32 protein-coding genes and 1 pseudogene are annotated in these 47,809 nt (G+C 30.4%); 14 read left to right on the top strand and 19 right to left on the bottom strand.

Annotated elements, in window-relative coordinates:
- The 3 genes and pseudogenes from GQ540_RS06470 to GQ540_RS06460 form a co-directional block, all read right to left on the bottom strand.
- Window positions 1-881 (bottom strand): annotated as a pseudogene (locus GQ540_RS06470) (hypothetical protein); the annotation flags it as partial.
- Window positions 882-899: 18 nt separating this feature from the next.
- The gene (locus GQ540_RS06465) at window positions 900-1,829 is read right to left on the bottom strand and encodes a type IX secretion system membrane protein PorP/SprF (RefSeq protein WP_291799098.1); all 930 of its coding nucleotides are present in this window, start codon (window positions 1,827-1,829) and stop codon (window positions 900-902) included.
- A 28-nt stretch (window positions 1,830-1,857) separates the two neighbouring features.
- Window positions 1,858-7,530, bottom strand: a complete 5,673-nt coding sequence (locus GQ540_RS06460; protein ID WP_291799096.1) for a gliding motility-associated C-terminal domain-containing protein — start codon at window positions 7,528-7,530, stop codon at window positions 1,858-1,860.
- A 207-nt stretch (window positions 7,531-7,737) separates the two neighbouring features.
- On the opposite strand from GQ540_RS06460, the gene murC reads away from it, so the two are divergent.
- On the top strand, window positions 7,738-9,090 hold the full coding sequence (gene murC, locus GQ540_RS06455; RefSeq protein WP_291799093.1) for a Mur ligase family protein: 1,353 nt from the start codon (window positions 7,738-7,740) through the stop codon (window positions 9,088-9,090).
- Here murC and GQ540_RS06450 read toward each other — a convergent pair.
- Window positions 9,087-10,586 carry a TrkH family potassium uptake protein gene (locus GQ540_RS06450; protein ID WP_291799091.1) on the bottom strand — a complete coding sequence of 500 codons (1,500 nt, stop codon included), beginning with the start codon at window positions 10,584-10,586 and terminating at the stop codon, window positions 9,087-9,089. The two genes, murC and GQ540_RS06450, sit on opposite strands and share 4 nt — an antisense overlap.
- A gap of 3 nt (window positions 10,587-10,589) precedes the next feature.
- Window positions 10,590-11,936, bottom strand: a complete 1,347-nt coding sequence (gene trkA / locus GQ540_RS06445) for a Trk system potassium transporter TrkA (protein ID WP_291799088.1) — start codon at window positions 11,934-11,936, stop codon at window positions 10,590-10,592.
- Between the two features lie 56 nt (window positions 11,937-11,992).
- Between trkA and radC the strand changes: the two genes are divergently transcribed.
- Genes radC through GQ540_RS06430 form a run of 3 tightly spaced genes read left to right on the top strand, consistent with a single transcriptional unit; the run spans window position 11,993 to window position 14,919 of the window.
- Window positions 11,993-12,691, top strand: coding sequence for a DNA repair protein RadC (radC, locus tag GQ540_RS06440; RefSeq protein WP_291799085.1), 699 nt, complete (start codon window positions 11,993-11,995; stop codon window positions 12,689-12,691).
- A gap of 50 nt (window positions 12,692-12,741) precedes the next feature.
- The gene (locus GQ540_RS06435) at window positions 12,742-14,037 is read left to right on the top strand and encodes a polysaccharide deacetylase family protein (RefSeq protein WP_291799082.1); all 1,296 of its coding nucleotides are present in this window, start codon (window positions 12,742-12,744) and stop codon (window positions 14,035-14,037) included.
- A 6-nt stretch (window positions 14,038-14,043) separates the two neighbouring features.
- Window positions 14,044-14,919, top strand: a complete 876-nt coding sequence (locus tag GQ540_RS06430) for a hypothetical protein (RefSeq protein WP_291799079.1) — start codon at window positions 14,044-14,046, stop codon at window positions 14,917-14,919.
- On the opposite strand, the gene GQ540_RS06425 is transcribed toward GQ540_RS06430, so the two are convergent.
- The 3 genes from GQ540_RS06425 to GQ540_RS06415 all read right to left on the bottom strand — a co-directional run bounded on the left by GQ540_RS06425 (window position 14,911) and on the right by GQ540_RS06415 (window position 18,111).
- The gene (locus GQ540_RS06425) at window positions 14,911-15,567 is read right to left on the bottom strand and encodes a class I SAM-dependent methyltransferase (protein ID WP_291799074.1); all 657 of its coding nucleotides are present in this window, start codon (window positions 15,565-15,567) and stop codon (window positions 14,911-14,913) included. The two genes, GQ540_RS06430 and GQ540_RS06425, sit on opposite strands and share 9 nt — an antisense overlap.
- A gap of 157 nt (window positions 15,568-15,724) precedes the next feature.
- A complete protein-coding gene (locus GQ540_RS06420; RefSeq protein WP_291799071.1) occupies window positions 15,725-16,987 on the bottom strand; it encodes a polysaccharide biosynthesis C-terminal domain-containing protein in 1,263 nt (420 codons plus the stop codon).
- Window positions 16,984-18,111: a glycosyltransferase gene (locus GQ540_RS06415; RefSeq protein ID WP_291799069.1), complete on the bottom strand. Its 1,128-nt coding sequence runs from the start codon at window positions 18,109-18,111 to the stop codon at window positions 16,984-16,986. The genes GQ540_RS06420 and GQ540_RS06415 overlap by 4 nt, the downstream gene beginning before the upstream one ends.
- A 75-nt stretch (window positions 18,112-18,186) precedes the next feature.
- Here GQ540_RS06415 and GQ540_RS06410 point away from each other — a divergent pair, with 75 nt between their 5' ends.
- The 4 genes from GQ540_RS06410 to GQ540_RS06395 are packed head-to-tail and all read left to right on the top strand — an operon-like array spanning window position 18,187 to window position 21,757.
- A complete protein-coding gene (locus GQ540_RS06410; protein ID WP_291799066.1) occupies window positions 18,187-18,867 on the top strand; it encodes a YjjG family noncanonical pyrimidine nucleotidase in 681 nt (226 codons plus the stop codon).
- Window positions 18,868-18,900: 33 nt separating this feature from the next.
- On the top strand, window positions 18,901-19,455 hold the full coding sequence (locus GQ540_RS06405) for a hypothetical protein (protein WP_291799063.1): 555 nt from the start codon (window positions 18,901-18,903) through the stop codon (window positions 19,453-19,455).
- Complete coding sequence (locus tag GQ540_RS06400) at window positions 19,452-20,822, top strand: DUF5723 family protein (RefSeq protein WP_291799060.1); 1,371 nt, start codon at window positions 19,452-19,454, stop codon at window positions 20,820-20,822. The genes GQ540_RS06405 and GQ540_RS06400 overlap by 4 nt, the downstream gene beginning before the upstream one ends.
- A 47-nt stretch (window positions 20,823-20,869) precedes the next feature.
- The gene (locus GQ540_RS06395) at window positions 20,870-21,757 is read left to right on the top strand and encodes a hypothetical protein (RefSeq protein WP_291799057.1); all 888 of its coding nucleotides are present in this window, start codon (window positions 20,870-20,872) and stop codon (window positions 21,755-21,757) included.
- Window positions 21,758-21,791: 34 nt separating this feature from the next.
- On the opposite strand, the gene GQ540_RS06390 is transcribed toward GQ540_RS06395, so the two are convergent.
- A complete protein-coding gene (locus GQ540_RS06390; protein WP_291799054.1) occupies window positions 21,792-23,066 on the bottom strand; it encodes a replication-associated recombination protein A in 1,275 nt (424 codons plus the stop codon).
- 121 nt (window positions 23,067-23,187) lie between these two features.
- Here GQ540_RS06390 and GQ540_RS06385 point away from each other — a divergent pair, with 121 nt between their 5' ends.
- Complete coding sequence (locus GQ540_RS06385; RefSeq protein ID WP_291799050.1) at window positions 23,188-23,856, top strand: rhomboid family intramembrane serine protease; 669 nt, start codon at window positions 23,188-23,190, stop codon at window positions 23,854-23,856.
- Between the two features lie 417 nt (window positions 23,857-24,273).
- Here GQ540_RS06385 and rlmB read toward each other — a convergent pair whose 3' ends face one another.
- Window positions 24,274-25,020 carry a 23S rRNA (guanosine(2251)-2'-O)-methyltransferase RlmB gene (gene rlmB / locus GQ540_RS06380; RefSeq protein ID WP_291799046.1) on the bottom strand — a complete coding sequence of 249 codons (747 nt, stop codon included), beginning with the start codon at window positions 25,018-25,020 and terminating at the stop codon, window positions 24,274-24,276.
- Between the two features lie 254 nt (window positions 25,021-25,274).
- Here rlmB and GQ540_RS06375 point away from each other — a divergent pair, with 254 nt between their 5' ends.
- From GQ540_RS06375 to GQ540_RS06365, 3 genes are all read left to right on the top strand, one after another.
- A complete protein-coding gene (locus GQ540_RS06375; RefSeq protein WP_291799045.1) occupies window positions 25,275-29,519 on the top strand; it encodes a M4 family metallopeptidase in 4,245 nt (1,414 codons plus the stop codon).
- A gap of 79 nt (window positions 29,520-29,598) precedes the next feature.
- Window positions 29,599-29,769, top strand: coding sequence for a hypothetical protein (locus GQ540_RS06370; protein WP_291799012.1), 171 nt, complete (start codon window positions 29,599-29,601; stop codon window positions 29,767-29,769).
- Window positions 29,770-30,000: 231 nt separating this feature from the next.
- Complete coding sequence (locus GQ540_RS06365; RefSeq protein WP_291799009.1) at window positions 30,001-30,393, top strand: HU family DNA-binding protein; 393 nt, start codon at window positions 30,001-30,003, stop codon at window positions 30,391-30,393.
- 706 nt (window positions 30,394-31,099) lie between these two features.
- Here GQ540_RS06365 and GQ540_RS06360 read toward each other — a convergent pair.
- The 4 genes from GQ540_RS06360 to GQ540_RS06345 are packed head-to-tail and all read right to left on the bottom strand — an operon-like array spanning window position 31,100 to window position 37,285.
- Window positions 31,100-31,912 (bottom strand): hypothetical protein, encoded by an 813-nt coding sequence (locus tag GQ540_RS06360; protein ID WP_291799006.1) that lies wholly within the window; start codon window positions 31,910-31,912, stop codon window positions 31,100-31,102.
- Between the two features lie 19 nt (window positions 31,913-31,931).
- Window positions 31,932-32,804: a Calx-beta domain-containing protein gene (locus GQ540_RS06355; protein WP_291799003.1), complete on the bottom strand. Its 873-nt coding sequence runs from the start codon at window positions 32,802-32,804 to the stop codon at window positions 31,932-31,934.
- A gap of 29 nt (window positions 32,805-32,833) precedes the next feature.
- Complete coding sequence (locus GQ540_RS06350; RefSeq protein ID WP_291799000.1) at window positions 32,834-34,240, bottom strand: RagB/SusD family nutrient uptake outer membrane protein; 1,407 nt, start codon at window positions 34,238-34,240, stop codon at window positions 32,834-32,836.
- Window positions 34,241-34,252: 12 nt separating this feature from the next.
- Window positions 34,253-37,285: a SusC/RagA family TonB-linked outer membrane protein gene (locus GQ540_RS06345; RefSeq protein ID WP_291798996.1), complete on the bottom strand. Its 3,033-nt coding sequence runs from the start codon at window positions 37,283-37,285 to the stop codon at window positions 34,253-34,255.
- A 204-nt stretch (window positions 37,286-37,489) separates the two neighbouring features.
- Here GQ540_RS06345 and GQ540_RS06340 point away from each other — a divergent pair, with 204 nt between their 5' ends.
- Window positions 37,490-38,176, top strand: coding sequence for a hypothetical protein (locus GQ540_RS06340; protein WP_291798993.1), 687 nt, complete (start codon window positions 37,490-37,492; stop codon window positions 38,174-38,176).
- A gap of 288 nt (window positions 38,177-38,464) precedes the next feature.
- Here GQ540_RS06340 and GQ540_RS06335 read toward each other — a convergent pair whose 3' ends face one another.
- The 5 genes from GQ540_RS06335 to GQ540_RS06315 all read right to left on the bottom strand — a co-directional run bounded on the left by GQ540_RS06335 (window position 38,465) and on the right by GQ540_RS06315 (window position 47,170).
- Window positions 38,465-39,751 (bottom strand): hypothetical protein, encoded by a 1,287-nt coding sequence (locus GQ540_RS06335; protein ID WP_291798990.1) that lies wholly within the window; start codon window positions 39,749-39,751, stop codon window positions 38,465-38,467.
- A 19-nt stretch (window positions 39,752-39,770) separates the two neighbouring features.
- Window positions 39,771-40,673, bottom strand: coding sequence for a hypothetical protein (locus tag GQ540_RS06330; RefSeq protein ID WP_291798987.1), 903 nt, complete (start codon window positions 40,671-40,673; stop codon window positions 39,771-39,773).
- Window positions 40,674-40,693: 20 nt separating this feature from the next.
- Window positions 40,694-42,127 carry a SusD/RagB family nutrient-binding outer membrane lipoprotein gene (locus GQ540_RS06325; RefSeq protein WP_291798983.1) on the bottom strand — a complete coding sequence of 478 codons (1,434 nt, stop codon included), beginning with the start codon at window positions 42,125-42,127 and terminating at the stop codon, window positions 40,694-40,696.
- A 24-nt stretch (window positions 42,128-42,151) separates the two neighbouring features.
- Window positions 42,152-45,283 (bottom strand): SusC/RagA family TonB-linked outer membrane protein, encoded by a 3,132-nt coding sequence (locus GQ540_RS06320; RefSeq protein WP_291798980.1) that lies wholly within the window; start codon window positions 45,281-45,283, stop codon window positions 42,152-42,154.
- Window positions 45,284-45,538: 255 nt separating this feature from the next.
- The gene (locus GQ540_RS06315) at window positions 45,539-47,170 is read right to left on the bottom strand and encodes a hypothetical protein (protein ID WP_291798978.1); all 1,632 of its coding nucleotides are present in this window, start codon (window positions 47,168-47,170) and stop codon (window positions 45,539-45,541) included.
- Window positions 47,171-47,390: 220 nt separating this feature from the next.
- On the opposite strand from GQ540_RS06315, the gene rpsL reads away from it, so the two are divergent.
- On the top strand, window positions 47,391-47,765 hold the full coding sequence (gene rpsL / locus GQ540_RS06310) for a 30S ribosomal protein S12 (protein WP_068206887.1): 375 nt from the start codon (window positions 47,391-47,393) through the stop codon (window positions 47,763-47,765).
- The last annotated feature ends 44 nt before the right edge of the window (window positions 47,766-47,809 follow it).

Genomic DNA, 47,809 nt, shown 5'->3' with positions numbered 1-47,809 from the left:
GGCATATCTGAAGAAAAATACAATTGCTTTTCATTAGGACTTAGAGCTGGATGTTCTACGGAATAATTATCACTGTTAAAAGGAAGTTCAGTAATTGAAGTCCATTGATTATTAATTAATTTTGCACGATATATTTTTAGGTGAGAAACATTGTTTTTATCTTTCCTTTTTTTTCCTGAAATATAATTGTTACGTGTAAAATACATTGTTTTTCCATCTTTAGTGAAAATGGCATTAGATTCATGTATTTCTGTATTTATTTTACTTGAAAAAGGTTGAACATTACTTAAGTTTCCTTTCTCATCTTTTGTTGCTTCATATAAATCTAAATATGGTTGTTTGTTCCAATCATATAATTTTTTTTCATTATGTTTTGCCGATGCGAAAATTATTTTGTTTCCATAAAAGCTTGTTCCAAAGTCTGAATTTTCGGTATTAATTGTGACTTTATAAACGTTGTAAGGGTATTTAATTCCTTTATTTAAAGATTCAAAAAAAGTTAATGTTTCTGGTTGGTAATCAGTATTTTGAAGTTTTTTTTGATTGTATTTCTGAAGCCATTTATCTGATTCTTTAAATTTCTCAATACCTTTTAACGCTTGTGAATATCTATAAATATATGCGGCGTTAGTTGTGTTTTCATAATTATCTAAAACAATGCTGTACCATTTTACAGCTTGTTCCATTTCAGTATTGAAGTAATAGCAATCTCCTAATTTTTCAAAAATTTCTTGAGTTTTATTATCTTCTTTTATAAATAATTCCGCAGCATCTAAATAGGCTCTTTTTTCAAATAATAAATTAGCTTTTTTTAAATTTTGAGCAATAATTGAGAGTGAGAAAAAGATTGATAGAATAAAAAAGAGTACTGTTTTTTTCATTTTTGGTTAAATAATTTATTAAAAAAATCTAGGTGATTTATCAAAACCATTATAATTGTTGAATAGTTTTATAGTGTACAATATAAGTAATTCATGTGAGCCAGAACTAAAAGGGCCAATATTTGAAACCGTATAATCATAAGCATACCCAACACGTAATGTGTCGTTTAAATTGAAGTTTACCATAGCTCCAACAGAATCGCTTAAACGGTAACTTAGACCAAATTCTACAATATTTTTATAGATAACATTACTTGTTAAATCTAATGTAATATTAGAGGTGTTAACTCCTTTAGCCATAAATGCAGGTTTAAATTTAAACTGCTCATTAATAATAAAAACATAACCACCAGTTAAAAACATATGTATGTCTTTAATACTTTGGTATTTACCATTTTCTTTGTTTAAATGGTTAGAAGTTAAAATATTAGGGATTGAAAATCCTACATAATATTGATCGGTATTGTAATATACTCCAGCTCCAAAATTAAAAAAGGATTGATGTATATTATCTGTAAATTCAGTATCAGTAAAAGCACTGCCAGATTCTAAATTAAAATCATTAAAGTTAACGTCAAATACTGTTAAACCTGCTTTTAAACCAAACGATATATGACCGTAATACCCTAAATTTAATTTGTAGGAAAAATCTGCATAAAAATTATTTTCTTTAATAATATCACCAATATTATCGTTTACCATTGAAAAACCAGCCTCAACATTTTCGCTAAGTGGTGTATGTGCAAATATATTTGATGATTTTGGAGCTCCTTCAACACCAACCCATTGTGTTCTATGTAATGCACCTATATTAATAATTCCTAAATCACCAGTTGTATAGGCAGGATTTATAACACTCATATTATACATATATTGTGTATACTGTGCGTCTTGTTGAGACCACATTAATGTTGTAAAAAGTATACATATGACTATTATTTTTTTCATTTTATTTTTTAATATCTTATTATAAAATTTACTTACTTAAGTATAGTCTTTGTTGAGTTGGTTTTTTGGATTCGTTGTTAAAATAGATTATGAAATAATAGACTCCTGATGGAACAAGTTCACCTGAGCCTTGAAAACGACCATTCCAATCTGGTCTTGAAGAATTAGCTGTATAAACTAAATTCCCCCATCTATTATAAAATTCTACTTTAAAGTTTGGGTATAGTTCTCTTAAATTTTCTATTTTAAAAGTATCGTTTACACCATCTTCATTTGGAGAAAATCCATCATAAATTTCAACATCATAAGCTTCACAAGAATCTAAAGTAATAGTTACTTCAAGAGGTATTATACTAACACAACCATTGCTGTTTTTTTCTACTGCTGTATAAGTTTCACCATCAATTAGTAGTTCAGTTGAGTTTAATTCAAAACCATCTGGAAATGAATCAAACCAAATAATAGTATGGTTTAAATTAGTAAGAGTAATATTAGAGTTTAAATCAGAAATTGTTGGTTTATCAATAACACAAAATTCGTTTCCAAATTCATTTATTTCAGGTGTACCTGCATCAGTTAAAGTTACTGAAACAGAAATTCTTGTTGAATTACAAGATTTTGAAAGGTTTGATTGTGATGCCCAATATTTTTTTCCATCTTCTAATAAATTAGAATTATCTAAAGGTATTAAATCGGTTTCTGAAGCATACCAAACAATATTATTTCCTGTAACTTCTAAATTTGTTATTGTAGGCGAGTTTGAAGAGCAAAATGTTTGCTGGTCTTCATCTATAGATGGTGGTGAAATAGTGTTAACTTTTACAATTACTAAAAGTCTAGATGCACTTTCACAACCAATAGTTTCATCTACAGATGCTGCCCAATAAGCACCACCATTAATTAATGGGGTATTTGTAGGTATTGAAGTTGTAGATGTTGCGGTATAAAACCATAAAATATGTTCACCATTTGCTTCTAAATTGGCAACTATAGGGTTATTTTGAATACAAAACTCTTGAACCGTTTGATTTGCTGTTGGTGTAGCAAGATTAATTATAGTAGCCTTAATTAATAATCTAGTAGCGCTTTCACAACCAGTAACAGTATTAGTTTGTGTAGCCCAATAATCTTCACCATTAATTAATATATCTGAATTATTTAATGGTGTTGTTGAAGATTCTGAATCATACCAAATAAGATTTGTTCCATTAATATCTAAATCTTTAATAGTTGCATTTGTATTTATACAAAATTCTTGGTTATCAGAAATGGTTGTTGGTGGAGCAGTTAAATTAATTGAAACAGTAACTTTTATTCTATTCGCACTCTCACAATTTGAATTCGGGTCAATTTGTGCAGCCCAATAATCTTCACCATCAATTAGAATATCAGTTGCATTATAGTCTTCAACTGAATTTTCAGTATCATGCCAATGTATATTACTTCCTTGTGCACTTAAATTTGCAATGGTTGGGTTGTCTATTTCACAGAAAATCTGAATAGGTTCTGTTATAGTAGGTGCTTCAGGAGGTGAAATAATAGTAACACTTATAGCTAATCTATCAATACTTTCACAACCTGTAATTGCATCAGTTTGCGAAGCCCAATAATCTTCACCATCAATTAATACATCAGCATTATTTAAAGGAGTTGAAGAAATTGCTGTATCATACCATAAAATAGCATTTCCTGTAACGGTTAAATTTGCAATGGTTACAAGTTGGTTGTCACAAAATACTTGATTAGCTTCTAATGTTGTAGGTGCTTCAGTAGTATTTATTAAAGCAGTAACAACAACTCTACTTTCACTTTCACAACTAAGTGCTAAATTTGTTTGCGATGCCCAATAATCTTCACCATTAATTAATTGAACAGAAGAACCTAAAGGAATTGTAGCATTTTCTGTATCATACCAAAGAATATTAGTTCCGCTTGCGTTTAAGTTTGCAATAGTTGGATTATTAATTTCACAAAAAGTTTGTGTTTCTTCTGAAATAGTAGGGGGTTGTTCGTTATTAATTTTTACGGTAACCATTAATCTAGTAACACTTTCACATCCAAAAATTTCTTCGGTTTGCGAAGCCCAATAATCTTCATTATTAATTAGCAATATTGAAGTGTCTAAAGGTGTTGTAGCATTTTCTGATTCATACCATAATATTTGAGTTCCCGAAATATTTAAATTTGTAATTGTAGGATTATCTACTTCACAAAAAGTTTGTGTTGTTTCTAAAGTAATTGGTGCTTCTGTTGCAATTATAGTAACTGTAATTTTTAATCTGTCAACACTTTCACAACCAGAATCTAGGTCTAGTTGAGTTGCCCAATAATCTTCACCGTCAATTAGAGGTTCGCTTAAATCTAAATCTATTAAAGATGTTTCTGTATCATGCCAATCTAAATGATTTCCGGTTGCAACTAAATCTGCTATTGTAGAATTATTAATTTCGCAAAATATTTGAAGAGGCTCATCAGTAGTAGGAGCATCTTGAGTAGGTATTATTGTTACAGTTACCATTAATCTATCAACACTTTCACAACCAGAATCTAGGTCTAGTTGAGTTGCCCAATAGTCTTCACCATCAATTAAAATATCAGCATTGTTAATTGGTGTTAAAGATGTTTGAGTAGTATACCAAATTAAGTTAGTTCCAGTAGCATTTATAAATGCTGTTGTTGCGTTTTCGTATTCACAAAAAGTTTGATTAATTTCAGTTGTTGTTGGTGCAGTGGTTGTATTAATTATCACAGTAACCATAATTCTATTTTCACTTTCGCAACCAGTAACAGTATTAGTTTGCGAAGCCCAATAATCTTCACCATTAATTAAAAGTTCTGAATTGTTTAAAGGAATTGTTTCAGTACTATTTGCATACCAAAGTATTCCATTTCCTGACGCGTTTAAATTGGCTACTGTGGCAGCATCTATTTCACAAAACGTTTGGTTTTCTGTAGTTACTGTTGGTGCTTGTTCATCAGTAATTATAACCGTTATTTGTAACCTTAGAGTACTTTCACAACCTGTAATAGCATCACTTTGTGTTGCCCAATAATCTTCACCATTTATTAATAAATTAGAAGTGTTTAGAGGTGTTATAGAATTTTCTGTATCGTACCAAATTAAGTTATTTCCTTGAACGTTTAAATTTAAAATTGTAGCATTTTCTATGATACAAAATGTTTGTATTATTTCAGTAGTTGTTGGTAGCGGTGTGTTATTTACTGTTACCGTTATTTTTAACCTAGAGTTGCTTTCACAACCTGAAATTGGGTCAATTTGAGAAACCCAATAATCTTCACCGTCAATTAGTACTTCTAAATTATTTAATTGTACGGTAGAAACTTCAGTATTGTACCAATGTAAATTTGTTCCAGTTGCATTTAAATTTGAAATAGTAGGAATATCAATATTACAAAATGTTTGATGAGTTTCACTTGTAGTAGGAGCAGGGAGAGGTTCGTATATTGTTACTGTAATTTTTAGTCTTATTTCACTTTCGCAGCCTGTTAAAGTATCGGTTTGTGTTACCCAATAATCTTCACTATCAATTAATAAATCTGAATTGTTTAATAAAATGGTTGAGGTTTCAGTTGCATACCAGCGCATATTAGTACCTGTAACAGTTAAATTTGCTATTGTTGGGTTTGTATTTTGGCAAAATGTTTGATTTTCTTCTGAAGTGATTGGAGGTTGTGTGGTATTAATTGTTACTGTTACTTTTAACCTATTAACACTTTCACAGCCTGTTGAACTATCAGTTTGAGTTGCCCAATAATCTTCACCATCAATTAAAATTTCTGAATTGTTGAGTGGAATTATTTCAACATCAGAAGCGTACCAAAGTATAGTAGTTCCTGTTACATTTAAATTAGCAATTGTAGCATTTTCAATATGACAAAATTGTTGGTTAATTTCAGTTGTTGTTGGTGCTGGTGTATTTATTATTGAAATAGTTACTTTTAATCTAGTTAAACTTTCACAACCAGAAATTGGGTCTAATTGAGTTGCCCAATAATCTTCACCATCAATTAAAGCTTCAGTTTCTAATAAATCAGTATTTGAAAATTCAGTTGCATGCCAATCAATTCCATTTCCTATAGCCTTTAAATCTGCAACTGTTGGGTTGTCTATTTCACAAAATGTTTGATGAGGTTCATTTGTAGTTGGTGGTGGTTGTGTTGGAATTATTGTTACATTTATAACCAATCTAGATAAACTTTCACAACCTGTTGAAGCATTTGTTTGCGTAACCCAATAATCACCATCTGTTAATAAATCGGCTGTGTTTAGAGGTATTATTGAATTTTCAGTATCGTACCAAGTTAAGTTAGTTCCTGTTACATTTAAAAATGCAATTGTAGCATTTTCATATTCACAAAATGTTTGATTTGCTTCAGTGGTTGTTGGAGGCGATGTTGTATTAATAGTAACTGTTATTTTTAATCTTGTTTCACTTTCACAACCAGTTGCTAAATCTATTTGTGTAGCCCAATAATCTTCACCATCAATTAATAACTCTGTATTATTTAAATGATTAGTTTCAAACTCTGTAGCGTGCCAAGCTATATTATTTCCAGTAGCATTTAGGCTGCTTATTGTTGGGCTGTTAATGTCACAAAAAAACTGATTAACTTCTGTCGTAGTTGGCGGTTCAACACTTGTTGAAGTAATTGTAACTGTTGCAGTGTCACTATCACAAATACCTAAAATACTTGAAACAGTATAAGTGTAAATTCCTTCTAAATGAATTCCAGGTTCAAAAGTACCTAAATAATTGTTTGCAAGCCCACTTGGACCAGTCCAAACTCCTGTTGTATTTGGATTTTCGCCAAGTAAATCAAATAAATTTATGGTTGTTAAGTTAGCGCTACATTCTAAAAAAACAAAATTACTTCCAGCATTTGGAGATGTATCAATTACAACTGTGGTTTCTATTCTATCAACACTTTCACAAGGAAATTCAGAATTTGCTCCCCAATACGAGTTTCCATTTATTAGTGGTGTATTTGGATTTAAAGGATCTTCTGAAGTTTCAGAATTATACCAAACAACATCAGGCTCAACTGTTTGTAAATTACTTATTAAAGGAATTGGTGTATCGCAAAATGATTGAACAGGTTCTATTGTAGCTGCTGCCGGATTTACAATTATAAATGTAGTTGGTAAGCGAGAACTTATACATCCATTCTCAGTTTGCTGAACCCAGTATTTTTGTCCACCAACTAAAACTAATGATGGATCAAGTGAATTACCTCCAAATTGAGCATCATACCATTCAATATTTGTTCCTGTCGCATTTAAATCTGCTATTGTATGACTTGCACTGGCACAATTACCAACAAAAAGATCAGTATCTGTAGGTGGGTTTCCATATATTATTGCTGTAACTGCTAATCTAGGAGAACTACAATTATTTACTGTGCCACTAACATCATCAGCATAATAAATTTTTTCATCAATAAGTAATTTAGATAAACTACAAATAGTACCACCAATTGGAGCATCATACCAAACTATATCTCCTCCAAAAGCTATTAAATCTCCAATAGTTTTAGTTTCTGAAGCACAAAATATCTGAGTTACGTCGCCAGTTGGTGTAGGGTTATCACATTGCGAGTAAGAAAATTGGCTAACTATAAATAAAATAAAAAAGCATAGTATAACCTTCTTAATAGGAGATATTTTTCCATCAATTTTCATTTAGCTAATTTACAAGGGGTTAATAAACGGTACGATAAACATAATAAACGGTTCGTTTAACTGTATAAAAGTAATAAAAATTAATCAATTCTGAAAATATATAAGGATAAACTAATTATTAAATTGCTATTTGAGAAAGTATTAGTAAATGTTTTTCTTTCTTTTTGAGAGTTTTCCTACATTTGAATTTAGATAAATTACAAGTACATGAATATACATTTTATTGCTATTGGTGGAAGCGCAATGCATAATTTAGCATTGGCATTATATAAAAAAGGATATACAATTACAGGTAGTGATGATACTATTTTTGAACCATCAAAATCTAGACTAAAATGTAAAGGATTGTTACCAAAAGAGTTTGGTTGGTTTGAAGAAAAAATAACTTCAAAATTAGATGCTGTAATTTTAGGAATGCATGCTAAGCCAGATAATTTAGAGTTGAAGAAAGCACAAGAATTAGGACTTAAAATTTATTCTTATCCAGAGTTTTTATATGAACAATCTAAAGATAAAACACGTGTAGTAATTGGTGGCTCTCATGGAAAAACCACCATAACTTCAATGATTTTACATGTGTTGAATTACCATGAAATAGAAGTTGATTATATGGTTGGTGCTCAATTAGATGGTTTTGATACGATGGTTCATTTAACTTCAGAAAATGAATTTATTGTTTTAGAAGGTGACGAATATTTATCAAGCCCAATTGATAGACGCCCAAAATTTCATTTATACAAGCCAAATATAGCTTTGTTAAGCGGTATTGCTTGGGATCATATCAATGTTTTTCCAACATTTGAAAACTATGTAGAGCAGTTTTCAATTTTTACAAGTTCACTTAGTAATGGTGGAATTATGGTGTATAATGAAGAAGATGAAGAGGTTAAAGATGTTGTTGAACAAACTGAAAGCCCAATAAAAAAGTATCCATATAAAACACCAAGCTATAAAATTATTGATGGAACAACATTTATAGAATCAACTTTTGGTGAAATGCCATTAGAATTTTTTGGGAAGCATAATTTGCAAAATATGGCTGGCGCAAAATGGATTTGTCAGCATATGGGAATTGGAGAAGATGAATTTTATGAAGCAATTGCGAGTTTTAAAGGTGCGAGTAAAAGATTAGAGAAAATAGCAGAGAACAAAAACACGGTTGTTTTTAAAGATTTTGCACACTCACCAAGTAAAGTTCAAGCTACAACTAACGCAGTTAAAAAACAATATAATAGTAGAGAAGTGTTAGCTTGTTTAGAATTACATACATATAGCAGTTTAAGTGCAGAGTTTTTAAAGGAATATAAAGGAGCTTTAAATAGTGCTGATAAAGCAGTAGTGTTTTATTCTCCTGAAGCTGTTGAAATTAAAAAATTAGAAACAATTTCATTAAGTCAAATTAAAGATGCGTTTGAACGAGATGATTTAATAGTGTATACAAACCCGGTTGAATTTAAAGAGTTTTTATTCAATCAAAAATTAGAAAACACAGCTTTATTATTAATGAGTTCAGGTAATTACGGAGGGTTAGATTTTAGTAAGTTTAAAGAAATAATTTAATTCTTCTTCCAAAAGAAAGGTGTTAATAAAATTAAGACTGTAAATAACTCTAATCTACCAATTAACATTAAAAAAGCACAAAACCACTTAGCGCCTACAGATAAATGTGCATAATTATTAACGGGACTAACAGAACCCAAAGCGGGCCCAATATTACCTAATGATGATGCAGCTGCTCCAATGGCTGATTCAAAATCTAATCCGAAAAAAGTTAATAAAATTGAACTCAATATAAATATGAGCATGTATAAAATAAAGAATGCTAAAATATTGTAAATAATATTTTTAGGTACTCCAGTTCCATCATAACGAATAGGAATTATGGCATTTGGATGTAATAATTTTTTAAATTCATAAAAACTATTTTTAATCATTACAATATGACGAACAATTTTAATACCACCACTTGTTGATCCTGCTGAACCTCCAATAAAAAATAGAGAAAACATAAGCATGGTTGCAAAAGAGCTCCACATGGTGAAATCGGCAGTTACAAAACCAGTTGTTGTTAGTACTGATGTTACTTGAAATACAGCATGTCTAAAAGCGCTTTCAACTTCACCCCAAGGTTTTGGGTGATGAATGTTTGTTACTAAATTAGGGTCTTGATAATTTACTATTATAACAGTTATTAAAATGCTTAAGCTTATAATTCCGAAGAGATAAAATTTAAATTCTTCACTTTTAAAAACCTTTCTAACTCTTCCTTTTAATGCAAAATAAGTTAATACAAAGTTAGCTCCTGCAATAAACATAAATAGGGTGATAATATATTGAATAATTGGTGCGCCATTCCAATAAGCAATACTTGCATTTTTTGTTGAAAATCCTCCTGTACTCATAGTGGCCATTGCATGGTTTATAGCATCAAACCAAGTCATTCCAGCAATTTTTAATAAGAAGAATTCTAAAAATGTTAGTAAAAAATAAATAAGCCAAAGTCTTTTGGCAGTTTCTGTAATTCTTGGATGCATTTTATCAGCTGAAGGACCTGGAGCTTCAGCCATAAATAACTGCATTCCACCAATACCTAATAATGGTAAAATTGCAACAGTTAAAACAATAATTCCCATACCGCCAATCCAATGTGTTGCACTTCTCCAAAATAAAATTCCTTTTGGCATTGCTTCAATATCCGTTAAAATTGAAGAACCTGTAGTTGAATATCCTGAGATTGTTTCAAAAACAGCATTGGTAAATTCAGGGATTGAACCTGTAAATAAGTAAGGTAAAGTACCTGTAAAAGTAAGCATAAGCCAACCTAAAGTAACAATAAGATATCCTTCTTTTTTTTGTAAACTTTTTGGTGCATTTCTATTAAAAAACCAACATAAAAAACCAATTATTATAGTTGTAATACCTGCTTTTAAAATGCCCCATTGTTCAGGTTCATTATGGTAATTACTAAAAGGATAAGCAATTAACATAAATACACCATTAAGCATAGATGTTAAGCCTAAGAAACTTATAATTATTTTAAAATTGATGCCTTTCATAGGTTAATTAAATAATTTTTCAACTTTATGAATTGCTTCTGGTAAACAAAAAACAACTGCTTTATCACCTTCTAATATTTGAAAATCTCCAAAAGTCATTAAAGCAATACCATCTCTAATAACACCAGCAAAAACACCTTTTTTTGTAAGCTTAATATCTTTAACTAATTTTTTTGTGACTGGTGAATTTTCTTTCACCATAAATTCTAAAACTTCAGCATCTACATTATGTAGATTGGCTAATTTTAAAACTTCACCTTTACGTACATGTTTAAAAATGGCACTTGCAGCTAATAATTTTTTATTAATTAATGTATCAATACCAATGGTTTGGGAGATATTAATATAATCCATATTTTCAACCAATGCAATGGTTTTTTTAACGCCTTTTGATTTTGCGACTAAGCAAGACATAATATTAGTTTCAGAATTTCCAGTAACAGCAACAAAAGCATCCATTTCGGCAATATTTTCTTCTTCTAGAAGTTCAACATTTCTACCATCACCTTTAATAATTAATGCATTGGGTAACTTTTCTGCAACTTCTTTAGCTCTAATTTTATCAGCTTCAATTAATTTAATACTAAAATTACCTTCACATAAATTTCTTGCAGCTTTTACACCAATTTTACTAGCGCCTAAAATCATAACATCCTTCACTCCAAATGGAGTTTTACCCATTAATTTATGCAATTTTTTTATGCTTTCTTTTGGAGTAGAAAAATAAATTTGATCATTGGCGCTATAAACGGTATTTCCTCTTGGAATTATAGTTTCATCACTATTTTCAGGTTTAATTGCAATAGTTATAAAGTCAATATCAGTAAAACGTTCTTTAGCTTCTTGTACTGTTAAATTTATTAATGGGGAATTGTATTCTAAAGTACTTCCCAAAATATTAAGCGTTCCGTTTTCAAACTCAATAGTATCATTAAAAGCAGATTGATGTAATAGCATTTTAATTTCATTAGCGGCTAATTCACCCGGAGAAATCATAACATCAATACCTATTTCAGCAAAATCAATATCTGTATTTTTAGAAAACTCATGATTTGAAATTCGTGCAATAGTTTTTTTAGCACCAAGCTTTTTGGCAATTACGGCTAACGTAAAGTTTGTGTTTTGAGATTCGGTTACAGCTAAAAAAATATCAGCTTTATCAATTTTAACCTCTTTTAAAAGTTTTACTGAAGTGGCATCTCCTTTTATGGTAATCACATCAATGTGGTTACTTGCATATTCAAGCTTTTCAGCATCCATATCAATTAGATAGATGTCTTGAGATTCAAAAGAAAGTAGTTTTGATAAATGAAAACCAACATCTCCTGCACCAACAATAATAATTTTCATGAGTTGAAATATTTTGCCAAATATATTACACTTATCTTTGAAAAAAAAATATTGTTATGAGTTATGAAGATAAAATAAGTTCTATAAAGTCTTGGGCTGAAGATGATAGACCACGAGAAAAATTATTGTTAAAAGGAAAGTCAGCATTATCTGATGCTGAATTAATAGCCGTTTTAATTGGTTCAGGAAGCAGAAGTGAAAGTGCTGTAACTTTATCTAAAAGAATTTTAGCTTCAATAGATAATAATTTGAATAAACTAGGGAAATTGTTAGTTTCAGACTTCATTAAATTTAAAGGAATTGGTAATGCTAAGGCAATTTCAATTATAACAGCTTTAGAGTTGGGAAGACGAAGAAGGCTTGAAGAAGCGTTAGAAATTCCAAAAATTACAAGTAGTACTGCTGTATTTAATATGATGCAACCTTTAATAGGTGAATTACAGCACGAAGAATTTTGGGTAATTTATTTAAATAATTCTAATAAAGTTTTATTTAAACAACAACTTAGTAAGGGCGGTTTAACAGGAACTTTAGTTGATGTAAGATTGTTGTATAAAAAAGCAATTGAATTGTGTGCTACAGCGCTTATTTTGTGCCATAACCATCCTTCTGGTAAATTACAGGCAAGTAATGCAGATAAATTAATAACCAACAAATTAAAACTTGCGGGTGAAACATTAGATATAAAAGTGTTAGATCATATAATTATTACTGAAAATGCTTATTTTAGCTTTGCAGATGAGAATATATTATAGCCTTATTTTTTAAATGAAATTATTAAGAAAGTATCAATAAATAAACAGGAATGCTACTAGTTTATACACATAAAATTACACCAAGAGTTAATTATATATTTAAACATTATTTTGTTAGAATATTACAAATTCCTGTTACTTTTACTACAAAAGTTGATGAATTTGTTGCGCATAGTGGACCAAAAATCACCTATTCAAAAGCACCATTAGGAACTGAGTTTTTTATTAGAAGCCATGATTTATTATTTGAACAAGGAATTAATGATATTGATATAAATATGTCTAAATGGGATGAAACACCTTGCTTTTTTACAGCAGGAGAAACATCAAGTATTCCTTTTGATATTTTTGCAGCGGGATTTTATTTAATTAGTAGATACGAAGAGTATTTACCTCATGTACAAGATGTTCACGAAAGATTTCCTGCTGAAGAAAGTTTAGCGGTTAAAAATAACTTTATTGAAAAACCTGTTATTGATATTTGGGCCTATAAATTTTTAGAATTATTAAAAGAAAAATTTCCAAATTATAAGTATACAAATAGAGCGTTTAACTTAATTTCAACTATTGATATTGATGTAGCTTTTGCATATAAACATAAAGGTATTGTTAGAACTATTGGCGGTTTTACGAATGATATTTTACACTTTAGAGTTGTTAATTTTTGGCGTAGATTATTATCAGTTTTAAATTTTAGAAATGACCCGTTTGATACTTTTAAAGAATTGCTAAAAATAAAAAAAGAACACAATGTAACTACCTTATTTTTCTTTTTAATAGGTGATTATACAACATTTGATAAAAATATTTCATCTTCAAATAGTAAATTTAGATCTGTGATAAAATCAGTAGCAGATTATGCTAAAATAGGATTACACCCATCTTATTTTACATTTAAGAATGTAGAAAAATTAAAAAAAGAAAAATTACGTTTGGAACATATAATGAACACATCAATTACATTTTCCCGTCAGCATTTTTTAAGATTAAGTATTCCTGAAACCTACCAGAATTTAATAGATTTAGATTTACAAGAAGATTACACAATGGGATATGCAAAAGTTGTTGGATTTAGAGCAAGCACTTGTACACCTTTCTATTTTTACGATTTAGATTTTGAAATTCAAACACCTTTAAAAATATTTTCATTTGCTTTTATGGATGTAACTTTAAAAGATTATATGAACCTTTCACCTGAAGAAAGTTTGCAAAAAATAGTAGAATTAAAAGATGCTGTTAAAGAAGTAAACGGAACTTTTATTAGCTTGTTTCATAATGAAACATTGAGTGAAAATGAAGTTTGGAAAGGTTGGAAAACTATTTATAAAACCACAGTTTTAGACTAACTATGTATGATTAGTTATCTTAAAAGACATGAATTAGATGAAGATAAATACAATAGCTGTATTAAATCAGCTATAAATTCTCGAATTTATGCTTATAGTTGGTATTTAGATATTGTTGCTGACAATTGGGATGTATTGGTTTTAAATAATTATGAGGCTGTAATGCCACTTCCTTGGAGATGTAAATATTTTATAAAATACATATATCCACCTGCTTGGACACAGCAATTAGGTGTGTTTTCAGAAAGTGAAATTGATGATAATTTAATTCATGAATTTATATATTCAATTCCAAATAAATTTAAAAAAGTTACCATTCAATTTAACGCTGGGAATGATATAAGTTTAAAAAAAACTGCAGAACGAACAAATTACATTTTACTCCTTCATAAACCTTACGAAAAGCTATTAAGTTCATTTAAAAATAATAGAACTTACAGTATTAATTTAGCTAAAAGAAATAATTTAACGGTTAAAAATTGCTCGTTTAATGAGTTGTTAAAAATTTCAAATGAAAAGGATGCCTATAAAATTTCAAAAAGTGCTATTGAGAGTTTAAAAAAACTTTCAAATTTTCTTAAAAAGAATGATAAAGGTTTTTTATTAGGAGTTTATAATGCAGGTGAACAATTAATAGGTGGTGCTATTTTTTTAAAAGAGGTAAATAGAATTAGCTATTTATTTTCGGTAGTAAATATAGAAGGGAAAAAGAAACAGGCTGCAAGTTTATTGCTTAATGAGGTAATACACAACTATGCTAATTCTTCATTTACGTTAGATTTTGAAGGTTCAATGATTCCTGGGATTGCTTCATTTTTTAAAAGTTTTGGAGCGCAAAAAGAATCTTATTTTTTGTACCAAAAACCATTTAAGTTATTTTAAAATATTAGTAATTTTAATGGAAGTTCTAAAATTTTTAGTTGGTGTAATTGGATATTCAAATAAGGATGTTTTTAATTTTTTATTTGTGTAAATAGCACACATTGTATTTGAAACATGGTAAAGATTATCTTTTAGTTTAGTAGGGATTCCATCTAAAATTGCAGAAAGTACTTCAGGACGAATAGTTTCAGGATTGTATGTGTAATCGTGCCAAACAACTATAGAATTTTCATGGGTTAGATGTTTAAAAACTTTTTCAGTATCATTTTTTATGTATTTATAAGTGTGATTTCCATCAATAAAAATCAAGTCAAATTTTTTGTTTAAAGCACTAAAATCATAATCTAAAGAATTGCCATAGAGCTGTGTAATATTTTTAGTTTTTTTTGAAAAAAAGCTGTGTAAATCAGCATATCTTTCTGATAATTCTAACTGTAACATTTCTTGTTTACTTAAGTTTAAGGTAAAGCACTCTTTAGCTGTAGAAGCAACATTAATCACACTTTCACCTCTCCAAGTGCCAATTTCAAAATATGAACATTCGTTAATTTGTTTACTTAATTCTTTTAATAACAGGATATCTGTTGGTAGTGATCCTCCTCCTAAATAAGTAAACACATCTAATGTGCCGTTAAAATTTGGAATCAACTCATTTATTTGAACTACAGGAAGTGTTGTTTTTGATGCATGTTTTTTTATAAGGTATGTTTCCCAAACATAATTATTATTAAGAATATGATTTATTAGGCTAGGTTTTTTATGAGTAAAAAAATAGCTTTTAAAGGTTTAGTTATTTTTTCATTATTTAAGAAATAGTACAATACTTTTTATAAAGGATTAGAAACCAAACATACGAAATTATACCTGTAAACCACATAATAAAAGCTGAGGTAATTGCAGCACCTTTAATTCCATAGGTTGGAATTAAAAAATAGTTACTACCTATATTCAATGCCAGTGCAGCACTTCCTATATAATAATTAATGTGTGCTTTACCAATTGATGAAAGTAAGTTGCCAAAGAGTCCTCTAAAAATTAGAATTCCGCAAACACCAATAATTAAAATTAAAAAAGTATCTGAAAATTTTATAAATGAACTGTCAAACAACGCTAAAAGTTGATGTGAAAAAAGAAATGATATTCCAATTATACCTAAACTTATAAAACTAAAAAACAGCATATATCTTTTAATATACTTAGTAATATATCTTTTGTCTTTAATTTTTTCGGTAAAAGCCACAAAATCAGTTTGTATAAAAACTTGAGAAAGAAATAATAAGCTAAACGGAATTAACGAAACATATTTGTATTGTGTTACAGTTTCAGCATTGTTTAATAAATACCCAATTAGTAAAATATCTATAGCAAAAAGAAATTGTGCTACACTTACAGCTAAACTTGCAAAAAACCCATATTTCCAAAAAGCTAAATCAGTAATGTTTAAAGAAACTTTTTTTGAATACTTAATGTTAAGTTTTTTAATAAAAAACAATATAGTTATGCAAGGTGTAAGCAGCAAGGCAATGGCATAACCTTTTGCATTAAAAAAGTAGCTTAATACAGAAACTGTAATAATTAATATAACATTATAAATTATTTCTAAATATGAAAAAGTTTTATTGTTGTGTTTTAATCTAAATTGAATTTTAATGATTGAAAGTAAATAATGAGGTATAATTATGAACGATAAAAAAGCAACATAATAACCTGTATTTTCAAATGTAAAAGGAATTAAAAAACTGCCTATTATAATTAATAACACAATTAATAAAGAAGCAATCATTCCTTTTTTTAAAACATAAACAAATAAACTGTCTTTTTCTTCATTAGTTTTTAGGAGAGCACCAAACCTAAGTAAACTTTGGTGTAATCCTACCCCTCCAAATGGAATTATAAATCCAATAATATTGAAAGCGAAAAGAACAATACCTAACTCTTTATTAGGTATTAATTGCAAAGCTATCCATGAAGCCGAAAAAGAAAGTAATCTAGAAATTATTGTAGCACTAAATACATAACCACCAGAGCGTTTTAAAAAATCTAATATGAAATATTGTATTTCTTTCAAATGTTTAAAATTTTAGTATAAATGTTTGAAAACGTTACGCTAATACTTTCAATCCCAAAATTATTTTCAGCATAATTATGCATTAATTTTTTATTGAATTTTAATTTTTCAGTATAAATTTTTAAGATAGAATTTTCTAAAGTAATTTCATCTTTAGGTTGTATTAAATAACCAAAATTTTCAGGAAAATATTCGCTTATTCCACCAACATCTGTAGAAATTACAGGTATGCCACACGCAAAAGATTCTAAAATTACACATGGTAAATTTTCAAAATTACTAAACAACACAAATACTGAAGATTTTTTTAAATAATTAGCAACCTCATTATTAGGAATTTGCCCAATATTTTTTATTGATATATGCTCTAGTTTTTCAAGTTGGACTTTATATTGTTTAGTGTTGTCACCAATTAAATTAAGTTTTAAGTTTGGAATTTTGCGTTGTAGATTAGAAATAACATTTAATATTCCAATAATATTTTTATGTTCATTACCCATATGTGAAATATGAGTTATTGTAAAATTTTTAATACTACTTTCATCAATATTAAAAATAGAGGTGTTAACAACATTAGGCACAGGGTAATAATTTCCTTTTAATCCTAAACTAACCATTTTATCTTGTAAGTTTTTTGATACAGGACAAACCATTGTTGCATTTTTAGTTATTATTTTGGTTACCATTAATTGTAAAAATCCAATTGATTTTTTACTGAATTTTTGATAGCCAGTCCAATGTTCAGAAATTAAATATTGTTTTTTTTTGAATAATTTTAAGTATAAAGCAATTAACCCAACAGGATATGTAATATTAAGATGTACCAAATTGAAATGCTTAAGAGTTTTAATAATTTTTAAATAAGATTTAAAAAAACGGAAAAACTTAAGAATTGGATTTTTAGAAGGAGAAACATATACAATATAAGTTTGAACATTATTTTTTTTAAATTCAATAATTTCTCTTGACTTTTCTAAATGCTCATCAGTAATTACATGTATTAAAGTTACTAGATGTTTTGTTGCAACAGCTTCAGCGTGTCGTTGAACAAAATCTCCGTTTGTTGGCGAAACTCTTGAAGGGTACCATTTACTTAAAAATAATATATGAAGCTTTTTATTCAATTTAATTCAACTTTACTTAACAAATATAAACACTATATTATTTCTGAGTGTTTAATAAATTTATATTTTTACTAAATGAAAATAAAACACATATTTTTCGATTTAGATCATACCTTATGGGATTTTGAAGCAAATTCTAATATTGCTTTCGAAACAATTTTTAAAAAACACCATGTAGGCATAGATTTACAAAAATTTTTAAATTATTACAGAGGTATCAATCAAAATTATTGGAGATTATACAGAAATGAAAAAATAACAAAAGAAGAACTTAGAATTGGTAGGTTAAGAGATACTTTTGTAAAGATAAAGCAACAGTTTGATTATGAGCTTATTAATAATTTATCAATAGATTATATTGAAGTATTACCAAATAACAATTTACTTTTTGATGGCACTCATGAAATTTTAGAACATTTGCATTTAAAATATAAGCTTCATATTATTACCAATGGTTTTAACGAGGTTCAATATAAAAAGTTAGATAACTCAGGATTAAGTAAATATTTCGATAAAATAATTACGTCTGAAGATGCAGGAGTAAAAAAGCCCAATCCAAAAATTTTCAAATATGCATTAGATTTAGCAGAAGCTACATCAAAAGAATCAATGATGATTGGTGATAACTGGGAGGCTGATGTTATGGGAGCTATAAATCACGGAATAGATGCAATTTACTTTAATTACGAAAATAAAAGTGTTGGAGAGAATATAAAGAGTGTAAATCAGTTAATAGAAATAAAACAATATTTATAAATAAAAAGTATTTTAGCTTTAAATTCAATTTTTATGAACCCCAACAAAATAATTTTAACATTGCTAGTGCTAGTATTAAGCTTGCAAAGTTGCACTAAAGATGTTGATTTTGATCAGATTGATGATGCAAGCATTCATACAACTTACATTGCAACTTTAATTTATCTAAATTTAGATGTTCCAAATTTTTTAAATGAATTAAATGAAGAAATTACGTTTTCTCAAGATCTTATTCAAGCGCCAATACCTACTGAAACAAGGGGTTATTTAGAAAAAATTGAATTTACTGTTTTAACCAATAATACTTTTGAAAGAAATTTTATACTAGATGTTGTATTTTACAACGAAAATAACCAACCAATTTACGTACTTCAGCCTCAAATTTTTATTGAAGAAAACTCTTCAGAAGTAACAACAATTTTAGAAATTCCAGAAGAAGATATAGCCATAATTTACGATACAGCTTATTTTGGTTTTACATTGGTGCTTTCTCAAAGTACAGATGGCAGTGTGCTTTCAGTTAACGGAACATCAACGTTAGAAATACAATCGTTTTTCAAACTTTTTTTTAATTATAAAAATATATGAGAAAATTAGTTATTGTAAGTTTTCTTGTATGTACACTTTCGTATGCTCAAAACAAACAAGTTTTATATGATTTTTCTAGTTTACCTCAAACATTACTTTTAAATCCTGGAGCTGAAGTTAACCATAAAATTCATGTTGGTATGCCTTTGTTTTCACAGTTAAGCTTTCAGGCTGGTTTTACAGGATTTTCAGTATATGATATTTTTGCTGATGATGGAATTGATATAAATGATAAAATAAGAAATGCTGTAAACAATTATGGCACAAGTGAATTTATGGCTTTAAATCAACAATTAGAGGTGCTAAATGTAGGTTTTCGTTTAAAAAATAATTCATTTTTAAGTTTTGGATATTACCAAGAGTTTGATTTTATAGCTAAATTTCCGCGTGATATTGTAGATTTATTTTATGAAGGAAATACAGATATAAACAGAAATTATTCCATTAATAAACTAGCTGCCAGAGCTGAGTTGTTTGCTGTTTTACATGTAGGTTTATCAAAAAAAATAAATAAGAAATTACAAGTTGGAGGAAGAGTTAAATTATATTCAAGTGTTTTTAATGCAAACTCAAGGCTAAATACAGGTTCATTTTTTACGGGAGTTGGAACTGACAATATTTACACTCAGCATTTAGATAATGTAGATTTTATGATGCAAACTTCAGGCGTATTTTTAGATGACGAAGAAGATGTAGATGGAAAATATGTAAAAGATAAATTACTTTTTGGAGGTAATTTAGGATTGGGTTTTGATGTTGGCTTTACATATCACCCAAAAAAACAATGGATAGTTACAGGGAGTATATTAGATGTAGGTTTTGTTAATTACTCTAAAAATGTAGAATCATATCGTGTAAAAGGAGATTATGATATTGAAGGATTTCAGTTGAATTTTGATCCTGATAATCCACAAAATTATTGGAATGACTTAAAAGACGAATTTGATGATAGTATTGTCTTAGACACACTCTATAAAAGCTATATTGCATTGCGCCCAATTAAATTAAATGGCTCAATTAGTTATTCTTATGGTCAAAAATATGACGATTGTAGATTTTTAATAGACCCAAATACGTATTTAAATAAAGTAGGTTTTCAATTCTATTCAAACGTAAGCGCTGTCCATTCTTATATGGCAGCTACATTGTTTTATGAACGAAGATTGGGTAAACATTTGCAAACAAAAATCACATACACTGCTGATCCGTATTCCTTTTCAAACATAGGAGTTGGGCTTTCAACACAATTAGGTATTTTTAACACTTATTTTGTAGCTGATAATTTACTAAGTTTAAATAATTTATACGATGCTAAAAGTGCTAGTTTTCAACTAGGTATAAATTTTATTATAAAGCATAAAAATTAGTACATTTACAATTACCAACATAGTATAATTTAATAGCATACATCATTATGAATAAATCAATTTCAATATCTTTTTTCTTCCTATTTTTTTGTTCAATACTAATTGCTCAAAATAGCATTAATTCATATAAATATATTTTAGTGCCAAAACAATTTGAATTTCAAAAATCTGTAGATCAACACCAACTAAATTCACTTACTAAGTTTTTATTTGAAAAAGCAGGTTATACAGTTTTATTTACCGATGATCAATATCCAGAAGATTTAGCTATGAATAGTTGTTTAGCTTTAAAAGTAAAATTAAATAACAATCCAAGTTTTTTAAAAACTAAAATGAATATAGATTTATATGATTGTAAAAATCATTTAATCTTTACAACAAAAGAAGGTGTATCTAAAGAAAAGGTCTATAAAAAAGCTTATTATGAAGCAATTCGTTCAACGTTTGTTGAGCTTGAAGAACTCAATTATGCTTATAAAGCCAAAAGTGAAAATACCGTTGTAGAAAAAGTAGTTGTTGAAGAACCAAAAGAAGTACCAATTAAAAAAGTTGAAAAGGCTATAACTGTTAAAGAAGTAGAAATTCAACCTGTTGTTAAAGAAAATGTTGCTGAAGTGAAACAAGAAGTTTCTGTAATTAAAAACCCAAACCAAATTGTAAAACCAGTTAAAATTAGCCCTAAAACTATTGAAGGAACCTTTAACTTTGAAAAATGGGGAATAAGTACAATTTCAAAAAATGGTAATGAGTTTAAAGTGGTTAGTGGTGATGAAAATTTTGAACTTGCAACAATTTACAAAACTTCAAAACCTACAATTTATATTATAAAATGGGTAACAACGAAACAACCTCAGTTAGTAGAAATTAATAATGAGGGAAATTTAAAAGTTGACACGAATTCAGGTTCCAAAATATATGATAGAGTACATAATTAAGTAAATTAGTGATGATTTTAAGACGATAAATCAATCAATAATTATACTTGTTTTTCCATAGTTTTTTTAGAAATTCTCTGAATGAATTTTCTCTTGTATTATTTCCCGGCTCATAAAATTTGGTGTTTTCAATTTCTGAAGGTAAAAATTCTTCTGTAGCAAAGTTAGTAGAATAACTATGGGCATATTTGTAGTTTTTTCCGTAATCTAATTCTTTCATTAATTTTGTTGGTGCATTTCTTAAATGTAGAGGTACAGATAAATCGCCTGTTTCTTTTACCAATGCTTGTGCTTTACCAATAGCTTCATAAGAAGCATTACTTTTAGGTGAACTTGCTAAATACACAGCACATTGACTTAATATAATGCGTGATTCTGGAAATCCAATAGTAGTAACAGCCTGAAAGGTATTATTAGCTAAAATTAGCGCTGTTGGGTTTGCATTGCCAATATCTTCTGAAGCTAAAATTAGCAACCTTCTAGCAATAAACTTTACATCTTCACCACCTTCAATCATTCTTGCCAGCCAATAAACAGCTCCGTTAGGATCGCTTCCTCGTATAGATTTTATGAAAGCTGAAACAATATCATAATGTTGTTCGCCAGTTTTATCGTATAAAACAGTATTCTTTTGAACTTTAGAAAGCACCAAATCATTGGTAATTGTTATAGGTTCATCTTCTGAATTTACCACCAATTCAAAAATATTTAACAATTTCCGTGCATCTCCACCTGAAATACGTAACAATGCTTCAGTTTCTTTTATAATTACATTCTTTTTTGAAACAATACTATCTGTTTTTAAAGCACGTTCTAACAATGCTTCTAAATCTGCTTTATTAAATGAATTTAAAATATATACTTGGCAACGAGATAGGAGGGCAGGTATTACTTCAAAACTAGGATTTTCAGTAGTTGCGCCAATTAAAGTAACCCAACCTTTTTCAACAGCTCCTAATAGTGAATCTTGTTGAGATTTACTAAATCTGTGTATTTCATCAATAAATAATATTGGATTTTTACTGGTAAACAAACCACCACTTTGTTTTGCTTTGTTTATAATGTCACGAATATCTTTAACACCTGAATTTATGGCACTTAATGTATAAAAAGGACGTTTAGATTCTTCGGCTATAATTGTGGCTAATGTGGTTTTTCCAATACCTGGAGGTCCCCATAAAATTAATGAAGGAATTACACCGCGTTTAATATGCTGTGTTAAAGCGCCATTTTTACCAACTAAATGTTGCTGACTAATATAATCATCTAAATTTTTTGGTCTAATACGTTCTGCCAAAGGTTCATTCATAGTGTAAAAATAAGAAATAATTTAGAAGCTATTTTAATTGTTGTTGCTTTGTTTTCTGACAATATTTCACAAACTAATAATTTGGACTTATATTTGAAATAGTATATGTATACTTTAAATAATGAGCGAAACTAATTTTACATACAAATCTAATGTTATTGGTATTCCATTAGTCACTATCATTTTAATTTGGGTTATCTATTTTGTTGAAATTAAGTTGGGTTTAAATTTTAATAATTACGGTATTTACCCAAAATCAATACTTGGACTAAGAGGTGTTATTTTATCACCTTTTATTCACAGTGATGCAACACACTTATTTAATAATTCCATTCCATTAGCGGTCATGTTAGGTTGTTTGTATTATTTCTACCAAAAGATTGCCAATAAGGTGCTTTTTATTGGTTTGCTAACCACAGGACTTTTAACCTGGATTATAGGAAGACCATCATACCATATTGGAGCAAGTGGTATTATATATTTATTGGTTAGTTTTGTTTTTTTTAGCGGTATATTTAGAAAGTATTATAGGTTAATAGCACTTTCTTTGGCAGTAGTTTTTTTATATGGAAGTATGGTTTGGTATATTTTTCCAACGGAAGAACGAATTTCTTGGGAAGGGCATTTATCGGGCTTTGTAACGGGTTTTATGCTAGCTTTTTTATACAGAAGAAAAGGGCCGTTACCTCAAAAATTTATCTTCACTAAAAATGAAGAGTTTGAAATGTTATTTGATGAGGAAGGTAATTTTAGTCCACCCGAACCTGTTGTAGAAGAAGAAAATGAATAGACTAACTCTTTTAAGTTAATTTTAGGAATTCATCTTTTTTGATATGCAAATAGATAATTGTTGATAAAAAAATAGCTAGAACGAGTATGTTTAGTTGCTGGTTTAGTATTTTTATACAATTAGTTAAAACGAATCTCTAAATAAAGAGTTTCTAGCATCTTTCTAAAAATTGTACAATTTTCTTTATATTATACTACATTATTTATAAAAATATACTACTATTTTCCGCTAAATAATTGTACAACTTTTCTAGATAATATCAAGACTTTTTCAAATATCTCTTGGCGATTTTACAAAATCGCTAAGTGTTAATCTTATTTTAAATAACATATTAAATTAGAAACGTCAATTTTTTTACAAGAATACTATATTTAAGTTGCTATTCTAACCGATAACTGATTTCAGAAACCTAACCCATCAACCCTTTATTCGTTGTCTGGTTGCTTCATATAAAAATGCTCCACATGCTACAGAAACGTTTAATGATGCAATTTCACCCAATAATGGAAGCTTCGCTTTATGAGTTACAACTTTTAAAATTGAAGGGTTAATACCTCTATCTTCCGAGCCCATAACAATGGCCGTTGGTAACGTTAAATCTATATCGTAAATTAAGTCCTCTGTTTTTTCAGTAGCAGCCACTAGTTGAATATCTGCAGCCTGAAATTGAAAAATAGCATCTTTTAAATGATCTACTTTACAAATTGGAATTTTAAAAGCAGCACCGGCTGATGTTTTTACGGTATCAGCGCTCACAGGAGCGTTTCCTTGTTTTTGAATTACAATTCCATCAACACCAGTACATTCAGCAGTTCTAATCATAGCGCCAAAATTACGAACATCAGACACTTGGTCTAATAGTAAAAATAAAGGTGTTTTTTTATGTTCTAAAGTCGTTGTAATTAGCGTGTCTAAATCGGCAAATTCAATAGGAGATATTTGAGCAGCAACACCTTGATGGTTACTGTTTTTTGATAATCTGTTTAATTTTTCAATTGGAACATGGCTTGTTGCAATATTATGCTTTTTAATCAATGAATTTAATTCAGAAAATAAGTGACCACTTAAATCTTTCTGTAAATAAACTTTACTAATTGTTTTTCCTGAATTTATAGCTTCTATAACAGCTCTAATACCAAATATTTTTGAAACCTCGTTTTCCATGGTGCAAATGTAGGGTTTTTGTGTGGTACGATTCTTGTTGCATGAATTAAAATTTTCAGGAACACTTTAAAAGTAATAGAACTTTGAAAATTATAAAAAAAACCATGGAAATAGTTAAATGCATATATTTAATTAAATAGTTGGCTTAAATTGTTTGTAGTACATTAACTTTTTGTTTAAGTTTGCTAGTACTATAAAATACACTATTGTTTTTGTAGTTATTTACTTAAAAAACAGATTATAAAGGATATATAATGAAAAAAAAATTACGCTACCAACTTATACTAATTGTTTTATTTTGCCTTCCATATACAGCCATTGGACAGGTTAAAAGTAATACGCCAAAAAGTTATCAGAAATCGATGAGATTTGTTGATTCTAATACTATTAATGAAGCTAAAGAAAAATTCATAATTGAATTTGGTCTAGATGATAACACTACTTTTATTGAGTTTCAATCTAATTCTGATAAAAAAGGAGGGATTCATAAAAAATACCAACAATATTATAAAGGTATAAAGGTTGAATATGGAACCATGATTGTTCATTTAAAAAATGGTAAAGTAAGCTCTATTAACGGAGAATTGTACAATCCTAAGGATTTAAATTTAGTTTCTAATTTAACACCTACAACTGCTTTAAATAAGGCGATTGCACATATAAGTGCAAAAACATATTTATGGGATTCTACAGAGCAGTCAAAAACAAATAATTATAAAAAACCTGAAGGAGAATTAGTCATTTTCCCAGTGTTAGAAAATGGGAATTCTATATTAAAACTTGCGTATAAATTTGATGTGTATGCAACTGTTCCAATAAGTAGAGGCTATGTGTATATTAATGCTTTTAATGGAAGTTTTTTGTTTAATGACCCAATAATTAAACATGTGAATAATGAGTATTCAACTCATGATGTTTTAAAAAAATCGAATTCTAATAAAAGTATGACTACTGCAATAATGTCTGCAGGAATAGCAGATACAAGATATAGTGGAAGCCAATCTATTGAGGCTAGGGCAGAATTAGATGGAACATTTACATTGAATGATGATATAAGAAATGTACACACATACAATGCTCAAAATTCACCAACTAATGGTACTTACCAATTTACAACTGTTGATTTTGTTGACGATGATAATGTATGGTCTTCTGCAGAATTTGACAATGCAGCAAGAGATAATGCAGCACTTGATGCACATTGGGGAGCAATGAATGTGTATGATTTTTGGAACATGTTAGGTAGAAATAGTATTGACGATGCCGGAATGGAAATGAGAAGTTATGTACATGTAGGAACTGATTATTTTAATGCTTTTTGGAATGGTTCAGTGATGTCATATGGAGATGGTACGCCAAATCCATTAACTTCAATTGATATTGTTAGTCATGAGATGGCTCACGGTGTAACTACTTGGACTGCAAATTTAGTTTACGCAAGAGAATCTGGAGCAATGAATGAAGGTTTTTCAGATATTTTTGGAGCAGCTGTCGAATTTTTTGCAAAAGGAACAGGTACAGATAGTAGCCCAAATGCTGAAACATGGTTGCTAGCAGAAGAATTTTGGCCAGGAGGTTATTTGCGTTCAATGAGTGACCCTAAAAGTAAAGGAGATCCTGACACATACAATGGTACAAATTATACAGATGCTACAAGTAATTGCATTCCAAGTAGTTCTAATGATTACTGTGGGGTTCATAGCAACAGTGGTGTATTAAATCATTGGTTTTATATTTTAGTTGCTGGTAAAGCAGGCACCAATGATGCAGGAGATATATATAATGTTACAGGAATTGGTATGACAAAAGCTCAAGAAATAGCTTACTTAACATTAAGAGACTATTTATCCCCAAATTCTACATTTATTGATGCTAGAAACGGAGCTATTGAAGTTGCTGCAAGTTTGTATGGAAGTAATAGTATTGAAAGACAAGCAACCCAAGATGCTTTTTATGCAGTAAATGTTGGTGATAAGTTTATTCCTTTTGATACTGATATAAATTTAGTTGAGTTTACAGAATTAGTTGATATTACTTGTGGAGGTGATGTTATTCCAAAAATTTTAGTTCGTAATTCAGGTGCTACGAATGTAATAAATACAATTCAAATCAATTATTCAATTGATGGCATTTCACAAACACCTTTTAATTGGAATGGAACTTTAAATATCAATGAAGAAGCAGAAATAACGTTACCAGCAATAAGTGAAGTAACAATTAAAACATATACTTTAGATGTAGAAGCTGTAGTTGCTGGAGATGGAGATGTATCTAACAATACTATAACAAGCCCATTTAGAGTTAATAGAAGTGATGGTACTCCTACTGAAGTCAATACATTTGATAATTTTCTTGTTGATTATTGGTTAACTTATAATGAAGGAGAAGGAAGTAATTTGTGGCTTATTTCTAGTCCAGATAAAACCAATCTTAATACAGTAACTTCAGGTGAAAATGCATATGTAACTAAAAAAACTGTAGATTATCCAAATGAGACAAAAGCTTATTTAATTTCTCCATGTTATGATTTAACAGCGTTTACAAGCCCGAAAATGAAATTTAATATGGCATTTCAACTTCAAGAAAATTTTGACATTATTTATGTTGAGTATTCTACAGATGCTGTAAATTGGTCGTTATTGGGAAGTTCTACAGATCCAAATTGGTACAATAGTAATCGAATTTTTGAAAGCGGTGAAATTTCTAGCGATTGTCAGAACTGCCCTGGGGGTCAATGGACAGGGACTAATACTGCTTTTTCTGAATTTAGTTATGATTTAAGTAGTTTTAAAAATGAACCAAATATAATTTTTAGATTTGTTTTTCATTCAGATGCAAGCGTTACAGATGAAGGTGTAGTAATTGATGATTTTGTTATTGAAGAACTAGGAGTTTTAGCTGACGATGATGGTGATGGAGTTCAAAACAGTTTAGATTTATGTGCTGCAACTCCAACAGGAGAAGCTGTAGATGCAGATGGATGTAGTGATTCACAATTAGACGATGATGGTGATGGAGTTTTAAACGATGTTGATAATTGTCCAGAAACTGCAAATCCTGGTCAAGAAGATGTTGATGGAGATGGGATTGGTGATGTATGTGATAATTGCGCTTCAACACCAAACGCAGATCAAGCAGATACTGACGGTGATGGAGTTGGTGATGTGTGTGATAATTGTCCAGATACAGCAAATGCAGATCAAACAGATTCTGATTTTGATGGAATAGGAGATGCTTGTGATCTTTGTGAAGGTTCAAATGATTCAATTGATACCGATGGAGATGGTGTTCCTGACGGATGTGATATTTGTCCAGGCTCTGATGATACAGTAGATGCTGATGGCGATGGTGTTCCTGATGGTTGTGATATTTGTCCAGGTAACGATGATTCTATTGATACTGATGGTGATGGAATTCCTGATGGTTGTGATAACTGTATTGATACTGTAAACAATGATCAAGCAGATGCTGATGGCGATGGTGTAGGTGATGTTTGTGATATCTGTCCAGGTTCTGATGATACAGTAGATACTGATGGCGATGGTGTTCCTGATGGTTGTGATATTTGTCCAGGTAACGATGACTCTATTGATACTGATGGTGATGGAATTCCTGATGGTTGTGATAACTGTATTGATACTGTAAACAATGACCAAGCAGATGCTGATGGCGATGGTGTAGGTGATGTATGTGATTCAACACCAAATGGAGATACAGATAATGACGGCGTTGATAATCTAGATGATTTATGTCCTGGGACACCTGCAGGAACACCTGTAGATACAACAGGATGTTTCGCATTAGTTTCAAATAATTTTAATGTTGAAGTTATTAGTGAAACGTGTCCAGATGAAGGTAACGGACAAATATTAATTTCAGCAATAGAAGATTACACATATACCACTACGATTAATGGAATTCCTTCTGAATCATTTACCAAAAATGATGATTTTAAAGTTGATACTTTAGAACCTGGAATATATAATTTATGTATTTCGGTTACGGGTCAAACATTTGTACAATGTTTTGATGTAGAGGTTATAGAAGGTGAACAAGTAGTTGCTGATGCAACAGTTAACTTTAGCAAAGCTGAAATAGAAATTAAAATGGGAACTGCACCCTATACAATTTATGTAAACGGAGAAGAAAGTTTTAAAACGAGCTCTCCAGTGTTTAATGTTGATGTGAAACACGGTGATTTGATTGAAGTTAAAACAGCAAAATCTTGTGAAGGTACGTTCTCAAAAACGATTGAGTTATTAGATGAAATAGTTGCCTATCCAAACCCAACCAATGGGATATTCGATATTGCTTTACCGGTTTCACAAAAAGAAGTAGTGATTGAACTGTATACGATACATTCACAGTTAATTTCAACAAGAACATATCCAATTACTTATGGTAATGTACAGTTAACACTTGAAAATCAACCAACAGGATTGTATATTGCAAAAGTAAAATTAGAAAGTCCAATAATACTTAAAATAATAAAACACTAAGAAGAGAAGAAAATGGAGCTTATTACTGGCGTGTAAAAGCAACTGTTATGAGAACGTTTCAAGTAGTTACTCAAGGTGAATGAATTTTTACGATGAAGAGGGAGCGACTAAACATATTCCTTTTGCACCAGAATTAGTTGCTCCATCAACAGCTGTAGTTTCAGAAACAAGCTTTTTACAAGCTATTGAAGTATCTATAACAAACTCATGGAACGTAGTTGTAAAAAATGGACAAGTATTGGACATTTAAAACTGATTGGTGTTTACTAAAGTAGGCTTATAGTTTGGTTTTTATATATTAATAAGTGATTAAACAATAATATCTAGACGCTTCTATTAAAACATCTAGACCTTTTTGTAAAAAGGTCTAGATGTTTTTTTATCTTTGTACGACTAAAATTAAGTATCTACTTAGCTGTTTGATAAATTTAAGAGAGATATTAAAAGATGTTTAAACATACAAATTTAAAAAGCCATAAATATGCCTATACCATTAAAAATTGTTAAAAAAAGAGATCCACGAGATATTACTTTACCTGTGAAATATTATGTAAGTACGAAAGCAACGGGAGAAATAAATTTTGAAGATTTAGCTCACAAAACATCTGAGCAATGTACCGTAACAAAGGCCGATTGTTATGCCGTATTAATTGCTTTAGAAGAAAACATTAAGGATGCACTTAGTTTTGGTCAAATTGTGCGATTTGGTACGCTAGGAAGTTTTCAAATTAGCATAAGCTCACATGGAAGCGAAACAAAAGAAGGGGTTGGACTTGCTGCAGTTAAAAGTAAACGTATTTTATTTAGACCCGATAAACGATTTAAATTATTTTTAAAAGGATTAAGTTTTACCAAAGCAGGATTTAAAGATTGAATGTAGGGTTTGAGTTTGTAGTTCTATACAACATATGTTTGCTTTATTTAAACAAAAAAACTTCCCAATTGGGAGGTTTTAAATATGTATAAACTTGAGTTATACATAAAGACTTCAGATTGTCATTTATAAAAGTTAAGGTAAAAACGGTGTCATTCCTGCGAAGGCAGGAATCTAAATGCATCCTATTTATGGATTCCTGCCTTCGCAGGAATGACAAAACAACTATAAAAAGCACTAACTATAACAATTTGCATTATTTCACGTATTGAACTCACGTTATAAGCTCTTATGGAGCATCCTATTTATGGATTCCTGCCTTCGCAGGAATGACAAAACAACTATAAAAAGCACTAGCTATAACAATTTGTATTATTTTACGTATTGAACTCACGTTATAAGCTCTTATGGTAGTGAAACTAAAGAATCTTTAGGTTTGGGAATTTAAAATTAAAACGTATTTTATGTAGACCCGATAAACGTTTTAAATTATTTTTAAAAGGCTTGAAATTTGCAAAAGTTGGTTTTAAAAATTGATTTTCAATTTTAATCATTTTTTATGACGGTCTCTTAATTGAGTTTAAAGAGATGTCATTAATCCCTTATATAATCAAGTAAAATGCAGCCATAAAAAAACCATCAAAAGCTAACTTTTGATGGTTTTTTAAATTAAGTTTAATCTAATTAAGATTAATATATATCTAAATTAAGATGTCTGTTTTGTATATATAACGTCCATTACTTCTCCAAAGGCACTTTCCCAATGTACAGAAATAGTTCCATCAGCATTTATAATACCATCAAAACCAATCCAGTCATCACAACAATTCCAAAAAGGAGATGTAAAAGCACCACTTATTTCATTACATGGAATTTCAAATGTAAATGGCACAGCTGGACTTCCAAAGCTACCATAATAATTTGGGTCAGGATAAATACCTCCAGTTGTATCGTCAAAAGTAAATGTTCCATCACCATTATCAGTAATAGTTACAACACCTTCATAATCAACTACACTACCTCCAAAATTACCACTTAAATCACCATTTGTTACTGTATCATAAGTCCCTGCTATAGAGCCATTGTCATTTGTTGTTATACTCTGTAATGTAGTAGTTTCAGATAGGAAAGCATCTGAAGTAAAATGCACTACATATATATCATATGTTGTATTATCACAAAGTCCATCATTTACAGTAATAGTAGCAGGGCTTCCAGTTACATCAAATGAACCACTAGCAATTAATCCACTAGCATCCCCATCAAATACATCATTGTTGCTTGGAGCATCACTTCCACCTTCTACAGCTACATAATATCCCTCTCCAGTTCCAGCTATATTTGCTGTAAATTGAAATGAGCTATTAGTAATGATACCTGACCCTAATGTTATCCCTGCAGGATATTCGTAGGTTGCAGTAGCGTCTTTATAATTTGTCTCCCCTTCTGGAGATTCACAGGAAAGTACTATTGTAAAAGCTAATAGTAAAAAGCCTATTTTATATATTGTATTTTTCATTAATATAAGTTTTTAATTATTAAAATTCAATAGTTTCAGTATATTCACGTAATACACCTCCATTTTGTATAAGTGTGTAATTAACTATCATTTTGTTAAGACAAGAAAAATATTGTCCTGAAGCACTAATATAATACGTTGGTTGAGGGTTTCCTAACCAAGTTGTATCAGCTAAGTATTGTTCTGAAATTGTAAATACTCCAGTAATAGGATCCATATCAACAATAACAGGTGCACTAGCTACCACAACTTCATTCCAATAAGTGCTGGCCAACCAACCATAAGCTAGTCCATCCATTAATAGATCAGTACCATCAAAAGAAGTTACTATTTGAGTTGGGTTTGGACCTTGACTACCAGTTGCATTGTCAGTACCAATCCAAGATATACCATCTAAACCTGCAAATGTAAATGCACAATCATCATCTGTTAATGTTACCGTTACAGACTTGTTAAAAGAATCTGGTCCTGGTAAACCAATTGAAACAGAAGAGTTAGTTAACGTAAATGTTAATACTTTATCTCCGTCTTCTTCAGAATTATCAATAGGTATAATTACAATTTTAGCATTTAACTGGCCAGCAGCAAATGTTAATTGAGATGAGTTACCTTCAATAGTATAGTGTACACCTTCAGTTGCTGTATCAGATGTAATAGTAAAATCTACAGTTACGTCTGTTGTTGCATTCTCTAGTGTATTTGCATAATTTACTACAATTTCAATAGGTGTTGTAGTACTCTCAAGAACTACTATATCATTAGCATTCTCCATTGCAATAAATGCATCTTCAGGAAAACTTAAAGAATCAAAAGTTGTGTCATTTTCATCACATGCACTAACAAAAAATGCTAGTACTGTAATGTAAATTAAAGATTTGAATATTTTTTTCATTTTATTTGTTTTAAAAGTTGTTGGCTTAATTACCATCCTGGGCTTTGTTCCATATTAGGATTTAAATTTAATTCCCCTATTGGAATAGGTACTTGAAAACGGAAATCACCAGCATTTAATGTTTGAAATACTGCAGGAACTCCTGTACCGTCAGCTAAATCACCAAACTCAGAACGTTCAATAGACATTCCTTTTCTCTTCAAGTCACTAAATCTAGATCCTTCAAAAGCTAATTCTAAACGTCTTTCTAAAGCAATTGCAGCTTTAAGAGCACTTCCAACTTCTCCACCTGAAGAAAATTCGAAATATCTTTCAGCTCTTACAGCATCTAAAGCATCTCTTGCAGGTCCATCTTGACCTAGTTCAGCTAAAGCTTCTGCTTTTGTAAGTAATACCTCTGATGCTCTAATAATTTTTGCATCAACAACACCAAGAGATGTAGTACTAATACTTGAGTACCATTTCATTACATGATTGTACATTAGACCATCAAAAAGGCTTGTTTCAAAATAACCAGCTAATCTAATATCTGATGCATCATATTGTTGAAATAATGCATAATCAGGAACATATTCATCCTTTATTCCATTAGCAGTTTGGCTATATGGAACTCCTAAGGTAACTCTACTTACGTTATTGTTTTGTAATTTAAAGATTACACCTGAAGGAACTTCAGAATCATTCCAGATACCAACAAAAGAATCTCTATCTTCTACGTCAACAGCTACTTCATTTGCAGCATCAATAGCATCTTGCCAATTACCCATATGCAAGTAAACTCTCGCTAAAATTCCATTCACAGCATCTTTTCCCATTTGGAATGTACCATTATCATCATTTACTAAAGTAGTAGCTTCTGATAAATCAGCCACTAAATTCGTATAATATTCAGCAACTGTAATTCTTGATGGTAAATCATTAACATCAGCTATTGTTACATAAGGCATAGCTAATGAAGCAGCAGCGTCACTAGATTGTGTAGGTATTTTAGCAAAATACCTTGCAATATCAAAATGAGCCAAAGCTCTTAAAGCCAATGCTTCTCCTTTAATATTGTTTTTAAAATCACCTTCATCTAATAGATCTATATTAGCAAGAATAAAATTAGCATCTTGTATAACTGTATATGCACTAGCCATATATGCCGCAAAACCTGTATTTGGGTCATATGCCCAATCATGTCTAAATTGCTGACTTAATCTTCCTTTTTGACTAATTATTAAGTTATCTGTCATTACATCAAATCCTTGAAGTGCACCTCCGTAATAACTACCAGATAGCATTGCTCTATACGCCCCTCTCACGGCGTTTGTAAAATCTCCTTCATTTTTGAAAGCCTCATCTGCGGCTATACTCGATGTAGGAAATGTTTCTAGCTGATTTTCACATGATGTGAAAGTCGCTAATAATATTAGTATTATAAAATATTTTTTCATTTTTCTACTTTTTTAAAATTGAATATCAACACCAAATACGTACGATGTTAACGTTGGGTAACTGTTTAAACTAAATTCACCTGGAATTATACCTCTTGTACCAGTTGTTTCTCCAGAAGGGATTCCAACTTCAGGATCTCCTTTATACCAAGGTGTGTATGTCCATAAATTTGTACCTGTTACATAAAATTTAACTTGAGATAAAGGTGTTTTCTCAATAAATTTTGAAGGAACTATATATCCTACTTGAAGGTTTCTTAATCTAATATAATCACCTTTTTGTAAAAAACGTGTACTTGCACCATTTGCTTCATTTCTAAATGGATTATTAGATGTTGGATCTGGTAAAACATTTACGTCACCAGGTTGTTGCCAATAGTTAAAAGCATCAACTCTTTGATTGCTATTAGCACCAGTACCATCTGAAAGTAATTGTTGTTCAACTACGTTCATGATATAATTACCTCCTTTGTAATATAAGTCAGCATTTAAAAAGATACCTTTATAAGTAAGACTTGTATTTATACCACCATCAAATTTAGCGAATGGAGATTTACCACTTAAAAATACTTCATTACCATTATTACTTGTTGTAATATTGTCATCTGTATCTAAAAATAATGCTTGTCCGTTTGCAGGGTTCACACCAGCATATCTTGGTAAAAAGAATGTGTGAACTTCTTCACCAACTCTAAGACCTGTATAGAAGTTTGATGTTGTAAATAAGTCATTATCGTCAGCAAGTTTTTTAACTTCATTGTCATACAAACTTAAGCTTGCACCAACATTCCATGTAAAGTCTGCATTTTTAATAACATCACCTCTTAGTTCAAATTCAAATCCTGAATTTTCAATTTCACCTATGTTTTTAGTTATTGCACCACCACCTTGAGTAAGTGTAATAGGTACATCTAGTAATAATTCTGAAGTTGTTCTTTTGTAATATTCAAAAACACCTGTTACTCTGTTGTTGAATAAAGCGAATTCAAGTCCTGCACCTATCGTAAAATTTTCTTCCCAACCTAAGTTTGGATCTCCAAATTGAACAGGAACTGAAGTATTTTGACCATTATAAGCACCAAATCCATATAATGTTTGAGATGGGTTTAAACCAATTTGATCATTACCTGATGTACCTGCAGATATTCTTACTTTTAACATATTAACTGTATTGCTTAATTCACTAAAAAAGCTTTCGTTGTGAATATTCCAACCGGCACTTGCACCCCAAAATGTACCGTATTTAGTATTTGAACCAAATCTAGATGAACCATCTCGTCTAATTGTTGCATTTAAAATATAAGTATCATTATATACATAATCAACACTAGTAGCAATAGAGAATAATCTATTTGTAGAATTATTTCCTCCAACTGCTCTAGGATTAGAACCAGCATCTATAGTAGTAGGACCATTAATAACAAAACCATCAGCATCAGAAGTAATTGATTCAAAATTATTTTGTTGGTATTCACTTAATACTGTTACATTTAAATCATGTTTTTCATTAAATGTTTTAGTATAAGTTATTTTGTTTAAGAAATCGGAAGTTAAAGAAGACGAAGTAAATACTGAAGATCTTCCTGTTGGTGTTCCATTAAAAATCATATCCAATGCAGAACCGGCATGTAATACGCCTCGGTTTGTTGTTTGAATATAACTACCACTTAATACAAAGTTATAGTGTAGGCCTTCCATTAATCTTACGTCAGTTCCAAAAGAACCTATCCATCTGTTATCCGTATCATTATCTTCGTTAGCACGTACTTGGGCTAGTGAACTTAAACCTTGATGCGTTGGATTGTAAGTTGGTAATCCTCTTCGGTTAGGAATAAAATCTCCGTTTGCATCTAAAAGATAAACAGGCTCATATGGATTAAAGGTAAAACGACCAACAACTGGACTTTGGATGTTGTTACGGTCTCTTGAATCTTGATCTTGTGTAGTTGAAAAAGAAAGTTTCGTTGAAAATTTTAACCATTCACGAGCTTGGTAGTCAACATTTAATCTTGCTGAAGTTCTTTCAAAAGCTTTTTCAATTAACTCAACAATACCTGTATCTCTATCATTAGCTATAGACATGAAGTAACTTAAGTTTTCTTCACCACCTCTTACAGAAAAGTTAAGAGACGTTATTTCACTCTTTTTTAATAAATCATCTGTCCAATCATGGTCATTCGCTAATAATTCATTCCATTCTGCTTGAGAAGTGATCCCTGCTCCAACACCAACTCCAATAGCTCTTTCATATTCTAACTTTTCTTGGGCGTTCATTACCCTAAAGTTTCTTTTAATCTCATCAGCTTCCCCATATTTTGAAGAGAATTTAAATACTGCTTTAGAATTTTTCTTACCAATTTTAGATGTAATTAAAACCACACCATTTGCACCACGAGCACCATAAATAGCCGTACTTGCAGCATCTTTTAATACACTCATTGAAGCAATGTCAGCGGGATTAATACCAATAACATCTTCTTCATCTACTTGAACACCATCTAATAAGTATAAAGGCTCATTACCAGCATTAATAGAACTAATACCTCTAATTCTTACAAATGCAGCATTACCAGGTTTTCCATTTTGAGCAACAACTTGTACACCTGTAGCAGCACCCTGAAGTGCATTGTCAATACTAACGGCATTGTTTTGTCTATCTAATTGTTCAGAGCTTACGGTAGAAATTGAGGAAGATAAAACGCCTCTTTTCTTAGCACCATAACCAGTAATTACAATTTCTTCTAATGCTTCTGCATTTTCTTGCATAATAGCATCAATTGTATTGGAACTACCAACTGTTTTTTCAACAGTTTGCATACCTAAAAAGGTGAATTTTAGTATGTCACCAATATTGGTTTTGAGAGAGTAATTCCCATCAAAATCTGTTTGTGTACCAGCATTTGCGCCTTTAATTAAAACGGTTACTCCTGGAAGAGGGCCGCTTGAATCGGAAACTGTACCGGTAACTGTTTTTTCTTGTGCAAACGAAAATTGCACTACTAACGCTAATAAAAGCGTTAGAAAACCATTAAACTTTGTTTTCATTGTATAATTATTTGAATTAATTACGCCAAAAATCTTAATTATTTGTTAATAATGCAACTTTAAGATGTTAAAAAAAATGATTTTATACAATTTTTTTGAAATTTTGATGCGGAAAATTTAATTTTAAAGTGTAAGATTCCATTTTTTTTAACAATTTATAGGTTTCATGGTTTTTTTGTAACTTGCTAAAAAATATTATATAGAATGAAAAAAGTTGTTTATTTAAGTTTATTAATGGGGTGTTCTAGTTTAATGGCGCAAAATGGAGATAACCTGCATAGGGAAGATAAAGGGTCTGTTATTATTACTAAAAATTTAGAAATCAAGGGAAACGATTTTATTTATGATGAATGGAATAGAGGCATGCTAGTTTTAAACGATAGTATTTTCTCTAAACAAGATTTTTTAAAATTTGATGTTTTTAAAAATCGTGTATTCATTAAAAAGAATCAAGAAGAGATTGAAATTCAAGATCGCTCACTTTCTGGCTTCTCTATTATTGAAAAAGAAAGAAATTTAAAACATGATTTTGTTAAATTAAATTTAAGTCATTTTAAGAGTGGAATTGAAGATGGTTTCTACGAAATAGTCTTTAATATTCAGAATACGAATTATTTTATTAAAAAGAACACAAAAATATTGTTTGATCCAAACAGAAGCAAAGGGAGTCAAACTATTAATAATTTTCCACTTGAGTACCAAGATAAAACATTTTATTTTATTAAAAATTCTGAAGGCTTATATGTTAAAGTTAGGTTGAAGAAGAAGGATGTTAAATTAGTATTAGTTAATCATAGTAAGCTAATTGATGGTTATATGAAATCTAAAAAATTAAAATATAATAAAGAAAGTGATGTTGTTAAGTTAGTGAACTATTATTATTCTTTATAAGCTTCACTTCTTAGGTTCTAGTTTTTTGTTACCGTATAGGTTTCAAATATTTGAATCATTCGTTTAAAAAAAGCCTTACTGTTGTTTAACAGTAAGGCTTTTTTTGTGAATAAGACTATTTGTGTTTTGCGAATTAAGAGGGTAGATTAGCTTTGGTTTGTAGATTTAACTGAATTCTTAGCATACTGTTATAGCATATAATAAAAAGTTAAATAGTTAGTCACTATAAATAAAAAAACCACCTGTTAAATCAGGTGGTTTTAAATTTATTTTGACTAAATTTTATAATTAGTCTTCAAGAATAACTCTTTCTTGGAATGCAGGACCCCAAGCTGTACCGTCAAACCCCCAATCATACCCTGGTTGCTCATAACGATAGTTAAATACTAAATAGCCAGTACAGTCATCAATATAACCACTTCCTGAAATATAGTAAGGAGGTTCAGCTTCACCTTCATAAGTAGTTTCTAAGTACAATTGCTCTTCAACAACAAAATTACCAGTACTCCAATCAACATCAACTATGAAAGGGTGGCTTGTAATTATTGGTTCTCCCCATGCATCTTCCATCCATTCAAATCCAACACCATCCATCATAAATGTGTCCTCATCTAACCAAGTTTCTACTTGCGTATCATAATCCCAAGAATCTGCTCCATACCAATAATCTCCTTCGTAATTTTCTAAATCTACAGGTCTTTTAAATTCACCTACAGGCGTTACAGTATATACTTCGCCAACTTTTACAATTTGAGCCATTACAAAAGATACAGACTCACAATTACTCATTGAGTTTAATGCAGCTCCATAATTAAAAGTCATATCTGTAATTACACCAGCTTGGTAAAAAGATACACTTAAATCTAAGTCTCTATCAAGATCGTCATTTACATCGTAGAAATCTGCTACAACGTAGTATGTCCCGTCAGGTGTGTCACTATTAACTACTAATGTTTCAAAACCGCTACCATCTGCATCATCCCAAACTTGAGAATTATCAGCACTTTCAGTTAATAGTAATCTTAAATCTGCAAAATCAGTAGGGTCAACTTCAACACCTGATTGATCAGTTGTTGTTTGCGTTATAGCCCAACTTAAATCTATTGCAACATCACTAGCTGTATAGTTTAAGATGGTGAATTCCATAGTAGCAGTAGCTGTAGAAGCATTTGCTGTTTGGTTATCTCCAACTTGTATAGTTACAGTTTCAGTTTCTTCAATAAGTTCGTCAGCAAGAACTTTAATTTCTCCTGTTGCTGAAAGTGCTCCAGCAGGTATTACGATAGTTCCGTCAACAGTGTAATCACTACCTGGAGTAGCATCACCACCAATTTGAGATATAAACAATTTAACATCTACTAACTGAGTTGCACTCAAAGTAGCTGTAAATGTATATACTTGGTCGTTTTCTATAAAGGTTGCACTACTCACCTCAGTCGCAACAGATAAAGTTGGAGACGTAGGGTTTAATGTAGCAAACCCAGTATTTTCTTCCTGATCACAACTTACCATAAATAGACCTATGGTTAACGCAGCCACAAACGAAAAAATACTTTTATAATTTTTTGTTGTCATTTTTTTCATTTTTAATTAATTAATCTACTTGTTTTTGCATTTTTTCGTAGAACTCTCTAGTAGCTCCAACACCTCTAAAGTAACCTACACTAAACTCAAGAATATCTTCTCCAGTTTCGTCATTACGTGTAGCTTGATTGACAGGTGTTATAGATTCAAATGTATAATCTCCACCTGGAGTAATCATAATTGGAGAACCATTTAATAATACAGCAGTATCTGTTAAATCTTCAGGTAATACTTGAATAGCACCAGTTTCATTATCAACAGTAAAGTAATAGGTATTATCTGACCAGAAAGCCAAACCATTATGTTTGTAAATACTAGCATCAATAGATTCAATAACAAAGCTACTACCATTCCAATCACCGTTAAAACCTCCTGAATTCCAATAAGCACTTTCTAACACAGTATAAGTACCTGCAAATCTCGTAGAAATTGTAGCTTTAGTACTTGCAAAGTTTAAATGTTCTCCTTCGCTTGTTGTTACATAGTAATCCATTTTCCAAAAATCACCAATTTGATAATCTCCATCAGAATCTGATAATGGGTTGCTATCAGCACCAATTAAACCGTCAATTAATTCATTAAAAGTAAAACTGTAATTCACAAAACTATTTTGATCACCTGTTACAGGTAAAGTTTTAAAAGTCTCAACCGTGTTAGAAGAAAAAGTACCACTATGGAAAGTTTTACTTACTCTAATACTTGTTGTTTTTATAGCTCCTTGGTAGACACGAATACTAGCTGAATATGGGCCAGGATTTCCTACTACGTAGTTTACCGAAGTGTTCTTAACATCTAACAGACCACCTTCTGCAAAGTTTCCGTCAGGATTATCAACATTTAAGTCATCATCATTACAAGCAATAAATGTAACTAATGATAAAAATAAGATGCTTACTATTTTTATTGTTTTCATATTTAATATTATTTTTAAAATTAATCCATCCACCAAACTGGTGTTGTTAAATTATCTACACCTTGAGCAGAAACTGCATCGTTATAATTAGCAGTATTTAAAGAAGCTTCCAATGTTGGATAATTATATCTAGAAGGAATTTGATTTAAATCACCTTCTAAAGCTGGCTCTAATTCAGGGTATCCAGTTCTTCTATACTCATTCCAAGATTCTACACCTTGTGTAAATAAAGAAATCCAATTTTGTGTAGCAATTTGCTCTAATGCAATTGCTTGGCTTCCAGTGTTTAATGATTTTTCAGACATAAAATCTGCAATATCTAAAGCGTCAACTTCGTTATATTCTAAAGAAGCAGTAATTGCTTCTAAGTATAAAGCATTTGCATCACCAGAGATATATTCTTTTGTTACAGCCTCAGCCATTAAGAATTTTAATTCTGGGTTAGACATAAAGAAACCTGGTAATTCAGGACGTAAATAGAAATCACCTAAAGCAGATACGTTCGTGTAATTCCAATCGTCACTAGGTACATCAGCTAAACCAGAAGGTTTACCTCTATACTCATCATCTTCATTTAAGCCAGCATAAACAGGTAATCTTGGGTCATTATCAGCATCTAATCTTGTAACCATTGCTTCATTAATTTTCCACTCACCTCTAGTTCCAAAAACTATTGTTTCATACAATGGGTTTGCACTAGGATCAGCTCCTAAATATATTAATTTTGCTTCATCAGCATTGCTGCTAAATAAGTTGCCAGCGTTCACCAATGCTTGTAAGTCTGCACCTACACTCATTTTAGCTGAAGCTCTCATTAACATTCTAAATTTTAATGAACTCGCAAATTTCTTCCATAAGCCAGAATCTCCACCATATAAAATGTCATTTGTTCCGTCTATTGTTCCTCCAGTACCTAATAAAGCAATTGCTTCATCTAGCATAGCTAAAGTACCAGTATACACTTCTTCTTGACTATCATATTTAGGAGCAATAATACCTTCAGAACCTGCTTTGATTGCTTCGCTAAAAGGAATTGCACCATAAACATCAGTTAAATATGCATATCCATAAGCTTGCAATGTTAAAGCAACACCCATCATATTGTTATTGTTTTCAGATACAGCAATAGTATACATTGCATCAGCATCAGCAATTACAACTGAGTAATAAGTATTCCAAACTCTTGAAATAATTGATTGTCTTGGAATATATCTTGCCTCATCATTATATTGCACTTTTGCAAATTGTTGAGACCAACAAGCTCCCATATCTCCACCAGTAAAAGTACTGTAAGATTCATTTTGAGCTGCTCTAACAATACCAGGTATTAACAGATCAGAAGGAACTGCTACTGGGTTGTTAGGATCTTGATTTATCTCTTCAAAATCACTGTCACAACCAACTGAAACCAGTAGGCTGAAGAAGAGAATTGTTATAATTTTAAATCGTTTCATATTTTAATATTTTATAATGTTAGGTTATAGCTTTAATTGAATATTAAAACCAAGACTTCTAGCCGACGGTAACTGTCCAAATTCCTGACCTTGTTCTGAGTTATCATCGCTAAATGAAGATTCAGGATCAATATGTGGAGCATTTTTATGTAATATTGCTAGGTTACGACCAACTAAAGAAAAACTGATATTTGTAAATAATGTTTTATCAATTAATTTTTTTGGTAATTTGTACGTTAACATTACTTGTCTTAATTTTACATAAGAAGCATCAAATACAGAACTTTCAACAATACTATTTGAATAAGCTCTTTTGTTATAGCTTTCTGAAGATACAACAACTGTATTTGGTACATATGCACCATCAACTAACATAACACCATCACCAACAATACCAGTTTCTCTACCAACTATAGTTTCAGCTAAAACACCTGCATATCTACCCCAAGTATTTGTCATTGTGTAAATATCTCCTCCAATTTTTGCATCAATTAAGGCGTTTAAACTTAAGTTTTTGTAACTAAAAGTAAAGTTAGCTCCACCAGTCCAATCAGGTGTAATATTACCAAGTACTTTTGTTCCTGTAGCAATTACTGGCAATCCATTTTCATAAATTACATCACCTGCTGGGCTTCTTTCAAAGTAAGTACCAACAATTGAACCATAAGGTAGTCCTTCTCTAGCTTCTAAAGTCATAGACCATTGTCCACCTAACACTAAAGATTCTAAACCTCCTAAAGAAACAACTTCATTTGTGTTTTTTGCAAAGTTAAGATCTAAATCGAATTTAAAATCTCCTTTTTCAACAACAGTTGCACCTAATTGTAATTCAATACCTTTATTATTCATTTCACCAACATTAGATACCGCATTAGTATAACCTGAAGCAGCAGTTACTTGAACTGGTACAACTAAGTTTTCACTAGTTTGGTCGTAGTATGTTGCATTGAAGCGAATTTTGCTATTTAACAATCTAACGTCTAAACCAAATTCAGTACCTGTTGTAGATTCAGATTTAATTGTAGGATTGTTTAATGTTCCTGGTAAGAAAGCAACTGAGTTACCTCCCCAAGTTTGAGTAGATAAAGAAAAAGTTGGTTCTAATTGGTATGGGTTTAAAGCTCCAATACCTCCAACTTCAGACCATCCACCTCTTACTTTTAAGAAAGATAAAATATCTGAATCTACTTCTATCATATCAGTAATTACTGCAGAAGCTGTAACTGAAGGGTAGAAGAAGTTATTATCATCAATTGGTAATAAACTAGACCAGTCATTTCTTCCTGAGAATTCTAAGAATAAGTAGTTTTTATAAGAGAACTTACCAAAACCAAATAAACTATTAATTTTTTGCTCAGAATATTGATTGTTAACTACCCAGCTGCTTCCAGCTGCTAAGTTACTTACATTGTATAAGCCTGGCAATTGAAGTTGTGGTGCAGCAGTAAATGCTAATTCTGATTTACGGTACATTGAGTTTCCACCTAAGCTCATTTCAAAAGCTAAATCTTCCGTAATTTTAGTATTATAAGACACAATTACTTCTGAATTTGTTTCTGTATAGCTACGGTTAGTTTCAGAATAATATCCATTAGGAGCACTGTTACTTCCAAATGCTTGTCTGTAATTTTGTCTTGTATTCCAAAAGTTAGTTCCTACTTTACCACTTACATTAAATTGATCATTAATTTCGTAGTTCATAGCTATGTTACCAACAACTCTATCTCTGTTGTATGCTCTTGTATTTGTATCCAATACCCAGTAAGGGTTGTTTTGGAAAACTGTATTCCAGTTTAAAGGCGTACCAGCTGCTGCAGTTCCTGCAGGAGATAATGGTAAGTTTTGCCAATCTTTTAACGCAGTAAAATCAACGTTTCTACCAGACCAAATCATTTGTTGAACTGGATTTTCATTGTTATAACCCTGTGTTACAAAGTTATCACTTTTAGAACGAGTATAGTTAACATCAAATGAAGTTGTTAATTTATCAGACATTGTATATGTAGATGAAGCACCTACTGAAAAACGTCTAAGATCTGTATTAGGTACCATACCTGTTTGGTCCATTGAACCAACTGATAATCTGTACCCAACATTTTCTGCTCCTCCTGTAAATGAAATACTGTTATTTAAAGTAACACCTGTTTCAAAGAAGTTTTTAATATTGTCTGGTTTAGAAACCCATGGTAATGGAGCTCCGCCAACAGTGTATGAGTTCCATTGAACAAATTCTAGACCAGCATCTAAAGGAGGTCCCCAACTTTCATCAACACCACCGTCACCAGTTGTACCGTCAACCCAATGGAAAAAGTCTTGGTTACCACCTTGACCATAAGAGTTTTGGTAGTTAGCCAACATTAAAGGATCTTCAATAGACATTGTGCTGTTGTATGAGATACCTAAACCTTGTCCTTTTCTACCTGTTTTTGTTTTAATTTGAATAACTCCATTTGCAGCTCTAACACCGTAAAGTGCAGCAGCAGCAGGTCCTTTAAGAACTGAAATAGATTCAATATCATCAGCGTTAATATCTGAAATACCATTTGGCATATCAGCACCACCACCTGAATCAGAACTACCGTAGTTACCGCTTTCTAAAGGCACACCATTTACCACATACAATGGTTGGTTATCACCAGTAATAGAAGAAGCACCCCTAAGTATAACTCTTGAAGAAGATCCAACTGCACCAGAACTATTTGTAATTTGTACCCCAGCAATTTTACCTGACAGAGAGTTTACAATGTTAGTTTCACGTGCTTGTGTCATTTCCTCACCGCCAACTTGTTGAACGGCAAACGTAGCTGATCTCTTCTCAACTTTACGTCCAAATCCTGTTACCACAACTTCTTCTAATGCTTCTGCGCTTTCTTTCATAGAAACATTAATACTGTTAGATGTGCCAACGGTTCTTTCAATTGCTTCCAATCCAATAAAACTGAATTGCAATACATCACCACTACTGGCTTTAATTGAATAGTTACCATCAAAATCTGTTTGAGTACCAACATTGGCACCTTTAATTAGAACTGTTACACCAGGTAATGGTCCGCTTGCATCGGATACATTCCCTGTAACAGTTTTTTCTTGTGCAAAAGATATTTGCACCATAAACGCTAGTATAAGCGTTAAAAAACCATTAAACTTTGTTTTCATTATATAATTATTTGAATTAATTGTGTCAAAAATCTTAATAATTTGTTAATATTCCTAACTTTTTGGTGTTGATTTCTTAAAATATGTTAAAATTCATTAGTGTTTGTTAATAAACCCATGATATATGTTAAAAAAAAATTAAAAATTTCTTAAAAAACGTATTAAAATGTTAATGACCTATTAATATAGATGTAGATTTTTTAAAATAGTTGCGTTAAAGTTGTAGATATGTAGGTTCTAGTTATTTTTAGTTTGTTAAAAAGGATATGTTATCTTAATGTGAACTTTTGAATTGTTAAAATTAAAGGTGTTTTCACTGCTTTTTCCAATAACGTAACTTAAATTTAAAATATTATTTTTTGACTGTAAAGAATATCCCAAACCAATACCATAAATGTTTGTTGTGGAATTTGTAACAGAATCTTTAAAAATAGCAATATCAGTTATTGAATATATATAAGTTGTTGGGTTTATTACATAATGATATTCAAAATTTGTGACGGAGTAACTAGGGGTAAATACACTTTGCTCATCAAAACCTCTAATTGAATTTGCTCCTCCAATTCTAAACAGTTCGTTTTGTAAAATAGTTGGGGAGTTTAAATTTTCATAAGTGCTTTTTAATAAAAGAAAGTGCTTATGGTTTAATTCAAAAAGGTAGTGTGCGGAAAGTTGAATTTTATCTTGGCTTGTTTTGTTGCCATTAGTAAGTTTACGATTTCCTGTTAAGTAGCTAGCATTCGCTAGAAATTTTGGGTGAAAATTTAAATGTTTACTATTTAAGGTTTTGTAAGTGTATGATAAGCCTATAAAGGTGTTTTTGAAATCTTGAATTTCAACTATGGAATTTGAAGTTAGTGAGTTTGAGTTTTCACCACTAACTAATGCTTCAATACTATTCCTGTTATTGAGACTGAAATTGATATTTAATTGCGATTTTGTATTTATATATGTAGAGTCTTGTTTGTAAATTGAAAACGCACCCGAAGAGCTTAAAGGTGTGCTATATATATAAGGTGTATTAAATTTTAAATTTAAGGTTTGGGTGTTTTCTCCACTGTTTTTCCATTTTAAGCTAAATGTTTCTCCTTTATCAAAAATATTATTTAATGTCAAGTCCACATATCCGTTAAATTGTAGTTTTTTACTGTTTTCTTTAGTTGAAAACCCAATAACACCATCAAACTTATTAGTTGATTTCTTTTTTAAATAGAGGTAAACAGTTGTGGTATCTTTGGTAAATAAAACTGCAGGTTCTTTAAGTTGTGTTATAAATGGAATTGATTTTATTGAATTGCTTAATTTGTGTAAGGTGTTTAAATTAAAGGTAGCTTCATTTGTTAAATTTAAGTATAGGTGTATATATTTTTTAGGAAATTTATCATAACCTTTAACCAGTACCTTATTTATCTTTCGTTTTTCAGAAATATCTAGGTGAAGTTGAGCTGCGAAGTTATTATTTTGCTGTTTTAGGTTTGTTAATGAAGCTTTTGTGAATGAGGCCCCTTTAGTTTCAAAATAATTCACTATAAAATTTAATGAAGTTTCAATTTTATTTGTTGAAACTTCAAAATAACTGTCAGTGTAATTAGAAGTTATATTACGTAGTAATTCTTCATCCACTAATTTTTGAGTGTAATAGATTCTAATTTTTTCAATTTTATTATTTAAAGTGTAAATACAGGTGAAGGTTGAATCTTTTAATGTTGCTATATATGAATTGTTAACATATCCATTATGTGCTAATTTATTTGAGATAATTAAAATTTCCTGTTCAACACTTTTTTTTGATGTATGGTGCTTTGTGTATGGTGTTGAACTTAGTATTTTGGAGCTGTTAAAATCTCTTGTATTGATGATTAATTCAAAGTTATTTTGAGCGTACATAGTAGAGGTAAAAACCACTAATAATAAGGAGCAAGATATTAGTTTAAAAAACGGATTCAAATTATAAATATATAGAGTGTGAATATACAAGTTAATTTTAATGAAAATGAATTAAAAATAAAATAACATCATATTTGATTAAGAGAAAAATATTTGTACATTTGCAAACTCTTTGAAAAGAGCTAATTAATTAAAAAGTAATAAATAACAAAATTTTAGTATGCCAACAATTTCGCAATTAGTACGAAAAGGAAGAACCAAAATAACTAAGAAGAGTAAATCGGCTGCTTTAAATTCATGTCCTCAACGAAGAGGAGTGTGTACACGTGTTTATACTACAACACCTAAAAAACCTAACTCTGCAATGCGTAAAGTAGCAAGGGTAAGGTTAACAAATGGTAATGAAGTAAATGCGTACATTCCAGGAGAAGGGCATAATTTACAAGAGCACTCGATAGTATTAGTTAGAGGTGGAAGGGTTAAAGATTTACCAGGGGTTAGATATCATATTGTTCGTGGAGCATTAGATACTGCAGGTGTTGATGGAAGAACACAACGTCGCTCTAAATATGGTACAAAAGCACCTAAAAAGTAATTTTAAAAACTTTAATGTAAAGACATGAGAAAAAGAGCAGCGAA

Source organism: Lutibacter sp. (assembly GCF_013139515.1).
Taxonomy (GTDB): domain Bacteria; phylum Bacteroidota; class Bacteroidia; order Flavobacteriales; family Flavobacteriaceae; genus Lutibacter.
Note: the sequence above shows the minus strand (reverse complement) of the source record. Positions and strands in the feature narration are given on the sequence as shown.

Bases quoted from the DNA above. Each gene is read 5' to 3' on its own strand.
- GQ540_RS06465 (WP_291799098.1), bottom strand. From the start codon at position 1,829: ATGAAAAAAATAATAGTCATATGTATACTTTTTACAACATTAATGTGG.
- GQ540_RS06460 (WP_291799096.1), bottom strand. From the start codon at position 7,530: ATGAAAATTGATGGAAAAATATCTCCTATTAAGAAGGTTATACTATGC.
- murC (WP_291799093.1), top strand. From the start codon at position 7,738: ATGAATATACATTTTATTGCTATTGGTGGAAGCGCAATGCATAATTTA.
- GQ540_RS06450 (WP_291799091.1), bottom strand. From the start codon at position 10,586: ATGAAAGGCATCAATTTTAAAATAATTATAAGTTTCTTAGGCTTAACA.
- trkA (WP_291799088.1), bottom strand. From the start codon at position 11,936: ATGAAAATTATTATTGTTGGTGCAGGAGATGTTGGTTTTCATTTATCA.
- radC (WP_291799085.1), top strand. From the start codon at position 11,993: ATGAGTTATGAAGATAAAATAAGTTCTATAAAGTCTTGGGCTGAAGAT.
- GQ540_RS06435 (WP_291799082.1), top strand. From the start codon at position 12,742: ATGCTACTAGTTTATACACATAAAATTACACCAAGAGTTAATTATATA.
- GQ540_RS06430 (WP_291799079.1), top strand. From the start codon at position 14,044: ATGATTAGTTATCTTAAAAGACATGAATTAGATGAAGATAAATACAAT.
- GQ540_RS06410 (WP_291799066.1), top strand. From the start codon at position 18,187: ATGAAAATAAAACACATATTTTTCGATTTAGATCATACCTTATGGGAT.
- GQ540_RS06405 (WP_291799063.1), top strand. From the start codon at position 18,901: ATGAACCCCAACAAAATAATTTTAACATTGCTAGTGCTAGTATTAAGC.
- GQ540_RS06400 (WP_291799060.1), top strand. From the start codon at position 19,452: ATGAGAAAATTAGTTATTGTAAGTTTTCTTGTATGTACACTTTCGTAT.
- GQ540_RS06395 (WP_291799057.1), top strand. From the start codon at position 20,870: ATGAATAAATCAATTTCAATATCTTTTTTCTTCCTATTTTTTTGTTCA.
- GQ540_RS06390 (WP_291799054.1), bottom strand. From the start codon at position 23,066: ATGAATGAACCTTTGGCAGAACGTATTAGACCAAAAAATTTAGATGAT.
- GQ540_RS06385 (WP_291799050.1), top strand. From the start codon at position 23,188: ATGAGCGAAACTAATTTTACATACAAATCTAATGTTATTGGTATTCCA.
- rlmB (WP_291799046.1), bottom strand. From the start codon at position 25,020: ATGGAAAACGAGGTTTCAAAAATATTTGGTATTAGAGCTGTTATAGAA.
- GQ540_RS06375 (WP_291799045.1), top strand. From the start codon at position 25,275: ATGAAAAAAAAATTACGCTACCAACTTATACTAATTGTTTTATTTTGC.
- GQ540_RS06370 (WP_291799012.1), top strand. From the start codon at position 29,599: ATGAATTTTTACGATGAAGAGGGAGCGACTAAACATATTCCTTTTGCA.
- GQ540_RS06365 (WP_291799009.1), top strand. From the start codon at position 30,001: ATGCCTATACCATTAAAAATTGTTAAAAAAAGAGATCCACGAGATATT.
- GQ540_RS06360 (WP_291799006.1), bottom strand. From the start codon at position 31,912: ATGAAAAATACAATATATAAAATAGGCTTTTTACTATTAGCTTTTACA.
- GQ540_RS06355 (WP_291799003.1), bottom strand. From the start codon at position 32,804: ATGAAAAAAATATTCAAATCTTTAATTTACATTACAGTACTAGCATTT.
- GQ540_RS06350 (WP_291799000.1), bottom strand. From the start codon at position 34,240: ATGAAAAAATATTTTATAATACTAATATTATTAGCGACTTTCACATCA.
- GQ540_RS06345 (WP_291798996.1), bottom strand. From the start codon at position 37,285: ATGAAAACAAAGTTTAATGGTTTTCTAACGCTTTTATTAGCGTTAGTA.
- GQ540_RS06340 (WP_291798993.1), top strand. From the start codon at position 37,490: ATGAAAAAAGTTGTTTATTTAAGTTTATTAATGGGGTGTTCTAGTTTA.
- GQ540_RS06335 (WP_291798990.1), bottom strand. From the start codon at position 39,751: ATGACAACAAAAAATTATAAAAGTATTTTTTCGTTTGTGGCTGCGTTA.
- GQ540_RS06330 (WP_291798987.1), bottom strand. From the start codon at position 40,673: ATGAAAACAATAAAAATAGTAAGCATCTTATTTTTATCATTAGTTACA.
- GQ540_RS06325 (WP_291798983.1), bottom strand. From the start codon at position 42,127: ATGAAACGATTTAAAATTATAACAATTCTCTTCTTCAGCCTACTGGTT.
- GQ540_RS06320 (WP_291798980.1), bottom strand. From the start codon at position 45,283: ATGAAAACAAAGTTTAATGGTTTTTTAACGCTTATACTAGCGTTTATG.
- GQ540_RS06315 (WP_291798978.1), bottom strand. From the start codon at position 47,170: ATGTACGCTCAAAATAACTTTGAATTAATCATCAATACAAGAGATTTT.
- rpsL (WP_068206887.1), top strand. From the start codon at position 47,391: ATGCCAACAATTTCGCAATTAGTACGAAAAGGAAGAACCAAAATAACT.